55 protein-coding genes are annotated in these 52,951 nt (G+C 60.0%); 27 read left to right on the top strand and 28 right to left on the bottom strand.

Annotation, left to right across the window (positions count from 1 at the left end; all coding sequences use genetic code 11):
• The first annotated feature begins 120 nt into the window (after window positions 1–120).
• From pheA to ACP5EL_RS00545, 6 genes are all read left to right on the top strand, one after another.
• The gene (gene pheA, locus ACP5EL_RS00570) at window positions 121–939 is read left to right on the top strand and encodes a prephenate dehydratase (RefSeq protein WP_428400482.1); all 819 of its coding nucleotides are present in this window, start codon (window positions 121–123) and stop codon (window positions 937–939) included.
• An 85-nt stretch (window positions 940–1,024) separates the two neighbouring features.
• Window positions 1,025–1,441: a permease gene (locus ACP5EL_RS00565; protein WP_428400481.1), complete on the top strand. Its 417-nt coding sequence runs from the start codon at window positions 1,025–1,027 to the stop codon at window positions 1,439–1,441.
• Window positions 1,438–1,950 (top strand): permease, encoded by a 513-nt coding sequence (locus ACP5EL_RS00560; RefSeq protein ID WP_428400480.1) that lies wholly within the window; start codon window positions 1,438–1,440, stop codon window positions 1,948–1,950. The genes ACP5EL_RS00565 and ACP5EL_RS00560 overlap by 4 nt, the downstream gene beginning before the upstream one ends.
• 160 nt (window positions 1,951–2,110) lie before the next feature.
• Window positions 2,111–3,265: an inositol-3-phosphate synthase gene (locus tag ACP5EL_RS00555; RefSeq protein WP_428400479.1), complete on the top strand. Its 1,155-nt coding sequence runs from the start codon at window positions 2,111–2,113 to the stop codon at window positions 3,263–3,265.
• A gap of 538 nt (window positions 3,266–3,803) precedes the next feature.
• On the top strand, window positions 3,804–5,516 hold the full coding sequence (locus tag ACP5EL_RS00550) for a PAS domain S-box protein (RefSeq protein ID WP_428400478.1): 1,713 nt from the start codon (window positions 3,804–3,806) through the stop codon (window positions 5,514–5,516).
• Between the two features lie 241 nt (window positions 5,517–5,757).
• Window positions 5,758–6,039, top strand: a complete 282-nt coding sequence (locus tag ACP5EL_RS00545) for a peptidylprolyl isomerase (RefSeq protein ID WP_428400477.1) — start codon at window positions 5,758–5,760, stop codon at window positions 6,037–6,039.
• Window positions 6,040–6,155: 116 nt separating this feature from the next.
• On the opposite strand, the gene ACP5EL_RS00540 is transcribed toward ACP5EL_RS00545, so the two are convergent.
• Window positions 6,156–7,064 carry a sulfurtransferase gene (locus tag ACP5EL_RS00540; protein WP_428400476.1) on the bottom strand — a complete coding sequence of 303 codons (909 nt, stop codon included), beginning with the start codon at window positions 7,062–7,064 and terminating at the stop codon, window positions 6,156–6,158.
• Between the two features lie 205 nt (window positions 7,065–7,269).
• Here ACP5EL_RS00540 and ACP5EL_RS00535 point away from each other — a divergent pair, with 205 nt between their 5' ends.
• The 5 genes from ACP5EL_RS00535 to ACP5EL_RS00515 all read left to right on the top strand — a co-directional run bounded on the left by ACP5EL_RS00535 (window position 7,270) and on the right by ACP5EL_RS00515 (window position 8,776).
• Complete coding sequence (locus ACP5EL_RS00535; protein ID WP_428400475.1) at window positions 7,270–7,479, top strand: hypothetical protein; 210 nt, start codon at window positions 7,270–7,272, stop codon at window positions 7,477–7,479.
• Window positions 7,480–7,605: 126 nt separating this feature from the next.
• Window positions 7,606–7,848 carry a hypothetical protein gene (locus ACP5EL_RS00530; protein ID WP_428400473.1) on the top strand — a complete coding sequence of 81 codons (243 nt, stop codon included), beginning with the start codon at window positions 7,606–7,608 and terminating at the stop codon, window positions 7,846–7,848.
• On the top strand, window positions 7,845–8,000 hold the full coding sequence (locus ACP5EL_RS00525; protein WP_428400472.1) for a hypothetical protein: 156 nt from the start codon (window positions 7,845–7,847) through the stop codon (window positions 7,998–8,000). Before ACP5EL_RS00530 ends, ACP5EL_RS00525 begins: the two co-directional genes overlap by 4 nt.
• 142 nt (window positions 8,001–8,142) lie before the next feature.
• Window positions 8,143–8,541 carry a hypothetical protein gene (locus ACP5EL_RS00520; protein WP_428400471.1) on the top strand — a complete coding sequence of 133 codons (399 nt, stop codon included), beginning with the start codon at window positions 8,143–8,145 and terminating at the stop codon, window positions 8,539–8,541.
• Window positions 8,542–8,626: 85 nt separating this feature from the next.
• A complete protein-coding gene (locus ACP5EL_RS00515) occupies window positions 8,627–8,776 on the top strand; it encodes a hypothetical protein (protein ID WP_428400470.1) in 150 nt (49 codons plus the stop codon).
• 6 nt (window positions 8,777–8,782) lie between these two features.
• Here the strand turns inward: ACP5EL_RS00515 and ACP5EL_RS00510 are convergent, their stop codons facing one another.
• From ACP5EL_RS00510 to ACP5EL_RS00495, 4 genes are all read right to left on the bottom strand, one after another.
• Window positions 8,783–9,319 (bottom strand): OapC/ArvC family zinc-ribbon domain-containing protein, encoded by a 537-nt coding sequence (locus ACP5EL_RS00510; protein WP_428400469.1) that lies wholly within the window; start codon window positions 9,317–9,319, stop codon window positions 8,783–8,785.
• 5 nt (window positions 9,320–9,324) lie between these two features.
• On the bottom strand, window positions 9,325–9,672 hold the full coding sequence (locus ACP5EL_RS00505) for a DUF2073 domain-containing protein (protein WP_428400468.1): 348 nt from the start codon (window positions 9,670–9,672) through the stop codon (window positions 9,325–9,327).
• A 19-nt stretch (window positions 9,673–9,691) separates the two neighbouring features.
• Window positions 9,692–10,327, bottom strand: coding sequence for a GTP-binding protein (locus tag ACP5EL_RS00500; protein WP_428400467.1), 636 nt, complete (start codon window positions 10,325–10,327; stop codon window positions 9,692–9,694).
• Window positions 10,328–10,662: 335 nt separating this feature from the next.
• On the bottom strand, window positions 10,663–11,763 hold the full coding sequence (locus ACP5EL_RS00495; RefSeq protein WP_428400466.1) for a radical SAM/SPASM domain-containing protein: 1,101 nt from the start codon (window positions 11,761–11,763) through the stop codon (window positions 10,663–10,665).
• Window positions 11,764–11,864: 101 nt separating this feature from the next.
• Between ACP5EL_RS00495 and ACP5EL_RS00490 the strand changes: the two genes are divergently transcribed.
• The 6 genes from ACP5EL_RS00490 (at window position 11,865) to thsA (ending at window position 20,993) form a co-directional block, all read left to right on the top strand.
• Entirely contained in the window at window positions 11,865–13,037 is a 1,173-nt protein-coding gene (locus tag ACP5EL_RS00490; protein ID WP_428400465.1) for an argininosuccinate synthase, read from the top strand.
• Between the two features lie 39 nt (window positions 13,038–13,076).
• Window positions 13,077–13,457: a DUF2111 domain-containing protein gene (locus ACP5EL_RS00485; RefSeq protein ID WP_428400464.1), complete on the top strand. Its 381-nt coding sequence runs from the start codon at window positions 13,077–13,079 to the stop codon at window positions 13,455–13,457.
• Window positions 13,454–13,897 (top strand): GNAT family N-acetyltransferase, encoded by a 444-nt coding sequence (locus tag ACP5EL_RS00480; protein ID WP_428400463.1) that lies wholly within the window; start codon window positions 13,454–13,456, stop codon window positions 13,895–13,897. The genes ACP5EL_RS00485 and ACP5EL_RS00480 overlap by 4 nt, the downstream gene beginning before the upstream one ends.
• Before the next feature lie 67 nt (window positions 13,898–13,964).
• Entirely contained in the window at window positions 13,965–17,180 is a 3,216-nt protein-coding gene (locus ACP5EL_RS00475; protein WP_428400462.1) for a tetratricopeptide repeat protein, read from the top strand.
• 89 nt (window positions 17,181–17,269) lie between these two features.
• Window positions 17,270–19,165 carry a tetratricopeptide repeat protein gene (locus ACP5EL_RS00470; RefSeq protein WP_428400461.1) on the top strand — a complete coding sequence of 632 codons (1,896 nt, stop codon included), beginning with the start codon at window positions 17,270–17,272 and terminating at the stop codon, window positions 19,163–19,165.
• Between the two features lie 139 nt (window positions 19,166–19,304).
• Window positions 19,305–20,993, top strand: coding sequence for a thermosome subunit alpha (gene thsA / locus ACP5EL_RS00465; RefSeq protein WP_428400460.1), 1,689 nt, complete (start codon window positions 19,305–19,307; stop codon window positions 20,991–20,993).
• Window positions 20,994–21,128: 135 nt separating this feature from the next.
• On the opposite strand, the gene ACP5EL_RS00460 is transcribed toward thsA, so the two are convergent.
• Window positions 21,129–21,563 (bottom strand): hypothetical protein, encoded by a 435-nt coding sequence (locus ACP5EL_RS00460; protein WP_428400459.1) that lies wholly within the window; start codon window positions 21,561–21,563, stop codon window positions 21,129–21,131.
• Window positions 21,564–21,949: 386 nt separating this feature from the next.
• On the opposite strand from ACP5EL_RS00460, the gene ACP5EL_RS00455 reads away from it, so the two are divergent.
• Window positions 21,950–23,302: a TrpB-like pyridoxal phosphate-dependent enzyme gene (locus ACP5EL_RS00455; RefSeq protein ID WP_428400483.1), complete on the top strand. Its 1,353-nt coding sequence runs from the start codon at window positions 21,950–21,952 to the stop codon at window positions 23,300–23,302.
• 13 nt (window positions 23,303–23,315) lie between these two features.
• Window positions 23,316–24,434, top strand: coding sequence for an ATP-NAD kinase family protein (locus tag ACP5EL_RS00450; RefSeq protein WP_428400458.1), 1,119 nt, complete (start codon window positions 23,316–23,318; stop codon window positions 24,432–24,434).
• Between the two features lie 68 nt (window positions 24,435–24,502).
• Here the strand turns inward: ACP5EL_RS00450 and ACP5EL_RS00445 are convergent, their stop codons facing one another.
• The 11 genes from ACP5EL_RS00445 to ACP5EL_RS00395 form a co-directional block, all read right to left on the bottom strand.
• Window positions 24,503–24,679, bottom strand: a complete 177-nt coding sequence (locus ACP5EL_RS00445; RefSeq protein WP_428400457.1) for a hypothetical protein — start codon at window positions 24,677–24,679, stop codon at window positions 24,503–24,505.
• A 19-nt stretch (window positions 24,680–24,698) separates the two neighbouring features.
• Window positions 24,699–25,445, bottom strand: a complete 747-nt coding sequence (locus tag ACP5EL_RS00440; RefSeq protein WP_428400456.1) for a V-type ATP synthase subunit D — start codon at window positions 25,443–25,445, stop codon at window positions 24,699–24,701.
• A gap of 4 nt (window positions 25,446–25,449) precedes the next feature.
• Window positions 25,450–26,832 (bottom strand): V-type ATP synthase subunit B, encoded by a 1,383-nt coding sequence (locus ACP5EL_RS00435; protein WP_428400455.1) that lies wholly within the window; start codon window positions 26,830–26,832, stop codon window positions 25,450–25,452.
• Window positions 26,833–26,845: 13 nt separating this feature from the next.
• Window positions 26,846–28,579: a V-type ATP synthase subunit A gene (locus tag ACP5EL_RS00430; protein ID WP_428400454.1), complete on the bottom strand. Its 1,734-nt coding sequence runs from the start codon at window positions 28,577–28,579 to the stop codon at window positions 26,846–26,848.
• Window positions 28,570–28,869: a V-type ATP synthase subunit F gene (locus ACP5EL_RS00425; protein WP_428400453.1), complete on the bottom strand. Its 300-nt coding sequence runs from the start codon at window positions 28,867–28,869 to the stop codon at window positions 28,570–28,572. Before ACP5EL_RS00425 ends, ACP5EL_RS00430 begins: the two co-directional genes overlap by 10 nt.
• Window positions 28,869–29,876 (bottom strand): V-type ATP synthase subunit C, encoded by a 1,008-nt coding sequence (locus ACP5EL_RS00420; RefSeq protein WP_428400452.1) that lies wholly within the window; start codon window positions 29,874–29,876, stop codon window positions 28,869–28,871. Before ACP5EL_RS00420 ends, ACP5EL_RS00425 begins: the two co-directional genes overlap by 1 nt.
• A 40-nt stretch (window positions 29,877–29,916) precedes the next feature.
• Window positions 29,917–30,465: a V-type ATP synthase subunit E gene (locus ACP5EL_RS00415; protein ID WP_428400451.1), complete on the bottom strand. Its 549-nt coding sequence runs from the start codon at window positions 30,463–30,465 to the stop codon at window positions 29,917–29,919.
• 29 nt (window positions 30,466–30,494) lie between these two features.
• A complete protein-coding gene (locus tag ACP5EL_RS00410) occupies window positions 30,495–30,752 on the bottom strand; it encodes an ATPase (RefSeq protein WP_214032110.1) in 258 nt (85 codons plus the stop codon).
• Between the two features lie 25 nt (window positions 30,753–30,777).
• Entirely contained in the window at window positions 30,778–32,841 is a 2,064-nt protein-coding gene (locus tag ACP5EL_RS00405) for a V-type ATP synthase subunit I (RefSeq protein WP_428400450.1), read from the bottom strand.
• On the bottom strand, window positions 32,834–33,160 hold the full coding sequence (gene ahaH / locus ACP5EL_RS00400) for an ATP synthase archaeal subunit H (protein ID WP_428400449.1): 327 nt from the start codon (window positions 33,158–33,160) through the stop codon (window positions 32,834–32,836). The genes ACP5EL_RS00405 and ahaH overlap by 8 nt, the downstream gene beginning before the upstream one ends.
• A gap of 144 nt (window positions 33,161–33,304) precedes the next feature.
• Window positions 33,305–34,474, bottom strand: a complete 1,170-nt coding sequence (locus ACP5EL_RS00395; protein ID WP_428400447.1) for a RuBisCO large subunit C-terminal-like domain-containing protein — start codon at window positions 34,472–34,474, stop codon at window positions 33,305–33,307.
• A 316-nt stretch (window positions 34,475–34,790) separates the two neighbouring features.
• On the opposite strand from ACP5EL_RS00395, the gene fbp reads away from it, so the two are divergent.
• From fbp to ACP5EL_RS00355, 8 genes are all read left to right on the top strand, one after another.
• Entirely contained in the window at window positions 34,791–35,903 is a 1,113-nt protein-coding gene (gene fbp, locus ACP5EL_RS00390; RefSeq protein ID WP_428400446.1) for a fructose-1,6-bisphosphate aldolase/phosphatase, read from the top strand.
• A 405-nt stretch (window positions 35,904–36,308) separates the two neighbouring features.
• Window positions 36,309–36,830: a 4Fe-4S binding protein gene (locus ACP5EL_RS00385; RefSeq protein ID WP_428400445.1), complete on the top strand. Its 522-nt coding sequence runs from the start codon at window positions 36,309–36,311 to the stop codon at window positions 36,828–36,830.
• Between the two features lie 16 nt (window positions 36,831–36,846).
• Window positions 36,847–38,580: an aldehyde ferredoxin oxidoreductase family protein gene (locus ACP5EL_RS00380; protein ID WP_428400444.1), complete on the top strand. Its 1,734-nt coding sequence runs from the start codon at window positions 36,847–36,849 to the stop codon at window positions 38,578–38,580.
• A 103-nt stretch (window positions 38,581–38,683) separates the two neighbouring features.
• Window positions 38,684–39,619, top strand: a complete 936-nt coding sequence (gene pfkB, locus ACP5EL_RS00375) for a 1-phosphofructokinase (protein WP_428400443.1) — start codon at window positions 38,684–38,686, stop codon at window positions 39,617–39,619.
• 8 nt (window positions 39,620–39,627) lie between these two features.
• Complete coding sequence (locus tag ACP5EL_RS00370) at window positions 39,628–40,554, top strand: aldolase (RefSeq protein WP_428400442.1); 927 nt, start codon at window positions 39,628–39,630, stop codon at window positions 40,552–40,554.
• 5 nt (window positions 40,555–40,559) lie between these two features.
• On the top strand, window positions 40,560–41,891 hold the full coding sequence (glmU, locus tag ACP5EL_RS00365; protein ID WP_428400441.1) for a bifunctional sugar-1-phosphate nucleotidylyltransferase/acetyltransferase: 1,332 nt from the start codon (window positions 40,560–40,562) through the stop codon (window positions 41,889–41,891).
• 20 nt (window positions 41,892–41,911) lie between these two features.
• Window positions 41,912–44,005 carry a thioredoxin domain-containing protein gene (locus tag ACP5EL_RS00360; protein WP_428400440.1) on the top strand — a complete coding sequence of 698 codons (2,094 nt, stop codon included), beginning with the start codon at window positions 41,912–41,914 and terminating at the stop codon, window positions 44,003–44,005.
• Window positions 44,006–44,169: 164 nt separating this feature from the next.
• Entirely contained in the window at window positions 44,170–45,507 is a 1,338-nt protein-coding gene (locus ACP5EL_RS00355; protein ID WP_428400438.1) for a glutamine synthetase family protein, read from the top strand.
• An 11-nt stretch (window positions 45,508–45,518) separates the two neighbouring features.
• On the opposite strand, the gene ACP5EL_RS00350 is transcribed toward ACP5EL_RS00355, so the two are convergent.
• From ACP5EL_RS00350 to ACP5EL_RS00300, 11 genes are all read right to left on the bottom strand, one after another.
• Window positions 45,519–45,950, bottom strand: coding sequence for an FmdE family protein (locus ACP5EL_RS00350; protein WP_428400437.1), 432 nt, complete (start codon window positions 45,948–45,950; stop codon window positions 45,519–45,521).
• Complete coding sequence (locus ACP5EL_RS00345) at window positions 45,928–46,299, bottom strand: YdhR family protein (protein ID WP_428400436.1); 372 nt, start codon at window positions 46,297–46,299, stop codon at window positions 45,928–45,930. The genes ACP5EL_RS00350 and ACP5EL_RS00345 overlap by 23 nt, the downstream gene beginning before the upstream one ends.
• An 11-nt stretch (window positions 46,300–46,310) precedes the next feature.
• Window positions 46,311–46,469: a hypothetical protein gene (locus ACP5EL_RS00340; protein WP_428400435.1), complete on the bottom strand. Its 159-nt coding sequence runs from the start codon at window positions 46,467–46,469 to the stop codon at window positions 46,311–46,313.
• A 178-nt stretch (window positions 46,470–46,647) separates the two neighbouring features.
• Entirely contained in the window at window positions 46,648–48,459 is a 1,812-nt protein-coding gene (gene infB / locus ACP5EL_RS00335) for a translation initiation factor IF-2 (RefSeq protein WP_428400434.1), read from the bottom strand.
• 93 nt (window positions 48,460–48,552) lie between these two features.
• A complete protein-coding gene (ndk, locus tag ACP5EL_RS00330) occupies window positions 48,553–49,002 on the bottom strand; it encodes a nucleoside-diphosphate kinase (protein WP_428400433.1) in 450 nt (149 codons plus the stop codon).
• 2 nt (window positions 49,003–49,004) lie between these two features.
• Window positions 49,005–49,178: an eL24 family ribosomal protein gene (locus ACP5EL_RS00325; protein ID WP_428400432.1), complete on the bottom strand. Its 174-nt coding sequence runs from the start codon at window positions 49,176–49,178 to the stop codon at window positions 49,005–49,007.
• Window positions 49,179–49,185: 7 nt separating this feature from the next.
• Window positions 49,186–49,401: a 30S ribosomal protein S28e gene (locus ACP5EL_RS00320; RefSeq protein ID WP_014587488.1), complete on the bottom strand. Its 216-nt coding sequence runs from the start codon at window positions 49,399–49,401 to the stop codon at window positions 49,186–49,188.
• A gap of 11 nt (window positions 49,402–49,412) precedes the next feature.
• Window positions 49,413–49,781 carry a 50S ribosomal protein L7Ae gene (gene rpl7ae / locus ACP5EL_RS00315; protein WP_428400430.1) on the bottom strand — a complete coding sequence of 123 codons (369 nt, stop codon included), beginning with the start codon at window positions 49,779–49,781 and terminating at the stop codon, window positions 49,413–49,415.
• A 102-nt stretch (window positions 49,782–49,883) separates the two neighbouring features.
• Window positions 49,884–50,768 carry a hypothetical protein gene (locus ACP5EL_RS00310; RefSeq protein WP_428400429.1) on the bottom strand — a complete coding sequence of 295 codons (885 nt, stop codon included), beginning with the start codon at window positions 50,766–50,768 and terminating at the stop codon, window positions 49,884–49,886.
• Window positions 50,769–50,796: 28 nt separating this feature from the next.
• On the bottom strand, window positions 50,797–52,290 hold the full coding sequence (locus ACP5EL_RS00305) for a dihydropteroate synthase-like protein (protein WP_428400428.1): 1,494 nt from the start codon (window positions 52,288–52,290) through the stop codon (window positions 50,797–50,799).
• 112 nt (window positions 52,291–52,402) lie between these two features.
• Window positions 52,403–52,762, bottom strand: a complete 360-nt coding sequence (locus tag ACP5EL_RS00300; RefSeq protein ID WP_428400427.1) for a winged helix-turn-helix transcriptional regulator — start codon at window positions 52,760–52,762, stop codon at window positions 52,403–52,405.
• Between the last annotated feature and the right edge of the window lie 189 nt (window positions 52,763–52,951).

The raw sequence follows: 52,951 nt of genomic DNA, 5'->3' as shown, positions 1-52,951 counted from the left end.
CAAGAACGTCGCCGTCCAGGCCGGAGCCACAGGCGACGAGATCGAGGCCGTGGCCGGTAAAATGGCCGCCGAGAAGAATATCAACCTCGACAGGGCAAAAGAGCTTTTAAGAGAGATGAAATGAGCCGATCGATCGGGGTTCTGGGGCCGGAAGGAACCTTCTCGGAGAAGGCCGCAAGAAAATACAGTCCTGGTTCAAACCTTCGCTACTTCCGGGACTTCGAGGAGGTGATCGCCGCCGTCGAGGGGGGTGAGGTGGAGATGGGGGTCGTCCCCCTGGAAAACAGCCTGGAGGGTTCGGTGGGGATGACCCTCGACGCCCTCCTCCGCCGCGACGTCAAGATCACAGGCGAGATCAACCTCCGGGTGAGCCACTGCCTTCTTGGCACCGGCAGGCCCGAGGAGGTGAAGGTGATCCTCTCCCACCCTCAGGCCCTGGCCCAGTGCCGAGGCTACCTCAAACGTCGGTTTCCCGAGGCCGAGCTGAGGACGACCGGCTCCACCAGCCACGCCGCAAAGCTCGCCGGGGAGTTTTCGGAGATGGCGGCGATCGCCGACGCCGAGGCTGCTGGAAGGTACGGCCTTTCGGTGATCGAGAGAGACGTCCAGGACTCTGACCAGAACGTGACAAGGTTTGTGGTGGTGGGCCAGAGAGGGGCGGAGCCTACGGGCAAAGACAAGACCTCTCTCGCCATATACCTGGAGCGGGCCGAGCCCGGAGCCCTCTGGGAGGTTCTGGGGGAGTTTGCAAAAAGAAGGATCAACCTCACCAAGATCGAGTCGCGGCCCAGCAAGCGGGGCCTTGGAGATTACTACTTCTTCATCGACCTGGAGGGTCACGCGAAAGATCCCCAAGTCGAGGAGGCTCTGGCTCGGATAAGAGAGAGGGCCGCCATGACCAAGGTTCTGGGGTCCTACCCCCGGACGGACCCGAACTAGACCGAGGAGAGATGATGGGAAGATGAGGGCTGAGAGGCCGAGGGACGGGAAAGCGCGGGGGGGAGAAGATTCGAAACCTCAAACGATGGCTGCCACTCTGAAGAAGACCGCCACCAGCTTCGCCCACGTCTTTCCGATCCTCATCGGGGTGATGCTCCTCATCTCTCTCATACTGGTCCTGGTCCCGCCATCGGTCTATGGGGCGGTCTTCACCGGAGATGAGATCCTCGATCCCCTGATCGGGGCCGTGATAGGGAGCATCGCCGCCGGAAATCCCATCACCAGCTACATCGTCGGCGGAGAGCTGATCGACCAGGGCGTGAGCCTTCTCGCGGTGACCGCCTTCATCGCCGCCTGGGTGACCGTCGGCGTACTGCAGCTTCCCGCCGAGGCCGCGATATTAGGAAAGAGGTTCGCCCTGATCAGAAACGGCATCTCCTTCCTCTCGGCAGCCCTGGTGGCCATCCTAACCTCCGTAACCCTGGAGCTGATCGTGCCGTGACCGCCCAAGCCCCCTCCGGCAAGCACTTCCTGGCTCTGCTGACGATCTTTTATCTGGGGCTTGCCGCGGTCGATTTTGACCTCTTCTTGAGGGCCCTCTCCGTCTTCGCCAAACTCCTCTCAAGCGTCCTTCCGGTCCTGGCCCTGGTCCTGGTGATCATGTCCCTTTTGAATCTGGCGATCAGGCCCGGGATGGCGAAGAGGATGCTGGGGAAGGGGTCGGGCCTGAAGGGCTGGACCTTCGCCTTGGTGGGGGGCGTCATCTCCTCGGGGCCGATCTACGTCTGGTACCCCCTCATCGCAGACCTCAGAGAGAAGGGGATGAGAGACTCCCTGGTGGCGGCCTTTCTCTACTCCCGGGCGGTCAAGATCCCCATGATCCCCCTGATGGTCTATTACTTCGGCTGGAACTTCACCCTCCTCCTCACTTTCTACCTGATCATCTTCTCCGTCCTGAACGGCCTGGTGGTCGAGAGGTTGGCGGGAGGGGAGGACGGATCCGAGCCCTGAGCAAACCATCAGCCCGGAAGGCACAAAGAATGATCCAAGAGCCCCCTCGAAAGGAGGAATTACGACGTCGGGATGCCTATAGATTTATCTAATAGAAATGTAGCATACTCGGTAGCGCGTCAAGTTTTACTACTTCAGGAGAATTTGGGAGGCGACGAGATTGAAAAAGATAAAATTAGCAATTGCCGGTCTCGGCAACTGCGCCAGCTCTCTCATCCAGGGGATTGAATATTATAAAAATTCAGATGATGAAGACTGGATTGGGCTGATGCACCGGTCCGTCGGCGGCTACCTGCCCGGCGAGATCGAGGTGGTGGCGGCCTTCGACATAGACGGGAGAAAGGTGGGAAAGGACGTCAGCGATGCCATCTTCGCCCCGCCCAACTGCACCAAAACCTTCTATCCCGACGTACCCCGCCTGGGCGTCGAGGTTAAGAAAGGGCCCGTCCTGGACGGCGTGGCCCCCCACATGTCCTCTTACGACGACAAAAAGACCTTCGTCGTCTCGGATCTGGAGCCCTGCGATGTCGTGGGTGAGCTGGAGGACTCCGGCGCCGAGGTCCTGATCAACTACATGCCCGTCGGCTCGGAGGAGGCCAGCAGGTTTTATGCTCAGGCCGCCCTCGACGGTGGCGTAGGCTACGTAAACTGCATGCCGGTCTTCATCGCCTCCGACCCCACCTGGGCGAAGAAGTTCAAGGACGCCAACGTCCCGATCGTCGGAGACGACGTCAAGAGCCAGATAGGAGCCACCATCGTCCACCGGTCCCTGGCCAAGCTCTTCAACGATCGGGGATGCAAGCTCGATCGGACCTACCAGCTGAACACCGGCGGAAATACCGACTTTTTGAACATGCTGAACCAGGAGAGGCTCAAGTCCAAGAGGATATCCAAGACCGAGGCGGTCCAGTCGGTCCTGGACGTTCCCCTCATGGCCGACGACATCCACATCGGCCCCTCCGATTATGTACCCTGGCAGAAGGACAACAAGATCTGTTTTCTGAGGATGGAAGGGAGGATCTTCGGCGACGTTCCCATAAACCTGGAGCTGAGGCTCTCGGTCGAAGACTCCCCCAACAGCGGCGGGTCCACCATAGACGCCATAAGGGTCTGCAAGCTGGCCATGGACAGGAAGATCGGAGGACCTCTCGTCGAGATATCGGCCTACACTATGAAACATCCGCCGATACAGTATCCGGATCACCTGGCAAAGGAGCTGGTGGAGAAGTTCATAAAAGGAGAGGTCTACGACGTCGCCCCCGACGCCCATCTGAGCCCCAAGATGGCCACTGCGATCCAGGACAAGGGCGATTGAGCCCAGAGCTTCCCGATCCCGGGCAGAGCCCATCTGTCCGCACCCCCCCGTCTTCCTGAAGAGAACGTCTCTCCCGACCGATGACCTGCAAACTGGGTCGGCACAGAAGGGGCCGGACCAGAGGTCTGCCCCCTTCTTCAGAGGGGGCATCCAGGACGGCCGAGGAGACGATCGCTCGGCCAGACGCCCGAGCCCCATGCTCTTTTTCTCAGACGATTCAAAGATTAAAATATATTTTATGATTGTGTTTTTGAGAGGCGACCGAGCGATCCAAAGGCAAGTCATAAATCCTAATAGGCCATTTTGAGAAGGGGATCTGAAACGTTTTCAATCATCTCTGAGCCGTCCGGATAGGAGAATCGAGATAAAAGCGCGGGTTGATCAGGAGAGTTCCCAAAATGATCGGCTGCATCTCTGAATACGAATCGAGATACCGCAAATATTCTATTCATCAGATCGATACAAGTTCAGACCAGCTCTGCTTCGATTCTGATCCGTCCACCGAGGCCAACCTTAAAGATTTCTTTGGAGGGGGTTGATGATCCGAGTTCTGATGGTGGACGACGACCCCACGATTCTGGAGATCTCCACCATCTTCCTCGAGAGGTCCGGAGATATCCAGGTCGACGGGACGGAATCGGCGGCCGAGGCCCTGGAGATGCTGGAAGACCACCGGTGCACTTATGAGGTCGTCATCTCCGATTACGCCATGCCTGAGATGGACGGGATCACCTTTCTCAAGGCTGTAAGAAGCAGAAGGCTCGATATCCCCTTCATCCTCTTCACGGGGAAGAGTCGCGAGGAGGTGGTGATCGAGGCCCTGAACTCCGGCGCCGACTACTACATACAAAAAGACGGCGACCCGAAGGTCCTCTTCGCAGAGCTCTCCCATCAGATCCGGCAGGCTGCAGACCGCGAGAGATCGAGGAAGGAGGATCTCATAGAGAGGGATCTGGCCCTCGAGCTCTCCGGCGCGACCTCCCTCTCCTCGGCCCTGAAGCTCTGCGTCGATGCGGCGATCGAGGTATCGGGGACGGACTGCGCAACCATGTACCTTCTGGATAGAAGCTCCAAGAGCTTCGTCCTCCACCACTCGACCGGATTCTCTCCCCAGTTCGTCGAGGCGATATCACAGAGGAGGCGAACTCCGAATTCGTCGCTGATCGCGGGGGCAAAAGATCCGATATACATCCGATATCAAGATCGGGATCTGCCGCTCCAGGAGGCCCGGGAGCGGGAGGGGCTACGCGCCATGGCCGTGGTCCCGGTCCACCACGAGGGGGAGGTAATCGGCTACTACAGCGTCGGAACTCACGGATCAGACGAGATCCCTCTCCCGGGACGGAGCGCCCTGGAGACGATCGCCGCCATGACCGGGAACGCCATCGTGCGCCTTCAGGCAGAGGAGGATCTGAGGAGAAGCTCAGAGCAGCTTCGAGCGATATTCGAGGCTGCAGAGGTCTCTTTCATCATCACCGACGGATCGGACCCAGACCCCACCGTCCTGGAGTTCAGCCCCGGGGCCGAGAAGATCTTCGGATACAGACGCCAGGAGATCGTAGGGAGGACGGTCTCACGGCTTCATCTTCCCGAGGATGCGGCCCGCTTTCCCCAGGTGCACCGGAATATGAGGGAGGGAAAGAGGGGATTGTCGGGACCGACAACTCTGGTGCGAAGATCGGGAGAGACATTTCCGGCCCTCTTCTCCACCTACCCCCTCTTCGACGAGAGAGGACGGATGCGGGCAGCCCTCGGCGTCGGCATAGACATCACAGATCAGAAAAGGATGGAGGAGAGCCTCCAGAAGAGCGAGGAGTACTATCGCGCCATATTCGAGAACAGCGGCACGGCGATGGCGATCGTGGAGGAGGACGGCCTCGTATCAAAGGTAAACTCCGAGTCAGAGATCCTCTTCGGATTCTCTCGCCGGGAGATCGAGGGGAAGATGAGGTGGGACGATTTCATCGCCGAAGAGGATCGAGAGAAGCTCTGGGAGCACTTCCGAAAGGGGCAGAGAAGGCTCAAGACGCCCACCGCCCAGTACGAGGCAGACCTGATCGACCGATGGGGCGATGCTAAACGCGGCCTTTTCAGAGCCAGCATCATCCCGCGGACGAGGCAGTACGTCGTCTCGGTCGTGAACATAACCGAGCTGAAGAGGATGGAGGAGGCCCTGAGGAAGAGCGAGGAGAAGTACAGGACCCTGGTGGAGGACCAGACCGAACTAGATCTGTCGCTTCCTGCCCGATAGGACCATCACCTTCGTCAACGAAGCCCGCTGCCGCTACTTTGGCAGCCCTGGGGAGGAGCTCCTCGGGCACGGCTTCCCATCCCTGATCCCTGAAGTGGACGAAGAGCGCCATCCTGGGCGAGGGCGCGAGGTTCGAGGTGGAGATAACGAGCGGGCATTACCGCATCGACAGAGATCTCGCCTCCGGCTGAAGAGCGGATCCTCACAATCTTTTTATCCGGCCAGACCACTCGAAACTCTCATGGCGAAACAGATCCACGCAGCCCACATTCTGGTAAAAAGCGAAAAGAAGGCCAAGGAGGTCCTGGAGAGGATCAAGAAGGGCGAAAGCTTCGCCGAGATGGCCAGAAAGTACTCCGACTGCCCCTCGGCGAAGAACAAGGGCGACCTCGGATGGTTCGGCAAGGGCAAGATGGTCCCCGAGTTCGAGCGGGCCGCCTTCGATGGAGAGAAGGGAAAGGTGGTCGGCCCGGTGAAGACAGATTTCGGCTATCACCTGATAAAGATCCTGGATAAAAAGTGAGATAGCCGAAAGGCCCGGCCCTCGCCCGGGCGAGGGGCCAGGATCGCACCTCTCGGCAGGGATCAGACCTCTCTGATCCTCCCTCCGCGACCTCCATTTTTCAGATGGGCCCGATCTCAGCTCGTGCCCGTCAAGGCATAAAGGCTGACATCGTAGCCCTGGGTGTAGAGGGCGTACCAGACCACCGAGGCGCCTCCCTGGCGGGGATAGACCACCACCGGCTGGTCTTTGTCAAGGCCGCTGAAGGCCAGGCTCAGGGCCTGGGCGCCGACGAGGCCGTTTGGCCCCTTCACCTTCGAGTAGTCGATGTTGACCGCCCCGTCGGGGTGGCCTGCGGCGTACTCGGCCGGGCTCCTCGCGTCCACCACCTGGCTGCTTGAGAGCCGCTCATCGTCGGCGAGGAGGTCGGGGTTGGGGTCGGGGGAGTAGGTCTCAGGCGACCTGGGGGTGGGGAGAGGGACGAAGTTCAGCCCCGCAGCCTCACGTCCGCCTCTCGTCCCGTCCAGGAGGAGGACGTCCTCATGGCCGAGGCGCTTCATTACAAAGAAGGCGAAGGTGTCGTACCCGTTCAAGAAATAGTCGCCGTATATGACGAGAGGGTCATCCTCTGTGATCCCGGCTGCCCCGAATAGGGCGGCGATCTCAGTCGGCGACTTCAGGGCGGCGTCATCTCCGAAGACCTGCTCCAGGGGCAGGTGGATCGACCCCTCGATGTAAGAGGCTTCCCCGGGAACTCCGACGTAGGCCACCACCTTCTCCGAGCCGCCCTCCATATCCTCGAAGAGCGCCCTGGCGGTGATCACCGACGCTCCATTCGATCCCGTCGCCGATGCCAGACCGCCCACTGGACTCTTCTCCATCACCGAGACGGCCTCCGCAGAGGCACCTATGAAGTCCAGACCCGACGACCATGTTCCTCCGCCTGCGGCGCAGCTGGAGCAGCCGGCATAAGCTCCGCCCACCAGGACTGCTGCGAGCAGCAGGAGCGCACAAAGCCCCGATAACAACCCGATTCCATCTCTCATATTGGCATATCCTCCTTTAAAGTATGACCATGATCAGACCGTAGATAGGTCGTCCTCTATCTCCATATTTATCTTTGATGCGGTCGGCCCAAAGCCAAGCCCGGAGGAGAGGTCTCCATCCGGGGAACCAGTCGGACAAAGGGCGTCCGATCGGGAGGGGGAAGCCGGGGAAAAGATGATAAATCTCACGGTAGTATGGCCAGAGGTGGGAGTTGGTAGAACTTTGTCAGCAAAAGATGCGAAGAAGCCGGCGGCTCTGACCTTGACGGTCATCCTCGCGATCTGCATCCTGGTCCCCGGGGCCTCGGGAGATGGCAGCCCGGTCCATGCCATCGGGTCCGGCCCCGAGGACTGGTGGACCGCATACCCGGATCAGCATTCGGAGGCGGGGTCCGCGGTCGATCATCCCTCCTGAGCCCTCGATCCCCTGGAGGAGAAGCCGGCGATCATCCTCATCCATCTGACCGACTGCCCTGCCTGCAGCAGTCAGGAGACCGATATCAGAGAGGTCCTCGGAGACCTCGGCGACGAGGTCGCCTACGTGGACGTTCTGGCCGAAGACGACTTGGAGAAGACCTGGACCGCCCTCGATATCTACGATCCCATCGGCGATCCCAGGCTCGTTCCCGTGACCGTCTTCCTCACCCTGGCGCCCGGCCCTGACGGGAACGTCACCGTCGCCTGGCACAGCGCCGTCGGCCATCGGGGCGAGGGCTGGATCAGGTCCCATCTGAACGACGCCATAGCTCTCTACGAGGAGAGTTCTGAGGGCGGGGGCAGGTGAGATCTGTGAGCCCGGCGGGAAAGATCGCACTGATCCTGACTATCGCATCACTTCTCGCCCTCTGCGGTCTGATTCCAGTCTGCTCTGCCGCCCCGGAAGCAGGGGGAGGCTCTGAAACTGCGGCGAGGTACTTCGGCTACACCTTCTGGTGAGATCCGGTTCCCGGGCCCGGGTCCTGGGACCATCTCAAGATGGCCAAGATGATCGGGAATTGTCTTGCAGCCTTTCATCAAAAGGAATAAATGGTAATAATTCAAAGACCCGGATCATAGAAAAAGGGAGGTTAGGTTATCCATGAAAATAATTTTGACGGCTCTGGTGGCCACCATGCTCCTGGGAGGGATGGTAGCAGCTGCCGAAACTCCTATTGATCTGAGCACTCTGGGCAAGAAGGCGGAGATGGCGTCCAGCAGGACGCCCGTGGTCATCTCTTACTCGCGAGAAGCGCCACGAATCACCACAGATGCTGTAGACGTGAGGACCCTGGGAAGAAGCTTCGGCACCTTCATGCAGAGGTCAAGCATCGAGCCGATAGAGCTGGGTGCCCCAACACCCATAACTTATACGCCCAGCTTCTCGATATCGGTGAGCAACAGGACTTCTTCGGCGATCACCCTATACACCCCGCCCTTCTCCATAGGGAGAAACAGGACCATAACCACGCCTGAACAGATGATCTTCGGGGGGGCGTGAAGGCCTTAATCGAGGCCTATCGAGAAAATCCGCTGACCATCGAGGCCAGGAAGATCGGGGGTGGACGAGTCTGAAGGTTAAGCTGATGGTGGACGGGGAGGTTATACCCATGAACCACTTCACCCAGGAGATCATGGAGAAGATAGTCTCTGGGGTGGCCGAGTCCCTGAAAGGAGTGGACCCTCAGTGGAAGAGGATGACAGTCGAGGTGGAGCGAGGCGACCCGGAAGGCTGACAGGCCTCAGCTCTTCTTCGACTTTTTGAAGGCCGAGGAGAGGTCGATCAGGTAGGTCCCCTCTTTTACGGCCATCACCAGCTCGTCGCGCTCAAAGAGGTTCGGGAGGTTCAGCTCATATGTGCCGGACTCCTGCATCATGATGCTCTCCGGGTCCTTATCCTCGCCAGACCGGCGTTCATCCGACCCCCGATGAGGAGGATCTGAGGATCGGTCTTTTGGAGGATCGAGATCAGAAAACCCGTGGACGCTCTTGCCCCTCTTCTTCGGCACCTCTTTGGGCCTATCATCTCGCCCCTCTCTGGTGCGGTTCGCCTCTCTGCCCCGGTCCGATCTCAGGATCTCCCGGAGCGAATCGTTCCCCTCCGGCCAGGGCTCGTAGGGCCCCCCGATCTCAGAAGCTTTCAGCGCGCCCCGAACTTCTTTTATCATCTCTTTGGACCTCACGAAGAGGAACTTGTTCCAGCCGCAGACGGGACACCCCTCCAGGATGTCCATGCCGTCTTCGAAGACGCTGTTGCATCGGGTGCACATGTGGGGCATGCTAATCAGTCACCGACCGAGACCTTGGTGCTGATCTGGTACTTGTCCTTCTCAACGGTTCGAAGCTGGTTTGCAGGTCCGATGACGGTCATTCTGGTCTTGATCCCGGATTTGCCCAGGATCTTGTTTATGAAGGTCCCCTCACTCTTGACCGGATAGCTCTCGATCTCTATCCCCGAGAACTCGTCGAGGCGTATCTCGCTCATAGTCATCTCGATCAGCTTGACCTCCTCCTCGGGGGTCAGGCCCTGCTCCAGCACCACGATGTTTCCTCTCTTGACCTTGTTCAGTATGAGCCGGATCTTCTCCATGGAGGACATGCTCTCAAGCCTCTCGGCCGAGATCAGGTCCATCTGTACTTCCCTCATCATCTCACCCGAAGTGCCTGGCTATGGCAACATACAGCTGATCGATGTTCGACCCTTCCAGAGCGGAGATGGTGACCAGAGGATGTTGCGGAAAGGCCGCCTTTATCCTTGAAGGAGAGGCCTTGGGCAGATCCATCTTGTTGGCCACTATCAGGAGTGGCAGCTTTCTCGCTTCCATGTTCCCCACCACCGTGACGTTGACCTGGGTGTAGGGGTCCTCCGTAGAGTCCATCACCAGAAGCACCCCGTCCAGATCGTCCAGCCACTTTATTGACTCTATAACTCCCTCCGTCGCCTCCTTAGCCCTCCTCTTGGCCTCCTCCTCTTCCAGGCCGTAAGCCATGAAATCTCTGAAGTCTATCTTGGTGGCCATCCCGGGCGTGTCGACTATGTCCAGCTCGACGCTCGATCCATTGGCCCTGATCATCACGCCATCAGTCCTCATGGCCCTTCTCGTCTCGTGGGGTACGTGAGATATTCCTCCCAGATACATCCCACCCCAGTCCTTTGCGATCCTGTTGGCCAATGTGGTCTTTCCGGCGTTGGGTGGACCGTATATCCCTATTTTGGCCTTTTTTTTGCCAACGATCCACCTTATCCAGACGGCAAAGTTCATCCTGAGACTTCTGATGACGCTCATGCCCAATCCTCTCGATGAGAGATGATCATGTATATACTAATAATTTTCCACTACTTTTTTTATAGTCGGTGATGATAAGTTAATTCCGGCGATTTGCGGAATTTCGATGGCTTCTGATCTTCCGGTCCCGAATCCAAGGCGGGCGACCACCTCGAAGATTGATCTCCTCGATTTTTGGGGCGAGATGAGAGGGCACTATCCAGAAGCCGAGGATGAGCGAGCGAGGTCGCCAAAAACGACGGAAAAGATGATAGACGGCGGCAGGCGCGAGTATCGTGGCTCTAATGCAAAGCCTCATCGACCGAGCAGACCCTCCGCCAGATCTCGGGCTGGCCTCAGAGGGCGAGGTGCTGGCTCTGGGCGGGACAGTCGGTCCTGAAAGCCTCGAACTCGCCCGACTTTCGCACGTCCTTCCAGATATCCTTAAGAGACCGCTCCAGGACGTTTCCCACCGCGTCTTCGATGTAGGGACAGGGTCTCACGCCGCCGTCCACCCCCACGTGAATCCAGCGTCTTCCGGCCATGCACCCCAGCATCTGGCCCTCGAAGTAGGTGCTGGCGAAGACCCGGGGTCCACCGGGGGTGCGGTTGACCTTCCTGTAGAACCTGGTGATCGTCTCCCGATCTATCTTGGTGAGCTGCTCCTCGGCTGATTTGGGCATCCCCTCCCAGATCGAGAACTCGTGGACCCCGAGCTCCGTCGCGAGATCGTAGAGGTCGAAGATCTCCGAGACTCGATCGCCCTTGACGTGGGTGGACATGGTGACGAGAAGGCCGGCATCCAGAGCCATCTTGATGGCGGCGACCGCCTTCTCGTGAGCACCAGGAAGGCCCCTGATCCGGTCGTGAACCTCGGGGTCGGTGCTGTAGACCCCTATCAGGATGTTGTAGAGGCCTGCATCCTTCAGCATCTCGGCCTTATCCGGCGTCATCTCCAGGCCGGGGGTGAACATGTTCACCACCGCCCTCTCCGGGTCGACGTGGCTGATGAGTTCGAAGATATCGTCCCTGAGGAGCGGGTCGCCCTCGGTGAAGGTGATGATGCAGGCTCCGAGGTCCAGGGCCTCGTCGACGACCCGTTTGATCTCTTCGGCCTTTAGCTCCCCATCGCCCTCTTTGATCACGCAGTGATCGCAAGCACAGCCGCACGCCCTGGTGACCTCTATGCTCACCGTCTGGGGGACGAACCTGCCGATGGCGATCTTCGCCTCGCTGAGGACGAGCCTCTTGAAGGGGCCGCTGGGGATGGGCGGAAGCCAGGTGGAGGCGACGATATCGCCCTCCCTCACCAGGGCGGGCTTCTCCTCGGCCAGCCTCTGGTTGATCCTGTTAAGGGCCGGCTGGACCAGCATCGAGATCGCTCCTCGGGCCTGGAGCGACCTCTGATCCTGATCGTAGTCCACCGTCAGGGCGGTGGTCTTCAGTAGAGGGGTCATCGAGGCCAATTTTGGCTGTGAAGTTATAGATTTATCGATCGATCGTCAAAGCCGTAGATTTAAAATAACTGGGCACCGAGTAGGCCCCGGGTGATATTGAATTGTCTGGAGTTATCGTGCTCGCTTACTCTGGAGGCCTCGACACCTCGGTCTGCGTCCCGCTTCTCCGGGAACGCTATGACTTTGACCAGGTGATAACGGTCCTGACGGACGTCGGCCAGCCAAAGGAGGATATCGAGAGGGGAAACGAGAGGGCAGAGAAGCTGAGCGATGAGCATTACGTCATCGACGCCAAGGAGGAGTTCGTCGAAGGTTACATCTTCCCCGCCATCAAGGCCAACGGTTCCTACGAGGGCTACGTCCTGGGAACGGCGATCGCCAGGCCGCTGATCGCGAGAAAGACGGCAGAGATCGCAAAAAAACTTGGTGCCGACGCCCTGGGCCACGGATGCACCGGCAGGGGGAACGACCAGCTGCGCTTCGAGGCGATCTTCAGGGCGACGGACCTGAAGGTGGTGGCGCCGATGCGCGACCTGGACCTGAGCCGCGAGTGGGAGATCGACTACGCCAGGGATCACGGTATCGACGTGCCGGTGACGAAGGAGAGGCCCTGGAGCATAGATGAGAACCTATGGTCCAGGAGCATCGAGGGCGGCCTTCTCGAGGACCCCTTCTTCGAGCCCCCCGAGGAGATATACGCCTGGACCAAGTCCCCGGAGAGGAACCTTCCGCCAGAGAAGGTGGAGATCGAGTTCTCCCACGGGGTTCCAGTCGCCCTCGACGGCAAGAGGATGGCCGGGGTCGAGCTGATCGCGGAGCTGAACAGAACTGCGGGAGAGCACGGCGTCGGCAGGACCGACATGATCGAGGATAGGGTCCTCGGCCTCAAGGCCCGGGAGAACTACGAGCATCCTGCGGCTACAGTCCTCCTCGAAGCCCACCGGGACCTGGAACGGCTCGTCTTATCCAGGGCGGAGCTGCGGTTCAAGGCGACGGTCGACGAGGCCTGGTCGGAGCTGGCCTACATGGGGCTTGTGGACGACCCCCTCTACGCGGACCTCTCCGCCTTCGTCGACGAGAGCTCGAAGAGGGCGAACGGCACCGTCAAGATGAAGCTATCTTGCGGGAGGGCCTTCTCCGTCGGAAGAAGGTCTCCGGACGCGATATACGATCAGGAGATGGTCTCCTTCGACAGCCAGACCCTGAGCCAGAGGGACTCTGAGGGGTTTGCCAAGTACCACGGCTTCCAGGCCCGGTTCCTGAAGAAGTATTGAGGGCAGACTATATCAACAATTAGAGCCTGAAATCCGACCATGGCTGAGCTGGTAATATCGGAGAGGTCGGGACCCTCCGACCTCGCCCCCATCGCCCTGGCCGTAAACCAGATCCTGGGGCTTCCGGTCACCCTGAGGAGCCTCGATAGACCGGGGGTCAGGGTGGAGGATGGGAAGGTCCAAGACGACGATTACTCGGGGCCAGTCCTCGAAGAGGTGATGAGGTCGGGAAAGCCGATCAGGACCGTTCCCAAAAGCGGCATTTATGAAGGAGTTCCCGTATCCGTCGCCCCCATAATGGACCGGGGCGGCAGATTGATCGCGGCGATGGGGGTCGTCGACGTCGTAGGAACCATCGACATCCCCGCCGTCTTCGGGGCTTACACCGAGGTCGTCAAAGAGGTATCGCAGAAGAGATGAAGATCAGGAGGGCAGAGGCACGGGACCTGCCCTCGATCCTCGCCATCGAAGAGCTCTGTTTTTCCCGCGAGGTAGCCTTCCCGCCCGATGCATTATCCATCCTTCTGGAGGATGCGACGGCCCTGGTGGCCGAGGACGGGAACCTGGCGGGCTTCGTCATCGGCTTTGTTCGCGGCGAGGCCGGGAAGGTGGTGACCCTGGACGTCCTCCCCGAACGTCGCGGAGAGGGGCTGGGCAGAGGGCTGATGGTTGCCCTGGAAGAGGAGTTCGCGATCCTGGGGGCCAGAGCCTCCCGTCTCGAGGTCTCGATCGAGAACAGACGGGCCATCGCCCTCTACGCGGATCTCGGCTACTCTGGGGCCGCCCTCCTCGAGGATTACTACGGCCCCGGAGAGGACGCCCTTCTGATGGTGAAGAGGTTGAGACGGGCGGGGCCTTGAGGGAGCTTCCTCCGCGATAGCCCTCAAACCACAAGATATATCGATTAATAGAATGATTTAATTTGACATGAAGCGCTGGGTCCTGCCGATTCTTATCTTATCTCTGGCCTGCCCCCCTCTGGCCCTGGGGGAGGAGGAGCCCGGGGGCTGGCTTGGCAAGGCCATAAGCTTCTACTCAAGTGGATCTTACGAGCTTGCTCTTCTTTATGTCAACAAATCCCTGGATATCGACCCAACCTATCCGGACGCCTGGAACCTGAAGGGCTACATCTACAGCGACCAGAGGAGATACCGAGAGGCGGCCGACAGTTTCAACCAGTCGCTGAAGGTCGATCCCTCCGACCCCCAGATCTGGTACAGCCAGGGCTTCGCCCTCCACAGCCTGGAGGAGTACGACCGGGCCGTGGGCTGCTACGACCGGGCCATAGAGCTCAACTCCTCCGACCAGGACTTCTGGCGGGCCCGGGGGCTCGCCCTCTACACCCTCGGAAGGTACCAGGAGGCTGCGAGATCTTACGACGAGGCGCTGATGATCGACCCGACCAAGGCAGATCTCTGGCGGCAGAAGGGGCTCGCCCTCTACGGCATGGGAAAGTATGACCAGGCGATCGAATGTTATGACATCGCCCTGGAGATCGACGGAGATGACGTCGCCTCATGGCACGCCAGGGGTCTCGCCCTCTACAGCCAGGGGATGGCCGAGGAGGCCCTGGAATGTTACGACCAGGCGATATCTATCGACCCCTCTTCAGCCGACGTCTGGTTCAACAAGGGCGTCCTCCTCAGCGAGCTCGGAAGGTACGAGGAGGCCTTCAGATGTTACGATTCCGCCGTCCAGATCGATCCTCTCTGCCATGCTGCCTGGTACAACAAGGGCCTCGCCCAGAGCGAGCTCGGAAGGTACGAGGAGGCGATCACATCTTACGACGAGGCTCTCAAGATCGATCGGCAGCTCGTCGCCGTCTTGAACAACAAGGGGAACGCCCTCTATGCCCTCGGCCGCTACGGCGAGGCCCTCGGCTGTTACCAGGAGGCGGCGAAGATCGATCCCGGCTACTCGAACGCCTGGTTCAACCAGGGCGTCGTCCTCGACCGTCTCGGGAGGGGCGAGGAGGCGGTGGAGGGTTATGATCGGGCCATAGAGATCGATCCCACTCACGAGGACGTCTGGCAGAACAAGGGGCTCGTCCTCAGCGATCTCGGCAGGTACGAGGAGGCGATGGTGGCCTTCGACCACGCTCTGGAGACCGACCCCGAGGACGAGAGGGCCTGGTACAACAAGGGCCTCGCCCTCGCCAGGCTCAGCAGGTACGAGGAGGCCCTCAGCTGTTACGAGAAGGCCCTCGAGACCGACCCCCTCAATGCGAACGTCTTGAACAGGAGGTGCAACGCCCTCTACATCCTCGGAAGGTACAACCAGTCGGTCGAGTGTTATGAGGAGGTGACAGGGGTAGATCCCACCCACGAGAACGCCTGGTACAACCGGGGCGTCGCCCTCTACAGGCTGGAGAGGTACCGGGAGGCTGTGAGCTCTTACAGTGAGGCGATCTCCATCAACGGCTCCAGGATCGACGCCTGGCGCGGCCGGGGAGACGCTCTCGCCCGCCTCGGCGAATACCAGGAGGCGATCGATTCTTACGACGAGGCCATAGCCATCGATCCCGGCGACCCGGACGTCTGGTACAACAGGGGATCTCTCCTCTTCAACGCCAGCAGGCTCGACGAGGCGGCCAGCAGCTACAGCCGGGTCATCGAGATCGATCCGTCTTATGAGGGAGCCTGGCAGAACAAGGGGCTTGCCCTCTACAGCCTGGGGAGGTACGAGGAGGCTGCGAGATGCTACGGCGAGGCCCTGGAGATCAGCCCCTCGGACGTCTCCCTCTGGTACAACAGGGGGGTAGCCCTCTTTTCCCTGGGCAGATACGCCGACTCGATAGAGTGCTATGACAAGGTGATCGAGATCGATCGGTACGAGAAGGGGGAAGCCCTCTACAGCCTGGGGAGATACGAGGAGGCCGCAGACTGCTACGAGAAGGTGATAGAGGTGGCTCCCCTGGAGGCGAAGGCCTGGTACAGCAAGGGCTCCGCCCATCTCCAGCTCGGCGGCTATGAGGAGGCCGCAGAGTGCTACCATCAGGTCATCAAGATCGACCCATCCTACGAGGACGTCTGGCAGAAGAGGGGCTTCTCCCTCCAGATGGTGGGCGATTACGAGGAGGCCCTCGACTGCTACGACCGAGCCCTCGCCGAAGACCCATCGGATCTCGAGGCCCTGTGCGGGAGGGGCGAGGCGCTCCAGAGCCTGGAGAGGTTTGAGGAGGCCGCAGAGTGCTACGATGAGGTCCTGAATGCCGATCCCGAGAGCGCCCCCGCGTGGCGCGGCAGGGGCCTCGCCCTCGCCGGGCTCGGGAGATACCAGGAGGCTATAAGCTGCTACGATGCCGCCATCGAGATCGACCCCTCGGAGAAGGAGCTCTGGATCGAGAGGGGAGAGGTCTATGAAGTGGTGGGCAGGCTCGACGATGCGATCCTCTCTTACGACCGGGCCGTCGAGATCGATCCGCGGGACGCCGGCGCGTGGTCTCTGAGGGGCTCCGCCCTGGAGAGGTCGGGGAGGATGGAAGACGCCCTCAGATCTTACGACCAGGCTATAGCCGTCGATCCCGCCCTCGGCGAGGCGTGGCGCGGCAGAGGCTCGGTCCTGGAGGGTCAGGGGAGGGCCGAGGAGGCGATAGCCTCTTACGAGGAGGCGATATCGGCTGATCCCACCAGCCCTGAGGCCTGGCAGGAGAAGGGAGAGATTCTGGAGGAGATGGGCCGGGGCGATGAGGCCCTGGAGTGCTACGAGAGGGCAGCCGAGGTCGATCCGAACTTCGCCAAGGCCTGGCGGAGGAAGGGCCACCTCCTCTATTCCGCGGCCCGGTATACCGATGCCGTCGAATCGTACGGCAGGGCGGTCGAGATCGAGCCCGAAGATGGGGAGGCCTGGTACGAGAGGGGGCTCGCCCTGCAGAAGCTCGGAAGGTACAAGGAGGCGGTCGAGAGCTACGATTCTGCGGTAGGGATCAACCCGAACTCCGCCGACATCTGGTATGCGAGAGGGACGGCCCTCGACGGCCTCGGCAAGTACAGTGAGGCGGTCGAGAGCTACGATAGGGCCTTAGCCCTCGATCCCGGGGACGTGAGGTGCTGGAACCGGAAGGGCGACGACTTTTACAAGCTGGGCCTGCACAGGAAGGCCGTCGAGTGCTACGACAGGTTCATCGAGCTCAGCTCATCGTAGCGCTCGACGGCGCCGAAGATCCAGCCGGAGGGCGAGCCACCCCGGGCCACCAAAAAAGATATTCGGGAGCGGGGTAGATCTCCTCACCCATGAGACCCGGAGCCCTCCTCGCGTCGATCTCGATCAAGATCTCTATTCTGATTCTGATCTTGATACTCGCTCTGGCGTCCCCCGCCCTGGCCGAAGACCGGGCGGCGGCCGAGCTCCTCGCGGAGGCGGACCGATACCGCCAGGAGGGCTCCTTCGACCTCGCTCTCGACTGCATAAACAGATCTCTCGAGATCGACCCGGGCCGGGCCGAGGCCTGGGTTCTCAGGGGCGAGATCGGCCTCTACAACCTCAGCGATCGGAAGATGGCAACCGGGTCCTTCGATATGGCCCTCAGAATCGATCCCGAGAACTCCGTCCTCTGGTACGAGATGGGAAACGCCCTCAGCTTCCTGGGGAGGGTGGAGGAGGCCCTCTCCGCTTACAATCGTTCTCTTGCCATCGATCCGGGAAACGCCAAGGCCTGGAACAACAGGGGCCTGATCTTCGGGGTTCTCGGCGATTACGAGGAGGCGGAGCGCTGCTTCGGCCGCGCCCTGCGGGCAAAGCCCGGCCTCGCCGAGGCCGCCCAGAACAGGGGGAACGCCCTGAGGGCCTTGGGGAGGGACGAGGAGGCCCTGGCCTCCTTCGACGCCGCCCTGAGGATCAACCCGGGCCTCACCGGCTCTTGGCGAGGGGCGGCCGACCTCCTCTCGGCCCGCGGGAGGATCGAGGAGGCGGTCGGATACCTCGACGGGGCCCTGAAGGCTGACCCCGAGGACGCGACGGTCTGGAACGAGAGGGGGCTTGCTCTGGGAATTCTGGAGAGGTACGAGGAGGCGGCCAAAAGCTTCGAGTCCGCGATAAAGATCGATCCCGACTACCTTATCGCCTGGAGCAACAAAGGGCTCGCCCTTCACAACCTGGGGAGGATCGAAGAGGCCCTGGACTGCTACAACCGGTCCCTCGAGATCGATCCGGAATTCGCCCTCGCCTGGTACAACCGTGGGCGGGCCCTCGGCGACCTGGGAAGGTTCGTTGAGGCCATCGACTGCTACAACCGGTCCCTCGAGATCGCTCCCACCTTCCCCCTGGCCTGGAACAACAAGGGAGTCATCCTGGTCAGCCTGGGGAGGGCCGAGGAGGCGATCGGGTGCTACGACCGGGCGACGGAGATCGACCCGGACTACAAGATCGCCTGGTACAACCGGGCTTCTGCCTTCTACGGCCAGGAGAGGTTCTTTGACGCCATCAAGTCCTACGACGAGGTGATCAGGATCGATCCCGAGGACGCCGACGCCTGGCACAGCAAGGGGCACACCCTCTACCGGATGGGCCGGCCCAGCGAGGCGATCTGGTGCTACGACCAGGCCCTGGAGATCGACTCCGAGAGGGGCGAGACCTGGTACCACAAAGGGGTCGCCCTCGCCGATCTGAGGCGGACCAGCGAGGCGATCAGCTCCCTGGAACGGGCCATAGAGGTCGATCCCGAGTACGAGCCCGCCCTCTACAGGAAGGGGATCCTGGTCTACGGCCTGGGCAGAACCGAGGAGGCCCTCCAGCTCTTCAGCCGGGCCGCCGAGATCGACCCAGACCACGCCCAAGCCTGGAACAACCGGGGTTGGATCCTCTACACCCTCGATAAAAAAGATCAGGCCATCGAGTCCATCGACCGGGCCCTCGAGGCAGACCCCGATATGGAGGAGGCCTGGAACAACAGGGGGGTGGTCCTCTCGGCCCTGGGCAGGGTCGAGGAGGCCCTGGACTGCTACAACAGGACGATCGAGATCAACCCAGATCACGCCAACGCCTGGAACAACAGGGGGGCCGCCCTCTACAATCTAGAACGGTATGAGGAGGCGGTCGAGAGCTACGATCGGGCGCTGGCCATAAATCCGGGCTTCGCCGACGCGAAGCGAAACCGGGCGGCGGCCTTGAGGAGGATGAACGAGGGGTGAAGAGAAGGGTCATCTCTTCGATCCCGGGCCGCTCTTTGAGTCTGATCTGTAAACTTTTATTCGCCGCCACAGCATGACCTTTAGCGGAAAACCCTTTTATAGAAGATCAAATAGTCAGATCCTGAGAAGGAGGCAATTTATGGCAGGATTAGGTGGACAGCCGATATTGATTCTCAGAGAAGGCGCTCGGCGAGAGCGGGGAAAAGAGGCCATGTCTAACAACATCATGGCAGCAAGAGCCGTCGCCAAGGCGGTCCGGAGCACCCTGGGGCCCCGGGGGATGGACAAGCTCCTCGTCGACACCATCGGAGACGTTACAATAACAAACGACGGCGTGACCATCCTCCGGGAGATGGAGGTGGAGCACCCCGCCGCGAAGATGCTGGTGGAGGCGGCCAAGGCCCAAAACGACGTCGTCGGCGACGGGACGACGACGGTGGCGATCCTCACCGGAGAACTCCTCAAGAGGGCGGAGGAGCTGATGGATATGGGCGTCCACCCGACGATGATCGTCCAGGGCTACATGATGGCCTCAGAGAGAGCGATCGAGGTTTTAGAGGAGATGGCGAGAGAGGTCTCCGAGGAGAATAGAGAGCTCCTGGAGAAGATAGCCCTCACCGCCATGACCGGAAAGCTCGCCGGAGCCCCAGACCTGGAGATGGCAAAGCACGTCGTCGATATGGTCAGGGCGGTCACCGAGGAGACCGACGAGGGGGAGAAGGTCGTATCCCTCAAGAACGTCATCGTGGAGAAGAAGGCCGGAGAGAGCATGGAGGACACCGAGCTCTTCCAGGGGATAATAATCGATAGAGAGAGGGTCCACTCCAACATGCCCAAGAAGGTCAAGGACGCCAAGATCGCGATCCTCGGGACCCCCATCGAGGTTCGAGATACCGAGACGAAGGCCGAGATCTCCATAACCAGCTCCGAGCAGTTCAAGATCTTCGCCAACCAGGAGAAGGAGGCGATCAAGAAAGTGGTCGACAAGGTGATCGCCACCGGCGCGAACGTCGTCTTCTGCCAGAAGGGGATCGAGGACCTGGCCCAGAGCTACCTCTCGAAGGCCGGCATCATGGCCTTGCGCAGGATCAGAAAGACCGACCTCAAGAAGCTGGCTCGGGCCTCGGGCGGAAACATCGTCACCAACCTCGACGAGATGACCCCTGCCGACCTGGGCCGCGCAGACCTGGTCGAGGAGAAGAAGGTCGGCGGAGCCCACATGACCTTCGTCACTGGCCTGGCCAAGGAGGGGACGGTCTCGCTCCTCCTCCGGGGCGGAACCCAGCAGGTCGTAGACAGCCTGGAGAGGGCTCTCGACGACGCCCTCCACGCCGTCGCCGCCGCCGTAGAGGACAAAACCCTGGTCGCTGGCGGCGGAGCCCCCGAGGTGGAGCTCTACCTCAAGCTGAGAGAGCACTCCGCAAACTTCAAGGGGCGGGAGCAGCTCGCGGTCGAGAAGTTCGCCGAGGCGATGGCCGAGATCCCCAAGGCCCTGGCCGAGAATGCCGGCTTTGACGCCATAACCAAGCTGACGGATATGAAGAGCAGCCACGAGGCGGGCATGAAGACCGGCGGCCTGAACACCCTCGACGGCAAGGTCGTGGACATGTGGGAGATGGGGGTCGTCGAGCCCCTCCGGGTGAAGACCCAGGCCATCAAGTCCGCCACCGACGCCACCGTCCTGATCCTCAGGATCGACGACGTCATCGCCGCCCAGAGGACCGAGCAGCCTCCGGCTGGCGCCGGCATGGGCGGGATGCCCGGTGGCGGCATGTGCGGGATGCCTGCGGGGATGGGCGGCATGGGAATGCCCCCGGGGATGATGTGAAAAGGCGAGAAGAACCGTCCGGGAGTCGGCTCCGAAGCCGACTCATACAAATTATTTTTGTGATTTGCGGACGCGAACTCGGACCCGGAGCTCAAGGGAAGAGAGCTTTTTTCCTGCCGATTTTTTCCCGGTGATCTACTTGAACTCCAGCATGCCCTCAGATGCCGAGTAGATCTTTCTCCCCTTCATGAGACCGTACCCGATCAGCATGGCCAGCCCCGAGCAGAGGACGACGATCCCCATCACCAGAAGCTCGAAGGTGAGAGAAGTCTCGATGCCCGCAAACCCGGCCAGGCTGGGCGAGAGGATGAGAGAGAATCCGGTCAGGGAGAGGAAGAGGCCGCTCGAAAGCCGCCTCTCGAGCCTCAGGTCCAAAGACTCCTCTCTGGCCTGCTCTGCCCCGCCCCTCTCCAGCAGGTACATCCTCTTCTTGTGCTCCAGGTAATAAACGAACGCGAGGAAGGGTATCCCTTCCATGATCAGCAGGAGAATGGGCCAGTCTGTCACGATCTCGCACCCCTGAAGACCTATCCGGGTTCCCGTAAATAATCCTTTCGCACAGATCTTCAAATATGTAATAACAATAGAGGTATGAGATAACATCCGATCAGGTCCGGATCTTCCTGACTTGACCTTCCCGTCGTCGGCGATAGACCTCAACCATACCGGAGCCGCCATCATGATGGTGGAGCAGAACGCGATAGAAGGCCCTCTCCATAAGCGACCGGGGCTACGTCCTGGAGATGGGAAGAAACCGCTACGAAGGGCCGGGAAGGAGCCTCCTGGAGGACGCCGACGTGAGGGGGCTTTATCTGGGAGGATAGGTCAGAGAGTTCGTCTTAGAAAAGCGTCTTTGGCTCAACCCATAATCCCCCAAACCCTTAAATAACGCCGCCAGCATTACTATAATGCCCATATGAGTACATCAGAACTCATCATTTCTGGAGGGATAACTTCTGCAAACTAAAATTCTGCTGGATGAGGAAGAGCTGCCCAAGCGATGGTACAACGTCGCCGCCGACCTCTTGACGCCCCTGGACCCGCCCCTGAACCCCCAGACCGGAGAGCCCCTGGCTCCAACCGATCTGGAGATGATCTTTCCGAGGGAATTGATTAAGCAGGAGATGAGCACCGAGCGGTGGATCGAGATCCCCGACGAGGTGCGGGAGATCCTCAAGCTCTGGAGGCCGACCCCCCTCTTCCGGGCCCATCGGCTCGAAGAGCACCTCAAGACCCCGGCCAAGATCTACTACAAGTACGAGGGGGTCAGCCCCGCCGGTAGCCACAAGCCCAACACCGCCGTAGCCCAGGCCTACTACAATCGAGAGGCCGGGATCGAGAGGATCGCCACCGAGACCGGCGCCGGCCAGTGGGGCTCGGCCCTCTCCATGGCCACCAGCTTCTTCGACATAGAGTGCAGGGTCTACATGGTGAGGGCGTCCTTCGACCAGAAGCCCTACCGAAAGAGCATAATGCAGGTCTGGGGCGCCGAGTGCGTGGCGAGCCCCAGCGATCTGACCAACGCCGGAAGGGCGATCTTAAAAGAGCACCCCGATACCGGAGGAAGCCTGGGGATCGCCATCTCCGAGGCGGTAGAGGATGCTGCGACCCACGATAACACCAACTACGCCCTGGGCTCCGTCCTCAATCACGTCCTCCTCCACCAGACCGTGGAGGGGCAGGAGCTGAAGAAGCAGATGGCGATCGTCGACGACTATCCGGACGTCATCTACGGCTGCGTCGGCGGAGGCTCCAACTTCCCGGGGATGGTCTTCCCCTTCGTCCCCGACAAATTGAAGGACAAAAAGGAGATCAGGATGGTCGCCTGCGAGCCCGCGGCCTGCCCGACCCTGACCAAGGGACTCTACGCCTACGACTTCGGGGACACAGCGAGGCTCACCCCCCTCCTCAAGATGTACACCCTCGGCCACGACTTCATACCGCCCTCGATCCACGCCGGAGGGCTCCGGTACCACGGAGACGCCCCCCTCCTCTGCAACCTCGTCCATGACGGCGTCATCGAGGGGCAGTCCTTCCACCAGAACGAGGTCTTCGAAGCCGCCGTCACCTTCGCCCGGACCGAGGGGATCCTTCCCGCACCCGAGTCCTCCCACGCCATAAAGCCGGCCATAGACGACGCGGTCGAGTGCAAGAAGACCGGCGAGGAGAAGACGATCGTCATCTCCCTCAGCGGCCACGGCCACTTCGACCTCTCCAGCTACGACGCCTATTTCTCCGGAAACCTCGTCGATTACGAGTACCCGGCGAAGCTGGTGAAGCAGTCCCTGGCGAAGATCCCCAAGTTCTGAGCTTCGAAAGGGGATGGAGAAGCTGAAGAAGGTGGGGTTTCTGATCAACCCCGTCGCCGGGATGGGCGGGGCCGTCGGTCTCAAGGGGACCGACGGCCTAGCCGAGGAGGCGGTGGCCAGAGGAGCAGAGCCCGTCGCCCCCCGCCGGGCAAGGGCGACCCTGAAAGAGCTTTTGGGGCTCGGCGCCCTTTTTTTTACTGCCAGCGGCGATATGGGGGAGAGCGCGCTTCGAAGAGCAGGCCTCGAATTCCAGGTGGTCTTCCAGACCTCGGAGAAAACGAGCGCCGAAGACACAAAGGAGGTCTGCAGGTCTTTAATCGAGGAGGGTGTCGACCTGGTCGTCTTCTGCGGCGGCGACGGGACCGCCCGGGACGTCTCAGGCGTCATCGGATCGCAGGTCCCCATCATCGGGATCCCCGCCGGCGTCAAGATGCACTCGGGGGTCTTCGCCATCAGCCCGCAAGCGGCGGGGGAACTCGTCCGGGGATACCTGGAGGGAGATCTCAAGACGCGAGAAACTGAGATCGTGGACGTCGACGAGGAGAAGTACCGGGCCGGGACCCTCGATACCAAGATCTACGGCATAGCAAGGACCCCCTACCTGCCCGCCCTGGTCCAGGAGAGAAAGCAGATCTACTCCGCCAGCTCCGAGGAGGAGTTTAAACAAGAGATCGCGATCTTCGCCTCGGAGTTCATGCGAGACGGCTCGACATACATCCTGGGGGCTGGTACCACCACCGCCAAGATCGCCGAAGTCCTGGGGGTAGAGAAGACCCTCCTCGGAGTCGACGTGGTGAAAGACGGCCGAGTAATCTGCCGCGACGCATCGGAACGGGACATTCTAAGAATAATATATGAAGTCGAAAGAGCGAAAATCATAGTCAGCCCCATCGGCGCTCAGGGCTTCGTCTTGGGGAGGGGAAGCCAGCAGATCAGCCCAGAAGTCCTCCGAAAGGCGGGGCCAGAAAACCTCATCATCGTAGCCACGCCTCACAAGCTGAAGGAGACACCCCGCCTTCTCGTCGACACCGGAGACTTCGACCTCGACGAGACGATCTCGGGAAGGAGGCAGGTGATCTGTGGCTACAGGATCGCCCAGCTCAAAGATGTCGCAGCCTCATCGAACTTTTAAAATCATAAAAAATAGGAGTTGAGCGAACCTGGACCCCGAGCTGGTGGGATCCATGTTCCCTCTCATCTCTACCTCAGTGAGTTCCAGAGGGCGATCAGATGATCGCCATACAGAACGTAAATGAGGACGAACACCCCGAGGATCACGTACAGGTTCGAGATGTACACGAGCCACTGTAGCATCCGTGCCTTCTTCTCGGGGGTTCCAAACCACTCTTCTGCCTTTCGTTCAAGCAGGTTGGGCATATTCTAACGCCGAAGCTCATTAAGCAGCTTCCGTCTTGGGGAAGCCCTCTGATTTTCCGGATCCGGGCCCGAGGGGCTCTGTACCGGATCCCTCAAGAGCTGCCTTCTTGGCCTCAGCCTCTGCGGCCTTCTCGGCCCTCTGGGCCTTGCCCTTGAGCATCTTCAGCTTGACGAGGTTGTCTCTCTCCATCTCTTCCAGAGCGAAGCCGATGAACCGGACGGTATCGTGGATGTCGGGGATCACTTTGAACTCCAGAGCGTTCACTCGTCTCTTGGTGGCGTCAATGTCTTCCACTAGCTTTATCAGCGCGGTCTCCACCTCTGCGGCGGTGATGATCTTGTCCACAAGGCTCTCGTAGGCCTCAGCAGCTTCGTCGATGGCAGCGCTCGTACCTATGATACCGTATCCACGCTCAAACATCTGCTTTTGCACAGAATCTGCCGTAATCTTCGGCACAACGACGCCCATGATGTTTCTGCTTTCCAGCTCTACAGCCGGCTCTTTCTGGAGGGCGAAGGCGACGCTCTTGATCGCTAAGGCACCCTCGGTGGCCTTGGCCATGTTGAGGCTCTGCTGAGCTTTTATGAAGTCTTCGACCAGCTCCTGCCTGATCGTCCTAGCCTGATTGAGGACCTCAAAAAATTCGATCATCAGACCGTCCCGCTTCATTTTCAGAAGCGAGTGACCGGTCTGAGCGACCTTGATCCTCTTCTTCAAGGAGATCAGGACTGCTCTAGTCGGCTTTGTCCCAGGGATTACGGCCATGATCTCACTCTTTCTTCCTGTACCTGGGGTGGTACTTCTTGATGAGATGGTCGTCGATCCTAGTGAGCATCGTCTCGGGAAGAGCCTGGAGAAGGTTCCATCCAATGTCCAGAGTATCGAAGATGCTCCGGTCCTCATCTCTGCCCTGGTTGACGAACTTATGCTCAAATTCATCGGCGAACTCCAGGACGAGCCGGTCTCTCTCAGAGAGAGCCTCCTTACCGACGATGGCCACAAGCCCTCGGAGATCGCAGCCCTCTGCGTAGTAGGCGTAGAGCTGGTCGGATACCGCCCTGTGATCCTCTCGGGTGTGACCCTCACCGATGCCTGAATTCATCAGCCTGCTGAGGGAAGGCCTGATGTCGATGGGCGGGTAGATGCCCTTGCGGTGAAGCTCACGAGATACGATGAGCTGACCCTCGGTGATGTAGCCGCTGAGGTCGGGTATCGGGTGGGTGATATCGTCGCCGGGCATGGTGAGGATGGGGAACTGGGTGATGGACCCATTCTTGCCGGTGATGATCCCTGCCCTCTCATACTGGATGGCGAGGGTGGTGTACATGTAACCGGGGTATCCTCTTCGTCCGGGCACCTCTTCACGAGCCGCCCCCATCTGTCTCATCGCCTCGCAGTAGTTGGTCATGTCGGTGTAGATGACCAGCACGTGCATGTCGAGGTCGAAGGCGAGATACTCTGCCGTGGTCAGACCGAGCTGAGGTGTGAGCAACCTCTCGACGGCGGGGTCGTCGGCCAGGTTCAGGAAGACGACGGCCCTCTCCAGGGCGCCGGTCCTCTCGAAGTCGGCCATGAAGTGCTGAGCTTCCTCGTTGGTGATGCCCATGGCGCAGAAGACGACGGCGAAGGACTCGGCCTCTCCGAGGGCCTTGGACTGACGAGCTATCTGCAGAGCAACGTCGTTGTGGGGAAGACCTGCACCGGAGAAGATGGGCAGCTTCTGGCCCCGGACCAGGGTGTTGGTCCCATCGATGGTGGATATGCCGGTCTGGATGAAAGCTCTAGGCTTCTCTCGGGCTGCGGGATTGATGGCCGCGCCAGCGATCTCCTTCGATACGTCGGGCACTATTGGCGGGCCGCCGTCTTTGGGCAGGCCTGATCCGGAGAGAACTCTCCCGATGATGTCGGGGGAGAGAGGCATCTTGATCACGTCGCCGGTGAACTTGACGGAGCTCTCTTTCCCCAGGCCGCCCGTCCCCTCGAACACCTGGACGACCACGATTTCGTTGGATGTGTCCAGAACCTGGCCCCTCTTCAGCTCTCCCTTCTCGGTTCGGATCTCCACGAGCTCGTTGTAACCTACGGGCTCGGTCTTCTCGACGAAAATGAGCGGGCCCTTGATCTCGTTAATCGTTTTGTACTCCTTGGTCATTTGTAAACCACCCTCATGACATCGTCTTGAACTCGCTCTCCATCTGAGCCCTCACCTTCTCAAGCTCAGGCTCGTAGTCCTCAAGAAGCCTGACCTTGGCCAGGGCGTCCTTGGAGGGCGTTCCGAGGATCACATCGGTGGGCACGCCGCGGGCGAGAGCCTCAAAGGCGAGGTCCCTGAAATGGAGGATCGCCTTGAGCAGGTCAAACTGCTTCTTGTAGGGACAGAAGGTGTCCACCGGGTGGAAGGCACTCTGAGCCAGCCAGAAGTTGATGATCATCCTCGCGACCTCCAGGGTCAGCTGCTGATCCTCTGGCAGAGCGTCGGACCCGACCAACATCACGATCTCTTCCAGCTCCGCGTTCTCCTGGAGAATCTCCATGGCACGCCTCTTGTTCTTGTTCCAGTCGGGGGAGACGTTCTCCACGAACCAGGGCTCAAGAGTCAGGTCGTAGAGGGAGTAGCTGTCCAGCCAGTTGATGGACGGGAAGTGACGCCTCTGAGTGAGCTTGGAGTCGAGAGCCCAGAACACCTTAGTGATACGCAGCGTGTTCTGAGTGACGGGCTCGGTGAAGTCTCCGCCGGGGGGGCTGACCGCTCCGACGATGCTGACGGAACCCTCTGTGCCCTCGAGAGTGGTCACCCTGCCAGACCTCTCGTAGAAGTCAGCGAGCCTCGCTCCGAGGTAAGCGGGATATCCTTCCTCACCAGGCATCTCCTCAAGACGGCTGGAGAGCTCTCTCATCGCCTCGGCCCACCGGGAGGTGGAGTCGGCGGTCATCATCACGTCATATCCCATGTCTCTATAGTACTCCGCGGTGGTGATCCCGGTGTAGATGGAAGCCTCCCTCGCGGCCACGGGCATGTTGGAGGTGTTGGCGTAGACGATGGACCTCTCCATCAGGGGCCTGTCGGTCCTCGGGTCCACCAGCTCAGGGAACTCGTGAAGCAGGTCGGCCATCTCGTTGCCCCGCTCGCCGCATCCGACGTAGACGACGATGTCGACGTCAGACCACTTGGAGAGGGTCTGCTGCATGACGGTCTTTCCTGTACCGAACCCGCCGGGGATGGCCGCGGTTCCGCCCTTGGCCAGGGAGAAGAACCCGTCGATGACCCTCTGTCCCGTTCTCAGGGGGATGGACGGAGCCTCTTTGGATCTTGAAGGCCTGGCTCTACGAACCGGCCAGTACTGAATCATGGGAAGCTCTGTTCCGTCCTCAAGCACACAGATCGTCTCTTCGACGGTGAAGTTTCCGGACTTGATCTCCTTTACCGTGCCCCTCTTGTCTGGAGGCATCATTATCTTGTGCTTGATGAGAAGCTGCTCCTGGACCGTACCGATGGTCTGCCCCGGCTCCAGCTTGTCGCCCTTCTTTGCGACCGGCTCGAACTCCCACTTCTTCTTGTGATCGATACCGTCAACGAAAAGACCTCTGCTGATGAAGTTTCCAGAAGCCTCTACCAGCTTGGGGAGAGGTCTCTGGATGCCGTCATAAATAGAGGTAAGAATTCCTGGACCGAGTTGTGCTACCAGTGGTGCACCAGTTTCCTTTACAGGCTCGCCCGGCTTCACGCCGTCGGTATCTTCGTATACCTGAATGACGTGCTTGTCCCCGGCGATGCCGATGACCTCGCTCATCAGCCCCTCTTCGCCGACCAGGACCAGATCATACATGTGAGATTTTAGACCTGTAGCCTGCACCACCGGCCCGGCAACTCTATGAACTTTGCCCGTGCCTACTTCCATAAATCAACACCTATTGCCCTTTTAATCTTCTCTCTCATCTCTGTGCTCTGCTCAGTTCCGATGGCGATCACCGTTGGCTTGACAGATTCAGTCAGCGTCCCCCTGAGCCTTGAGGGGAGGTTGTTGAAATCCGACTGGCTCAATACCAGAATGCCGACATCTGGATCCGCCATGACCGTCTCGATCTTTGAGATGAGCTCATCCTCTGAAGTGGCCTCGTAAGCCTTCCTAACTCCGGCCAGGGTGAAGCCGAGAACGGCGTCACCACTGCCGACAACAGCAATCTGCATTAAGCCACCACCTGCTCCTCGATGAGCTCAGCAGAAAGACCCGCCTCTTTGCCGCGGACGATCTTCCTGATGTTTGAAACTTCAGTATCCTTGCTGACGATATAACCGAGCACCGGAAGGATGGACAGCGGATGATAGTTCGAGATTGCCCAGGCATACCTCACCAGGTAGGCCCTGAGGCGCGCCTCTATCCTGCTCACACTCCCTCCTTCAGCCACTACGTCCGATATAGCGCTCCAGAAAGGATAGCCCTCAAGTCCCCTGACAAACTCGTTGTAGGACTGACCCGCCATCCGGCTCAGCTCCTCGTGGAGCTTTCCACCGGGGATCAGGTTGTCCTGTATTACGCTTGCCTCGATTCCGGCCTTGTTCATCCGGAAGAGGGTCACCAGGTTCTTGACGTCTATCTCCTTTCGGACGTACTTCAGCAAAAGACCGCCACCTACGGAGAGGGTGCCGCCTACGGCACGCTCCATCCGGAAGTAGTAAAGCTTGTCCAGGGCGTTCTCCACCGAAGAGAGCATTTGTCCATCGTACTGGGTAAGAGCTTCGTAGTAGTCGGTCCCGTCGAAGGCAGCTATGACCTCTTCGACCCTCTCCTTCTTGGCCAGACCCTCGAGGAACTCCATATCCAGCTCGCCAGCAGGCACGAGGTACTTCATGATCTCCTCTTCGCTGGCCCCGTAGAACTTGCCTCGGAGTATCGTCTTGATGTTCCAGATGTCCCAACGCCTCAGGTACTCCAGAATGAGGAACTGAGGTTCATCGATCGAGACCTCCAGGAGCTTCCTGTAGATCTTTGCAAGGTTGGCGAAGGTGGCGTACTCCACGAGCTCTGCTCCTGAGTGGTCCTTCGCCATCGAATCGATCTCCTCCTTGTATTGAGTCTCCTCCAGGTACCGCGTGATCTCTGGTATGTCCATGCCCAGCATTCTCTGATACATCTCGGGGGGTATGAGCTTGGTCTTCATCGCCCGAACTCTGCCCGTGATGTATGCATACTTCACCGGTTTTCCGAACTTCGGCAAACGTAGTACCGGCATGGCCTCACCCAAACAGGATCTTGGAGACGTCTTTCATAGACTTGCTGAATGCTTCACTCGCCAGAGTTTCGTAGGTGTGATCGTAGCTCATCGATCCATCTTCGCTCTCTATCACGACGCCGCCAGCGGCATCAACAGTCCCGACATAGTTGGGGGCAAGAGAAGAGACGAGGGCCTCGTCCTTCTTGGCGGACTTGACCTTCATCTCCTTCAGGTTGTAGGGCTTGACGATCTCCTTGATGAGCTCCTCGTTCTTCTTCTCGGGCAGGTCTGCTACCTCCTCGATGAGCTTCTTACGAGTCTCTTCCATGAGATCCTTGCGCACGTTCAGCTCTGCCCTCTTCACCTGAAGATGAGCGCTCGAGATCACTCTGCGCTCGAGAGCCTCTACAGCGCTGTCTGCCTCCCCCTCTTTTTCGGACTTGATTTCCGCGGCACGTTCTCTGGCTTCATTAAGTATCCTTGCAACCTCCTGCTCGGTCTCGGCGTTGATCTCCGCGACCTTGGCCTTGCTGGTTGCAAGAATGTCCTCTACCACTGCGTCTAGTGCCATTCCTCTCGACCTCGCTCAGGATGGCGATTTCACGCGAAGGGCGTCCAGGCGAACATCAGGATCAGTGAAACAGCAAGGCCGAAGATGATGAGAGTCTCGGGCAGAAGCATCAGGAACAGACCCTTGCCCAGGAAGCCGGGCTCCTCTGCCACGACACCAACCACAGCAGCTCCGATACCCTGCTCACCAACACCCGCACCAATACCGGCAAGTCCGGTCGCAAGACCGGCGCCAACAGCCAGAAGTCCGTACAGTATTCCACCGTCAGTTATAGTTTCTACTACCATTTCCTTATCCCTCCGTTAGCTAATCCTAATCTCTCAAGAACCTTCGGACACGTCCGAAGGGCGAATACTCAACTCCACCACCGTGCGCACTGTAGAACTTGGTGAACATCTCCACGTAATGCAACCTGAGAGGATGCATGAACGGAGAGAGGATTCCAAGAAGCAGGTTGATGAAGTGAACCATGATCAACACAACTATACCAACAACGATCGCTATCGTCGTGAACTCGTGGGACCCGCCGCTCAGCATCGGCATCAGCACGTAGAAAGCCAGCTGGTTTGCAGCGAAAGCGACGCCCACCGACGCCAGGCCTATGGCCAAAAGTCGCAGGTAGCTTATCAGGTTGCTCACAAAGAACGGTATGTGAGTCGCGCCCATGACCCCTTCTGGTCCCCTAACCATCATGATTATGGATATGACGATCACCAGGGCGCTCAATAGCACCAGGGGGTGATTCAGGCCACCGGCGATCAAGCCGAGCAGACCGAGGCCGAAGAAGACCTGGAAGAGAAGCACAGGGAGCCTCTCGTAATAGGCATGCCTCTTCTCGCCGTAGGCGAGCTCGTTCTTTACGCCCATTACGGAACCGATGCCAGTGTGGACGACACCGATGAATAGGCTGACGCCAATCAGCATCAGAACAGAGGCCGTCGCCAGCCTGTACATGGGGAACATCCCCCCAGCGAAGCCGCTGATCTCGGGACCCAACCTTCCGAGGGGACCGTAGAACCCGGCACCGAAGTCAGTTCCGACATGGTGCGGATCTGCCACCGTTCCCAGAAGACCTACATGGTGAGAACCACTGAATATGTAGTCCCAAAGACCCAGAGGTCCAAAGATCTCGCCGAATATGAAGCCGAATATTATCGCCCAGATGCTCGCTATGATCACGATGTTTATCAGAGACACCCAGCCAGGGGTCCTGAACTTGCGTTTGAGCATCAACATCACGATGAATATTATGAGCCCATACGCCACATCTCCCAAGATCAGGCCGAACATCAAGGGGAAGAAGATGAATATCAGCAACGTCGGATCGAACTCTTTGTATTCGGGGATGGCGAATAGGCGCGTGATCAGCTCGTAAGGCCGGACGATGCTCGGGTTCTGCATCTTGGTGGGGATATCCTCACCGGTCTCCACCAGCTTCTCGGCCTCGGTGCCGTCCAGCTTCTCTACCTGGAGGCGTCCCCCGGCTGCGCTATCGAGCTCCCTCTTCAGCGTATCGTACTGATCGGTGGGAAGCCAGCCCTCGATCACGAAAGCGTTGTCGGTAGAGGCAAACCTCAGGGGCGACTCCGCCTTCTGAGACTGGATCGATAGGTACTCGTCGATGGCCAGAATCAGGTCCTCGTGCTGAGCCCTGATGTCGTTCAGCTTCTTCTGCAGCGGCACCTTCTCGCCCTCCAGCCTCTTGGCGTCGGACTCAAGGGTGCTTATGGCGCTGGCGATGTTTCCGCTCACTTTCCGGGGTACGGAGATCTCCGAGAACCCATGCTCGGAGAGAACGCCCGAAACCTCTCCTGCTTTCTCCGCCGGCACGAAGACGGCCACCGCGTTGGAGCCGCCCGAGCTGGCAGTGAAAACCTCGTTTACAAATGAGACCTTGGATACATCGGCCTCGACGGGAGAGGCGACGGTTCCCACGAAAGGTGCCAGAGAGCTGTAGCCGTACAAAAGCTCCAGATCGAGAGGCAGCCCGGCCAGAGGCTTCAGGGACTTGACCTGATCCTGCTTGACCTTGACTTCGTTATCGATCTCGGCGATCCGCTCGGCGGTGGCGATGACCTCATCACCGAGGTTTCCGAGGATGCCGTCCATCTGTGAAAGAACCTGAGACTCAGGGAACTGTTTGTCAGGCATCTTGTCACTGATGTCCAGGTATCTCTCGATGGACCGGAGCTTTATCAGCTGTTCGGCGTATTCGGATGCCGTTCCCAAGGGCTTGCCCATCTCGAAGGATTCATCAGCACCAGAATAGTTGACGACATGCAACAGGTTAAGCTCGTGCAGCTTCTCTATTACAGGCTCTATAACCTTATTCGACCCGGCGACGACAACACGGCACATCTCAACGGGTCTAAGCATGCAACAACCCCATAAACTCCTTTAGCAAATGTTCGACCGCGGCGTCAACCTTACTGCTGGCGCTGCTCTTCATTGCATTGACCTTCTTGATACCCTCGTCGACGATCGCTTGCTTCTTAGACTGAACACTCTTCTCGGCATCAGCAAGACGCTTTTCGTAATACTCTTGAGCTTCAGCCTCAGCATTTCTCACGATGTTCGTTGCTTCGGCAGTGGCATCGGCGATTCGCTTGTCACGCTCCTGTTGGGCTTGCTCGATGCTGGCTTGAGCATCGGCTTCCGCCTGCTTGATCTTCGATAAGATCTCGTGTCTAGTCATCTGATCCCTCTACCCTCACTACATCCTTACCGTTTTCAGACAGCGCTACCATCACTCAAGCTGTGATAAACGCTGTGATCTCATTACATGTAACAATATAAACTCTTCGGTTTTAGAGGAGATCGTCTCCCGCTCTGGAATATCTCATCGAGACCAGAACTTCAACGCCGCCTCCAGCTCTTTGTGACTTTCGGCGTACTCCTCCGCCGAGACACCGGCCCTCCAGGCCTCCACCGCCTGGACCATCGCCCTCGCGCCCGCCGTGGTCCCGGAGGGATGGCCGTGGACTCCTCCACCCGCCTGGACTATGCAGTCGGTGCCGTAGCCCTCCAGGTTTGGTCGGACGTTCCCCGGATGGACACCTCCCGAGGCGACGGGGAAGACGGAACGTAGGCCGTACCAGTCGTCACGGAGAGCGTCCCTGCATTGATCGTTCTCCTCCCGGTCGCCGGCCATCTTGCCCAGGTAGCTTCCCGTATGGAGGTTCGTTCCTCCGGCCATCCGGACGAGCCTGGATATGGGGATCATCGATATGCCGTGACGCCTGTCCCGGGTGAAGGCTCCGTGCATCGTCCTGTGGACATGGACGGGGACCTTGACGCCCCGGGAGAGGACCTCAAGGGCGGAGAAGCCGGCGGTGAGGACGTCCACCATCACCATGTTGGCGCCGCGACCGATCACGTCCTCGGCCCGCTCCAGGATCTCCTCGGCGCCGCAGGTGACGTTGACGGCGTAGAAGGCCCTCTTCCCGGTCTCCTCCTCGACCTTGGAGAGCTCCGCCATCACCGCCTCCACCCTCTCGTCGATGGGGCAGAAGGACTGGTCTGTAAGGGTCTCGTCGTCCTTGATCAGATCGAGGCCTCCCCTCGCCGCCTGGCCCGCGACCTCTGCCGTCTCTTGGGGGCTGAGGCCGACCTTCGGCTTGATGATCGTCCCCACCAGGGGACGATCGAAGACGCCGAGGATCTTGCGGGCCTCACCGATCCCAAACCTCGGGCCTTTGTGGGCACCGACCAGGCTCGGAGGGAAGATGATGTCCAGGAGCCGCACCTTCTTCAGATCCCCCAGGCCGAAGAGGTTTCCTGCCACGACCGAGAGGTACTGAGGGATGTTTCCCGGCTCGAAGAGCTCTTCGGGAAAGGCGACGTACGCGAACTTCCCCTCGGCCCTGATCACCCGGGCGGCCAGGTCTCTGGCCAGCCTCTCCCGCTCCACCTCGGTCCAGGTTCCCGTCGACTGCTCCGCGGCGATCGCCTCTGCGGCCTTCTCGATCGGAAGGTCGGTCTCAACGCGATATTTTGCTATGACTTCCATAAACTCGAACGCTCCTCAACCGCTGAGGTTGGCTCTCTCCCATAATAAAACTCTCTGAGAGATGAGCAATCCTCGGATCCAGGAAGGGAAAGATCGAAAAGAACATCACCTAAAGGCCCTTTGCGCCATCAAGATCTAAAAAACGGAACCGTAACAGGTAAAAGGCTGCAAGTACAGCGTCATGCAATAGAATCACCACGGCCGGTTGGCAAGGATCAGAATCAAGGTGCCGCCATCGATCATCGGCCGAAGGCGGAACTATCTTGATAGATGCCGATTTCGATTCGAGGGGTCAACCGGACAGAGGGGATTGTAAATGAGCAAAATCACTATCAGCTTGATCAAGGCAGACGTCGGCGGATGGCCCGGACACGCCACCGTTCACCCCGCACTGAAAGAGGTTGCAGAATCGGTCCTGGTCCAGGAGAAGGCCAAAGGTGGGATCATAGACTTCAAGGTGATGGCGGTCGGGGACGACCTCCAGCTGATGATGACCCACCTCCTCGGAGAGGACAACGCCGAGATCCACGGCCTGGCCTGGGACGTCATGTGCAAGGCGACGGAGAAGGCCGAGGAGCTGAAGCTCTACGGCGCGGGCCAGGACCTCCTGAGCGATGCCTTCTGCGGCAACATCAAGGGAATGGGACCGGGGGTCGCAGAGATGGAGTTTCACGAGCGTGGGGCCGAGCCGGTCGTCGCCTTCATGATGGACAAGACCGAGCCCGGCGCCTTTAACCTGCCCATATTTCGGATCTTTGCCGACCCCTTCAACACCGCCGGCCTGGTCATCGACCCCAGCATCCACCAGGGCTTCATCTTCGAGGTCTGGGACATCATGGAGCACAAGAGGGTGATGATGGAGTCCCCGAAGGAGATGTACGACATGCTGGCCCTGATCGGCGCCAAGAGCAGGTACGTCATCAAGAGGGTCTACCCCAAGCCCGGAAAGCTCCCCGAGGACGAGCCGGCCGCCGTCGTCAGCACCGAAAAGCTCTACCAGACCGCAGGCAAGTACGTAGGAAAAGACGATCCAGTAGCCCTGGTGAGGGCCCAGTCGGGGCTTCCCGCCCTCGGCGAAGTTCTGGAGCCCTTCTCCCTCGGCCACCTGGTCAGCGGCTGGATGAGGGGGAGCCACAACGGTCCCCTGATGCCCTGCGCCTTCGAGGACGCCGTATGCACCAGGTTCGACGGACCCCCAAGGATCATCGCCGCCGGATTCCAGATCGCAAAAGGGATGCTGATCGGCCCCGTCGACCTCTTCAGAGACCCGGCCTTCGACCTCACCAGATCGAGGGTAAACGAGATCACCGAATACATGCGAAGACACGGCCCCTTCGAGCCCCACCGCCTGCCCATGGAGGATATGGAGTACACCACGCTGCCCACCGTCCTCAAGACCCTGGGGGAGAGGTTCGAGGACGCCGAGTGAAAAACCAAAACGCGCACCATCATAGTGTAGCAGTCAAGCAACCGCTCTGGTGCCAAAATAGAATATGGCCCCCTGGATGTAGCCGCCGAGCAACCCGCCAGGGAGCCTTCATCCAGCTAGGAGGTGAATGTGAACAACCATAGCCGTCGAAATAATCCGTATAAAAGCCTTTGGAATATTATTACTGTTATTTAACATATTGGCTTAGGCCAAATTTGTTGACCTGAGACCCCACCGACTTTTTCTCCACCGCCTCATCTCCATCCGGAAACCCTGATGAGAAATGATTAATAATTGTGCGAACTAACTTTAGGTCATTCTAATCGGCGAATGGCCATAGAGTTCTGCCGTTTGAGAGGAGAAGTTTGAACTCGGGACCGATCAATATCGAGGTTGTGAGCTGGTTTGGAGTCGTCCGCAAAACCCGACGAGGTGGAGAGGGGAGCAGGACCGATGAGAAAGGCCGAAGGCGAGGCAGGAAGCGTTTCGAAAGGAGGGGAGCCCGAGAAGACGAAGAGAAAGAGACGAAGGCTGAAGGTCGCCCATCCGGAGAGGTGCATAGGCTGCCTCTCCTGCATGTTCGCCTGCAGCAGGATCAATACCGGCCGAGCCTCCCTGGACAGAAGCGCCATCAAGGTGAAGACTCAGGGGGGCCTGGAGGGCGACTTCGCCGTGGTGGTCTGCCACGCCTGCGAAGACCCCCCTTGCGTTGCGGCCTGCCCCACGGGGGCCCTGGTGCAGAAGGAGGACGGACGGGTCGTCTTCCACCGCGACCTCTGCGAGGGGTGCGGCGCCTGCGCCGACGCCTGCCTCATCGGGGCGATCTCCCTGGACGCCGAAGAAAAGGCGGTCAAGTGCAAGCACTGTGGAGCCTGCGTCGCCTTCTGCCCCCACGGAGTCCTGGAGATGGAAGAGGTGGAAGAGTGAGGGGGAGGTGAACCGGATGCTGAGAAGAGTTCTTTACATCGATCTCGGCGAAGGCGAGAGCTGGGTCGAGGAGAGGCAGGACCTCTTCGAGGAGTGGCTGGGCGGGACTGGGGTCGCGACCCAGCTCCTCTTTGAGGAGTGTCCCGAAGGCATCGACCCCCTCTCTCCGGAGGCTCCGATAATATTTTCCATCGGCCCCTTGAACGCCCTCTTTCCGGCGATCACCAAGACCGTCGCCGCCTTCAAGTCGCCCCTCAACGGCGAGCTGGGCGAGTCCTACGCGGGAGGCAGGCTCGCCATGGCCATGAGGTTTGCGGGCCACGAGTCGATCGTCATCAGGGGCGCCGCAGAAAGCCCCTGCTACATCTCCATCAGGGACGGCGAGGTGAAGATCAAGGACGCGAGATCGATATGGGGGATACCCGCCACCATAGTCGGCTACATCCTGCGCGACGTGGAGAAGGGGGTGGGCCGAAGGTCCATCATCAGGATCGGACCCGGTGGAGAGAGGCAGGTCAAGTACGCTGGCGTCGTCGTCGACACCTATCGGCACTTCGGAAGGCTCGGCCTGGGGGCAGCGTTCGGGTCGAAGAACCTGAAGGCTATCGTCGTCTCGGGGACCGAGGACGTCGAGGTTCCAGACTCCAAGAGGTACAGGGCTATCTACAACAAGCTCTACAAAACCGTAGTCAAGACCGACGCCATGGAGAAGTATCACGACATCGGAACCCCCATCAACATCAACGTCTTAAACCAGCTGAAGGGGCTTCCCACCCGAAACTTCAAAGAGAGCAGCTTCGAGGCGGCGGAGAGGATCAGCGGCGAAGTTCTCGCCGACAACTACCTCTTCCGGAGGGTATCCTGCGCCCACTGCCCCATAGGATGCATCCACATCGGGATGCTGAAGACCTCCTTCTCCCGCGAGCATGAGTACGAGATCAGGAAGATCTCCTACGACTTCGAGCTGATCTACGCCCTGGGGTCGAACCTCGGCGTCTCCTCCCCGGAGGGAATGCTGGAGCTGATCGAGGCCTGCGAGCGGCAGGGGATCGATGCCATCAGCACGGGGGTCGTCCTCGCCTGGGCGACGGAGGCCTTTGAACGGGGGCTCATAACCACCGAGGATACCCTGGGCCTGGCCCTCAGATGGGACGACGTCGAGGGCTACCTGAAGGCGATCGACGAGATCGTCAAGATGCCAAACGAGCTCTACGCCGCCATGGCCGAGGGGGTGGAGGCGGCCTCCGAGAAGTACGGCGGCCGAGACTTCGCCATGGCTCTGGGCAAAAACGAGGTTCCCGGCTACCATACCGGTCCCGCCTCCATCATCGGCCTCACCGTGGGGGTGAGGCACTCTCACCTCGACAACGCCGGATACAGCATCGATCAGAAGGCCGCAAAGAAGAAACTCAGCCCCGAGGAGATGGTCGACGCCATCATCAGAGAGGATGACTCCAGGGGAGTCTACAACTCCCTGGTGGGCTGCCTCTTCGCAAGAGGCGTCTACTCCACCGAGAAGATCATCGAGGCCCTTGCCTCTGTCGGGATCGAGAAGACCGAGGAGGAGCTGGAGGCCCTCGGCCGGAGGATCTTCGATGAGAAGTATCGGTTCAAGAGGCGGGAGGGCTTCGACCTTGAAAAGGCCAGGATCCCCGGAAGGTTCTACGAGACGGTATCCACAATGGGGATGGTCGATCCCGATACGATAGAGACGATGATCGAGATATATCGGAAGCGGAGGAGATGGTGACCGATGGGGAGGTTCGCAAGCCTTCCCCTGCTCTTGCTCTCCGAATTGGATATGTGAAGACAAAAAAGATCCACTGCTTAATCCAAATACGGCGGCTTCATCCATGATTTACACCATAACCCTCAACCCTGCCCTGGACCGGACCCTCTGGATCAACGAGATTCGAGAGGACGTATCAAACCGGATCGTGAGAGAGGAGAGCTACGCCGGAGGCAAGGGGATCGACGTCTCCAAGGTCCTGACCGCCCTCGGAATCGAGAACCGGGCCCTCGGCTTCATCGCGGGCTTTGCGGGCCGGCAGCTGGTGGCCCAGCTGATCAGGGACGGGACCTCGTGCGACTTCATCCCCGTCTCCGGCGAGACGAGGATCAACATCGTCATCCACGAGATGAACACGGGACGGCAGATCATCCTCAACTCCTCGGGCCCCAAGATCAAGCCCTTCGAGCTTCTGGAGATCACCGACGTCATAAAGAGGATCGAGGACCCGGAGTTTTTTAGCATCGGAGGAAGCCTACCGCCTGGAGCCCACCCCGAGATCTATCGGAAGATCATCGAGACCGCCCGGCTTCGAGGAGCGAGGGTGGTCCTGGACGTCGATCGAGAGGCCCTGAGGGTGGGGATCGGGGGAAAGCCCGACGTGATCAAGCCGAACATCCACGAGCTCTCCTCCCTGGTGGGAAGAAAACTCGAGAAGAGAGGCGATATCCTGGAGGCTGCCCGCGAGATCAACAGGCGCGGCGTCGAGATTGTCCTCGTCTCCATGGGGCCGAGGGGGATCCTCCTGGTCTCGGACGGAAATGTCTACCAGGCGGTCCCCCCGAAGGTCGAGGTGGTGAACACGATCGGAGCTGGCGACTCTTCGGTGGCGGGGTTCATCTACGGCCAGGTCTCGGGAAAGAGCCTCAGTGAGTCTCTGATCCTCGCGACGGCGGCAGGAACGGCTACCACCCTCCGGGTCGGTACCGCCCTCGCCCAGAAGAGAGATGTCGAGGAGATAGCGCACCAGGTGGAGCTGGAGACGATCGAGGAGGAGTGAGAAGGATCATGACAATTAGAATAGGACCAGAGGACGTCCTGGTGCCCCTGGACGTCCCGCCCGAGAGGCGCGAAGAGTACATCGAGAGCTACCTCAAGATCACAGCAGAGAGCGGCCGGCTGATGCTCTTTGCCGGAGACCAGAAGGTAGAGCATTTAAACGACGACTTCTTCGGCCCCGGGATCAGCCCCGACGACGGTGATCCCGAGCACCTCTTCCGGATCGCGAAGAAGGGAAGGATCGGGGTCTTCGCCACCCAACTCGGCCTCATCGCGCGGTACGGGATGGACTATCCAGAGGTCCCCTACCTGGCGAAGCTGAACTCTAAGACGAACCTGGTGGGAACAGACCAGATGGACCCCAGGAGCCGCCAGCTGATCGAGGTCGGCCAGGTGGCAGACTTCGCCGACGAGAGTGGCCTTGACATCCTGGGGGTCGGATATACCATCTACCTGGGAAGCGAATTCGAGGCCGATATGCTCCGGGAGGCGGCCCGGATCGTCTACCGGGCCCACCGCCAGGGCCTGGTCACCGTCCTCTGGATCTACCCGAGGGGAAAAGCCGTCAAAGACGAGAAGGACCCTCAGCTGATCGCGGGGGCGACCGGGGTCGCCGCAGCCCTCGGCTCGGACTTCGTCAAGGTCAACTACCCCAAAAAGGAGGGCGAGAGGTCCGAGGAGATCTTCAAGGAGGCGGTGGCCGCCGCCGGGAGAACGAAGGTCGTCTGCGCCGGGGGCGCAAGCCGCGACCCGGAGTCCTTCCTAAAGCAGCTTTACGACCAGATCCACGTCAGCGGCGCCGCAGGGAACGCCACCGGAAGGAACATCCACCAGAAGGACCTGGATGATGCGGCGAGGATGTGCGACGCCATCAGCGCCATCACCCTCGACGACGCGAGCGTCGAAGAGGCTCTGAGAATATACGAGGGAGACTGAAGAGCTTGAGGCAGGCAGTAGTTCTCGCGGCAGGGGAGGGGCGGAGGATGCTGCCCCTCACCGCCACCCTCCCGAAGGCGATGCTCCCCATCGGAGGAAAGCCCCTCCTGGAGCACCTGGTATCGAGGGCGAAGGAGGCGGGGGTCGAGGAGTTCATCTTCGTCGTCGGCCACAAGAAAGAGAAGATCACCGACCACTTCTGCGACGGGAGCGATCTCGGGATAGCAATCGATTACGTCGTCCAGGAGGAGAGGCTGGGGACCGGCCACGCCCTCCTTTCTGCCGAGGACCGTGCCGAGGACCGTTTTCTGGTCTTAAACGGCGACGTCCTCTGCGACGCCGACTCCATCAAGAGGCTGGCCGAATGGGAGGGGCTCGCCGTCGCGGCCGCCAGGGTCGAGGAGCCCGATCCCGAGAGGAACTCCATCCTGGAGGTGGAGGAGAAGGCTCTAAAATCGGTCCCCGAGAGGGGAAAGCCCTGCCCCACCCACCTGATCTACGCCGGGATGTGCCTCCTCGACAGAAGGATCTTCGATGCCCTCAGGGCGGTCCCGGATCCGCAGACCGTGGAAGATCAGGAGAGGGAGCTATTGGCGGGTCTTAGCACCCTTCTGGCCGAAGGCGAGCCGGTGATGGTGACGGAGCTGGAGAGCTGGATCGAGATCGTACTGCCCTGGGACGTCCTCAAGGCGAACGAGACCCTGATGCCCCCCGACACCCGGGGAGTCCTCGGCGAGGTGGAGGCGAACGCCACCCTCTCCGGGGAGGTGGCCGTAGGGAAAGGGACGATCATAAGGTCCGGCACCTACGTCGCGGGACCGGTGGTGATCGGAGACGGGTGCGATATCGGGCCGAACAACTTCATCCAAGGCCCCACATCGATACGGGATGATGTCCATATCGGAAACGGGGTCGTGATCGAGAAGAGCACCATCATGGAGGGGACGGAGATATCCCACCTCTGCCGCCTCGGAGACAGCCTCATCGGCCCCGGCTGCAGCCTCGGCGTCGGCACCATCGTCGCCAACCGGCGTCACGACGGCTCTGCCATCCAATCTTACGTCGGCAGATCGAGGGCCGAGACCGGCCGCAGGAGCCTCGGCGCCGTCCTCGGTGAGGGGGTGAAGACCGGTCCGGGGACGATCATCTACCCCGGAACGGTGATCGAGGCTGGCTGGTGGGGGAGGCCTGGAGAAGTTCTCTGGGGCCTTGTCCAGAGATCGGAACCGAAAGAGAGAGGAGAGCTGAACGAGAACCGAGGGAACTCCTCGGAGAAGGCCGAAGAGGAGAAGGCGATCGATGAAACTCGCCCGGCCGAAGGACCGGAGAGGACCTGAAGCTTGATCGAGGGATTATTATGGGAAAAGAAAGGAACCGCCTGGCCTTTGAAGTGAGCCCCTACCTCCTGCAGCACAAAGACAACCCCGTGGACTGGAGGCCGTGGGGGGAGGAGGCATTCAGAGCGGCGAAGAGGGAGGATAAGCCGGTCTTCCTGTCCATAGGCTACTCCACCTGCCACTGGTGCCACGTCATGGCCCGCGAGTCCTTCGAGGACGAGGAGGTGGCGAGGCTCTTGAACGCCAACTTCGTCTGCATCAAGGTGGACCGGGAGGAGCGGCCCGACCTCGATGCGATCTACATGGAGGTCTGCCAGATGATGACGGGAGGAGGCGGCTGGCCCCTCAACCTCATCCTCACCCCGGATAAGAAGCCCTTCTTTGCAGCCACCTACATCCCGAAAGAGAGCAGGGGTGGGAGGATCGGGATGCTCGACCTGGTACCCAGGATCGGCCAACTCTGGAGGAGCCAGAGGGAAGAACTCCTGAGTTCGGCAGAGGAGATCGTGGCCGCCATCAAAAAGCCGCCGTCGGAGATCCCGGGGATGAGCCTCGACGAGTCGGCGATCAAGTCGGCATACCAGAGTCTCGTCGCCCGCTTCGACCCCGCCAACGGCGGGTTTGGAGGCGCGCCCAAGTTCCCCTCGCCCACCACCTTCCTCTTCCTCCTCCGCCACTGGAAGAGGACCGGTGAGCCCGGGGGGCGGCAGATGACCGAGATCACCCTCAACGCCATGAGGAGGGGCGGGATCTTCGACCAGGTGGGCTACGGCTTTCACCGCTACTCCACCGATGCCGGCTGGCTTCTTCCCCACTTCGAGAAGATGCTCTACGACCAGGCGATGATCGCCCTCGCCTGCCTGGAGGCGCACCAGGCGACCGGCGATGCGAGGTACGGCCGGATCGCCTCGGAGGTCTTCGCCTACGTCCTGAGGGATCTGAGATCTCCTGAAGGCGGCTTCTGCTCTGCGGAGGACGCCGACAGCGAGGGAGAGGAGGGGAAGTTCTACCTCTGGACCGAGGAGGAGATCCGGGCCGTCCTCGACGAGGAGGAGGCCGATCTTGTGGTCAGCGCATTCGGCGTCGGAAGGGAGGGAAACTACAGAGAGGAGGCGACGGGCCGCTTCACCGGAAAGAACGTCCTCCACATGAAAAGGCCGATCGAAGAGGTAGCAAAAGAGCTGGGGGTTGGAGAATCGAGGCTCAAAGAGAGGATAGAAGCCGCCCGAAAGAGGCTATTTTCGGCGAGGGAGGAGAGGGTCAGGCCCAAAAAGGACGACAAGATCCTCACCGACTGGAACGGCCTGATGATCGCATCTCTCGCCAAGGGCGCCCGGGTTCTTGGCGAAGAGGAGCTGGAGGAGGCGGCGTCCGGGGCCGCTGACTTCATCCTGGAGAGGATGAGGGATGATAAAGGCCGCCTCCTCCACCGCTACCGGGAGGGGACCGCGGGGATCCTGGGCAACCTGGACGACAGCGCCTTTCTCATCTGGGGTCTGGTCGAGCTTTACGAGGCGGGCTTCGAGGTGAGATACCTCAGGGCCGCCCAGGACCTCTGCCGAGATATGGTGATCCGGTTTCTGGACGAGGAGGGTGGCGGCTTCTACTTCACACCGGTGGACGGCGAGGAGCTGATCCTCCGCAGAAAGGAGGGGCACGACGGGGCCCACCCTTCCGGAAACGCCGTAGCCGTCTTTGACCTTTTGAGGCTCTCTCGGATGACGGGCGACCCGAAGCTCGAAGAGATCGCCTCAAAGACCTTCGAGGCCTTCGCCGCCCGGGCGAGAGCCGTCCCCCAGGCCCACCTCCACCTCCTCTCGGCCCTCGACCTGGCCCTGGGGCCGGCCTCGGAGGTGGTGATAGCGGGGCCCAGGGACTCTCCGGATACCAAAAAGATGCTCGAAGCCCTGAGGTCGAATTTTCTCCCCAGGACGGCGGTCCTCCTCAGGCCGCCGGGAGAGGAGGTGGAGATCGCCGGGATCGCCGAGTTCACAGAGGAGATGGAGATGGCCGAGGGGAAGGCGACGGCCTACGTCTGCTCGGGATGCGTCTGCCAGCGGCCGACGACCGACCCCGCAGAGATGCTGGAGAGGCTCGATCCCTCGGCGAAGTGAGCAGAGAACGAGCCAGGATGAGGGGCCTTGCGCCCGGGGTGCTTGGAGAGAAGAGCAGAAAAGTCGGAGCACATGCTGTCCTAAATCATCATAACTTTTGTGAACTCGTCTCAAACAGATATAAATCGCCAAAAGGGAGTCTGAGGTGAGGAGGCAAAAAAGAGATGGTAACGTCGTCCAGCAAGGACAATGTATTTGATGCGATCGAGTCCAAGGGCGTGAAGTTCGTCCGATTGTGGTTCACCGATATCCTGGGCCTTCCCAAGAGCTTTGCGATCTCGCCATCGGAGCTCGAGGGCGCATTTGAAGAGGGTATGGGCTTCGACGGCTCCTCGATCCAGGGCTTCGCCCGGATCGAAGAGAGCGATATGGTGGCCAAGCCCGACCCGGAGACCTTCCAGATCCTCCCCTGGAGGGCCAAGGAGGGCCAGAACGTGGGCAGGATGTTCTGCGACATCCTCCAGCCGGACGGAAACCCCTACGAGGGCGACCCCAGATACGTCCTCAAGAAGAACCTGGCCGCTCTCAAGGATATGGGCTACGATCTCTACGTCGGCCCTGAGCTGGAGTACTTCTACTTCAAGGACGACAAGGGCACCGAGATCCTGGATCGGGGCGGCTACTTCGACGCCATGACCACCATGGACGCCGCAAGCAACCTCCGCCGCGATACGATCCTTACCCTGGAGTCGATGGGGATCGACGTCGAGTACAGCCACCACGAGGTGGCGCCGTCCCAGCACGAGATCGACCTCCGCTACCAGGAGGCGCTCAGAATGGCCGATATCGTCATGACCTATAGGATCGTGGTCAAGGAGATCGCCCAGCAGCACGGCTACTACGCGACATTCATGCCCAAGCCGATCTTCGGCGAGAACGGGACAGGGATGCACGTCCACCAGTCCCTCTTCAAGGGCGGAAGAAACGCGTTCTTCGATTCCGAAGACGGCTACCACCTCTCTGACCTGGGCAAGCACTACATAGCCGGGCTTCTAAAGAACGCCCCCACGATAACGGCCGTCACCAACCAGTGGGTCAACTCTTACAAGAGGCTCGTTCCGGGATACGAGGCGCCGGTATACATATCCTGGGCCAGGAGGAACAGGTCGGCCCTGGTGCGGATGCCGATGTACAAGCCAGGAAAGGAGAACGCAACCCGGGTCGAGTACAGAAGCCCTGACCCCGGAGCAAACCCCTACCTGGCCTTTGCGGTGATGCTCGCCGCGGGAATGGACGGAGTCAAGAACAAGTACGAGCTCCCAGAGCCGATCGAGAGGGACATATTCAAGATGACCGGGGCAGAGAAGGAGAAGGCGGGAATTACATCCCTTCCCGGAAGCCTCATCGAGGCCCTCATCCTCACCGAGAAGAGCGACCTCATGAGAGAGACCCTGGGCGACCACGTATTCACCAACTTCATAGCGTCAAAGAAGGTCGAGTGGGACGAGTACAGGACAGACGTCAGCAGGTGGGAGATAGAGAAGTACCTGCCGCTCCTCTAGAGACGGCGATCTCAGAGCCGCTCGAAGAGCTTCTCGTCGGATCTCTTCGAGATGCTCCGGGCGATCTCCTCGAGGGAGGCGTAGCTCTCCCTCCACCTTTTAATCTCGGCGACGATCTCGTCGTTCACCTTCAAGGTCACTTTTTTCTCCTCGGTTGAGAATTCCGCCTCGGCGCGACCGAGGGGCTCTGTCCTGATGTTCCCCTTGCCCATGGTGCAGCCCGTGGATACCTGGATGCCGTCCAGAAGACAGGATAAGGAAGGCGTATTCCTGGTCTTGACGAGGGCCTCTATCCCCTGGTAGCCCGGTGAGCTGAGCTCTCTCAGGGCGACGAGCCCCATCCTGACCCCCAGGACGAGGAAGGGGCCGAGGTGGCCGTGAAACTCGACGGCCCGCTCTATCATATCCTCCAAGGAGACCTCATCGGGGTCGACGGTCTTCATCTCCAAGCTCCGCTAGCCATGAGCCCTCGCCCTCGACGACGGCTTTTTTGTAGAGGATCGGACCGGGGTCGAGGACGGCGACGATCTCAGGCCTGTATCCGTACTTTTGGGGGACCTTACTGAGCCACCTGTCGGAGCGGAGGTACTCCTGGAGATCTTCATCAGAATTGAAGATGTACATCGCCCCCCACTCGCCCCTCTCAGGGTCGCACCACCAGACCTTGCTGAAGAGTCCGGGCATATCTCTGAAGGCCTCGTATGAGACCAAAAACTTCTCTCTCATCGCGTCGACGCTTTCAGGATCCTCGGGTCTGAACACGACCCAGAGGGCTTTCTTCTCTGAGACCATAAAACTCCTCCTTAGTAGACGAAGACCATCATCGTTCGACCAATCGAATCCTGCCTGGTATTTATCTTGTCCGGGCTCGCCTCGGCCCCGCCCGGCTCGCCAGCGCGATCGGCGCGAGAGACTGCAGCATATCCGACGTCGGCGACCTCCTCTCCGTCGTCATCGGCCACGCGAATATGCCGGGCCGGAGGAGAGCGGAACTACACTCTTCCAGTACGAGAAGGTGGTGGGCATCCTCTACTCCATAAAACTGAACAGCGTCAAGGAGACGATAAATCTCCGCGAAGGTGATCGAGAAAGGAGCGGAAGGGCTGATCTGACGAGGCCGACGGCGCTGATGGCCGGGGGTCAGCGACCCCAGAAAGGATCTCTGCTCCTCTTGATCTCCAGAAACTTCTCCAGAGCCTCCAGCTCGTCCTCGGAGAACCTCTGCTTCAGCTCGGCCTCGATTATCTTGACGTGCCTCTCGGGGATGTTGACGTAGAGGATGTCGCCCTCGTGGATCTGGCGGCCGACGGTGGGACCGTCGATGGAGACCGCCACCTCCTTTCCGGCGCTGGCAGATCCGACGTTCTCCCCGCTCATCTGGACCCCCTTCACCGCGCCGATCACGGCCCCGTCCTCCCTCATCAGGGTGACGTTGTTTGTGATCTGGCCAGCCACCACCTGAACCCCCACCACTGCAGGCTTGCTCTGCCTGAAGACGTAGTCGGGGATGATCCTGATCATCCCGGGCCTGATCACCGCCTGAAGCCTCTCCTGCTCCATCCTCATCTTCTGGTCGCTAACCCAGTCGTCGTAGTTCTCGATCAGGTTGTAGATCACTTCGGAGAGGAAGATCGGGACCTCGCTCTTCTGGACCTCGGTCAGGGCGTCGGGGAGGATCTTGACGTTGAAGCCGAGGACCGCCGAGTAGAGGGGGTCCTGGATCGCCTCGGCCCTGATCACGTCCCTTCTGGTGATGGGACCGACGTCGGCCGCGTGGATCGGTATCTCCTTTGATTCGAGCTCGCCCACCAGGGCCTCGAGGGAGCCGATGGTGTCGGTCTTGATGATGACGCCAACGTTCTCGGTATCGATCCTCGCCGTATCGAGCTCAGACCTGATCTCCTCGGCCACCAGATCGACCTCTTCGGTCTCGTCCACCACCCTTATGGTGGAGCCTGCAAGGGCGTTCTCGATTCGAGGGGCACTTACCTTGACCCCGCTGGCGGCGGCCACGTGCTTTACGGGAAGAAATCTCTCCTCGCTTCTGATCTCCGAGAGGGGCCTCGGCTTCAAAAGGGCCCTTATCTTGGTGACGATCGGCTCTTTCAGGGTTCCCACGACGACGGTGTCGCCGGCCCGAAACTCGCCGTCGTAGAGGATGACGTCCAGGGTGGTGCCCAGACCCCGCTCCTCCTTCACCTCGAGGATGGTTCCGACGCCGGGGCCGCTGGCCCGGACCATCAGGTTCTCCTTCAAGAACTTCTGGGCGAGCCCCAGAAGGACCATCAGAAGGTCTGGGACCCCCTCTCCGGAGATGGAGCTTACCGGCACCACGCCCACGTTCTTGGTGAAGTCGCTGATCCGATCGTACCGATCCGAGTTGAAGCCGTACTTGTAAAGCTCCCCTATCAGCTCGTAGATGCGGTTGTCGAGATCTCCCTTTACCCTCTCGCTCTGGGCCTTGAGGGTCGTGGCCAGGGGCACCCCTTCCATCGGAAGCCATCCAGAGATCCGATCTATCTTGTTCGCCGCCACCACGAAGGGGGTGCGGTAGCGTTTCAGGATGTTTATCGACTCGATCGTCTGGGGCTGGAACCCCTCGTTCACGTCTACAATGAGGACGGCGAGATCCGCGAGAGAGCCGCCCCTGCTTCGGAGGGAGGTAAAAGAATGGTGACCGGGCGTGTCGATGAAGAGGAGCCCAGGTATCTGGAACTCGCCTCGAAAGAGCGGTCCACATACCTCCTTGATGACGTTAATGGGGATCTCGGTGGCTCCGATGTGCTGGGTTATGGCGCCCGCCTCGCCGTCGGCGATGGTGGTTCCTCTGATCTTGTCGAGAAGGGTGGTCTTGCCGTGGTCCACGTGGCCCATAACACAGACGATGGGGGTTCTCAGGTTGGATTCGGGCTGGCCCTTTCCCTTCTTCGCCTTCCTCGATTTCTGCTTCATGACCGATCACATCCGGACCCCGTCAGTTCCTAGGGCGGCTACTATACCGCCCTTCCGCGCAGATCTGGGATCTGCAAGTGACGATAGGCCTGCTCACTCGTAGAGCCAGGCCTCATCTATCCTGGTGTAGCCGGAGAGCTCTACCTCATCGAAGTGGAGCGCGATCTCTCTTGCCGCCGACTCGGGCGAGTCGGAGCCGTGGATCACGTTCCGTCCCATATCCAACCCGAAGTCCCCCCGGATGGTGCCGGGTTGGGCAGCCGTGGGGTTGGTGGCCCCGTTCAACTTCCTGACCTCGGAGATGGCATCCTTCCCCTCCACCACCATGGGCACCGATGGGCCTGAGGTGATGAAGCCGACCAGGTCTTTGAAGAAGGGCTTTTTCGCATGCTCGGCGTAATGCTCGCGGGCGACGTTCAGGGGCAGAGTACTCATCTTCATGGCCACGATCTTGAGGCCTTTCACCTCGATCCTCTGGAGGATGCTGCCCACGAGACCGCGTTGGACGCCGTCGGGCTTGATCATAACGAAAGTCCTCTCCAAGCTCACCACCCTTTGATGGCCCACTCGATCCTTCTCGGGACCCTCTTGAGTTTGGTCATGTTCTTCTCACATTTGGACGAACAGAAGTAAAATACTGTGCCATCCTTCTTGGCGTAGATCTTCCCTGTGCCGGCCTCTATATTCCGGTTGCAAAAGGAGCACTTTCTCTCTTCCATGAGGACCTCACCTGGTGGTAAGCTTCTTGGCCTCTCTCGCGGTCTCAAGCAGCATCAGCACGTCCCCCATCCTTATGGGGCCCATGCAGTTTCTGGTGATTATCCGGCCCTTGTTGCTGCCCTCCAGAATCCTGCACTTGATCTGGGTGGCCTCACCGTGCATCCCGGTGTTGCCGATAATCTCTATGACCTCGGCGGGAACGCCTTCCCATTCGTCTGCCATCAGCTACCACCCTACTTCAGGGCCTGGGCCTTCAGAACGATCTCGTCCAGAACATCTTTGCCCTTGCCCGGCTCCAGAATAGCGACTGCGGCGCTTTTTACTCTCATGCCGCAGGCGGCGCCGATCTCGCTCTGTTTCTTGACGTATACGTAAGGCGTCTTCTTCTCTTCGCAGAGCGGCGGAATATGGGCCACGATCTCTGGAGGCTCCACGTCTTCGCCCACCACCACGAGCTTTGCTACGCCGCGCTCGATGGCCTTGGTGGTCTCGTTGGTCCCTTTCTTGAGCCTTCCAGTATCGCGGGCCAGCTCGATCACTTCAAGGGATTTGGAGGCCAGGTCAGCTGGAACGTCAAATCTAACGTATATTGGTCTTGCCATAATTCATTTCTCCTTCAGGGCGGTGCCCGTCATCATTCATCGCAAAAATCGCCCCAAAAAGGCTTAGCTGATGGGGGCAGCTTCCCAGCTAAAAAGGTTGCGCTATGGAGCGATGAAAGCTCCAAGCGTCTCCGCCAAGTTCTGGGGTTCGATCAAACCAGAGACGATGACGGTGTCGCCCTCTGAACGCATCTGGAGGCCGCGGCTCTCCGCCAATTCGTTCAACCTTCTCTCGCTTCCGCCGCCGAGGTAGAGGTACTTCGCCGTCAAAGAAAAGCCCTCCTCGGAGGGGCTGACTCCCAGGTAGGACTCGGAATAATCTCCGCCCAGGGGCGGCACGAAGTTCGGGTTTTCTGCGGAAGCCTCTCCGAGAACTGATATCTGGAGGGCATCAGTCTCGTCGTAGGGGAGGACGAAATCGTCGGTGGTGGGGGCGTCACCACTTATCACGTCCAGCGCAGTCTTGACTGCGGGTTCGCTTCCGAAGAGGACTGGAGTTCCCATGATGCTGAAGAGGTCCGTGGACCCCAGCGGGATCAGCTGGTATCCGTTGTAGACGACGGCGAGGCCGTGGGCTCCTACGGGCGCGGGTTTCGTCCAGTGGAACTCGGCGATCTCGTCTCCGTAGAGGCCCCAGGAGACCCTATCGATCGGCGAGGGGTAGAGGTTCACCTGGTCTCTGAAGGTCAGGCCCACCGCGGGCGGGAGGGCCGCGGCCGCGGCCTCGGTGAGGTTCTCCGAGGCGGTCAGGTTGATCCAGAAGGCGAAGACCAGATCCTCCGGGTACATCCCCAGAGCGTCCCCCAGGCTCTTGAACTCCCAGTTGATCAGCCGTCCGCTCACCCCGAAGTCCGAAGGGTCCCATCTACCTGAGGCGGCCGTCTCGGCGGGCCCCCCGCCCCGCATGACGAAGCCGGCAAAGGTAGAGAAGATCATTATCCCGGCGAGGAAGACCACCCCGATAGTAGCCCATGATTTCTGATTCATCAGGTGGCGGTGGACGAGCCGATCTTATTTAATTCTTTGTCGGAAATAGCGATTCATCCTGAGAGTAGCTTCTCCCGAGACTCAGGGCCGTCTCGGCCCGCTCCAGCTCCCTGCCCAGGTATCCGGCATGGTCGAGCCTGGTGACGAGACCACGGTCGATGATCTCGGCCAACAGCTCGCGGGCGGAGATCCCCACCAAAGTCGCAGAATCGTGCCGGACCACGATCTTCCCCTCCGCGACGCCGATCCTGAAGCTTCCTGCGGGGTCCATCTCCCAACGACCGCCGCCGCCACCACCCCCCACTCCGCCATCCTCGCCCCGGCCGACACCGGGGCCGACCGTCTCGAACTCCGCAGGCATCTCCACCTCAGGGCGGCGGTGCTTCTCCTTGAGGACCAGGAGATCGAGGCCCAGGTCCTTGGGAGGGCTGTCTCTCGCTTTGGCTAGGAGCATCATCTCGCTGGCCGTCCGCAGCTCCCGGATGCTGCCCCGGGCCTTATCGCTGTACTCGGGGGTGAAGAGGACGCTCGCCCCCGCCTCGGCACCGATGGCGGCGAGGAGGGCGTTCACCCCCTGGCTGTCGGCGTCCAGGAGCTCGGCCACGTTCCCCACGCCGAAGAAGAGGGGGACCTCTGGAAAGGCAAGATGGAACTCACGATACCTGCATATCGACTCGGCCAGCCCCATGAGCGGCGGGCTCAAAACAGGGTCGGCCATCGCCTTTACCCCCCGGGCGAGGGCCCGGCGGAGGTTCTCCGCCAGGCTCGTCTCCGGACCCGGCAGAACCACGGCGAAGACCCCGGCTGAGGCAGCCGTCTCGCCCACTTCATTCAAGTTCGAGCCGTCCAGACTGAGGATCAGGTCGCAGCCCGCCCCGATCCCCGCGTTAAGCAATTCGGGGCGCAGGGTGTCGACGCTGACCGGAAGCCGGGTCGCCCCCAACGCCGTCCGAACTGCCCTCGCCACGTCGGCAGGATCGGCGTCCAGCGGGATCCCCAGATCGATCATGTCCGCCCCCTCCAGCTCGCTGCGGCGAACCCTCTCAGCGAGGCCCAGATCGCCGAAACGGGTCGCATCCACGATCTCGGCCAAGACCTTCATCCGACTTGAGCCTCCGACCTTGACCCCCTTTATCGCCATGGAGGCTTTTGCATCCTGCTCCAGCTCATCGACGGCGGACCGCGCCTCAGATCTCATCCTCTCCTCCAGGAGGACGCAGGCGGGTGTGGTGGCCGAGAGCTCGACCGAGTCCAGGAGGGGCAGAACCCGGCGCAGGTCGACGGCATGCTTCGGCCCCAGCCTGATCTTCGTCTCCAGCTCGCAAGAGACGGGGCCGAAGTCGGCGGTTATGGCTCCGGGGATCAGTATTATGTCGTATCCTTCAGGCCTGGCCTCCCGGAGCATCTTCGGGGTTATGAAGGAGGCGACGTCCACCTCCATCACCAGGACGTCGGCCATCTCTCCGACAGCCTCCCGCACCATCTCCTCGGCGAGCCTTCCGGTCACCACCAGCGCTCTCATGGGTGGGTGTAGGCGGCGAGAGGTGAAAAAGGCTGTGGAGCTTGCGAAATTGCGTTCAATTTTATTTGCAACCTCGAAGCAATAGAGTTGCAACTGCGGAAATTGGGACGCATCAAAGCACACATTCGCTGCAGTCCTGGCAGCTGCACTCGATGTTCTCGATCTTCCACTTCAGAGCCCAGCGCTTCATCTCCTTGACGATCTCCACGATCTCAAGGCCGCTCTCCGTCAGGGAGTACTCGGCTTTTGGAGGAAAGGAGCTGCCATCGACCTCCTTCTCGACTAGCCCCTCCCCCACCAGCTCCTTAAGCCGGGCAGAGAGGACCTTAGGAGTGATTCCAGAAAGACAGCTTTTAAGCTCGGAGAAGCGCCGCCTGTGCCCTTCGCCCTTGTAAAGCTCCAGGATTACCAGAAGGGTCCACTTCCTGGCTATGTACTTCACCGTCCTGTTGACGGTGCATCCTTCCTGCATGGTATCCTTGTAGAAACCTTCTGGTCTATATACGTTGGTATCTTAAGTATACCATGGGTGGGCGCAAGGGGGGCCCGGTCCGACCCAATCTGGACCGGACCTCTTCGGTCTGGTCTGCCTGCCCGGGAGCAAAATTATGAAGGTCGTGGTCTTCTACAGCGGCGAGTTCGGCAGAACTCTCATCGGAAA

This window comes from Methanocrinis sp., assembly GCF_049974945.1.
Lineage (GTDB): Archaea > Halobacteriota > Methanosarcinia > Methanotrichales > Methanotrichaceae > Methanocrinis.
This window is presented reverse-complemented; position numbering and strand designations above follow the sequence as displayed.

Excerpts from the sequence above, each read along its gene's own strand:
- pheA (WP_428400482.1), top strand. The coding sequence starts at position 121 with ATGAGCCGATCGATCGGGGTTCTGGGGCCGGAAGGAACCTTCTCGGAG.
- ACP5EL_RS00565 (WP_428400481.1), top strand. The coding sequence starts at position 1,025 with ATGGCTGCCACTCTGAAGAAGACCGCCACCAGCTTCGCCCACGTCTTT.
- ACP5EL_RS00550 (WP_428400478.1), top strand. The coding sequence starts at position 3,804 with ATGATCCGAGTTCTGATGGTGGACGACGACCCCACGATTCTGGAGATC.
- ACP5EL_RS00545 (WP_428400477.1), top strand. The coding sequence starts at position 5,758 with ATGGCGAAACAGATCCACGCAGCCCACATTCTGGTAAAAAGCGAAAAG.
- ACP5EL_RS00540 (WP_428400476.1), bottom strand. The coding sequence starts at position 7,064 with ATGAGAGATGGAATCGGGTTGTTATCGGGGCTTTGTGCGCTCCTGCTG.
- ACP5EL_RS00520 (WP_428400471.1), top strand. The coding sequence starts at position 8,143 with ATGAAAATAATTTTGACGGCTCTGGTGGCCACCATGCTCCTGGGAGGG.
- ACP5EL_RS00515 (WP_428400470.1), top strand. The coding sequence starts at position 8,627 with ATGGTGGACGGGGAGGTTATACCCATGAACCACTTCACCCAGGAGATC.
- ACP5EL_RS00510 (WP_428400469.1), bottom strand. The coding sequence starts at position 9,319 with ATGCCCCACATGTGCACCCGATGCAACAGCGTCTTCGAAGACGGCATG.
- ACP5EL_RS00505 (WP_428400468.1), bottom strand. The coding sequence starts at position 9,672 with ATGGACCTGATCTCGGCCGAGAGGCTTGAGAGCATGTCCTCCATGGAG.
- ACP5EL_RS00500 (WP_428400467.1), bottom strand. The coding sequence starts at position 10,327 with ATGAGCGTCATCAGAAGTCTCAGGATGAACTTTGCCGTCTGGATAAGG.
- ACP5EL_RS00495 (WP_428400466.1), bottom strand. The coding sequence starts at position 11,763 with ATGACCCCTCTACTGAAGACCACCGCCCTGACGGTGGACTACGATCAG.
- ACP5EL_RS00485 (WP_428400464.1), top strand. The coding sequence starts at position 13,077 with ATGGCTGAGCTGGTAATATCGGAGAGGTCGGGACCCTCCGACCTCGCC.
- ACP5EL_RS00480 (WP_428400463.1), top strand. The coding sequence starts at position 13,454 with ATGAAGATCAGGAGGGCAGAGGCACGGGACCTGCCCTCGATCCTCGCC.
- ACP5EL_RS00475 (WP_428400462.1), top strand. The coding sequence starts at position 13,965 with ATGAAGCGCTGGGTCCTGCCGATTCTTATCTTATCTCTGGCCTGCCCC.
- ACP5EL_RS00470 (WP_428400461.1), top strand. The coding sequence starts at position 17,270 with ATGAGACCCGGAGCCCTCCTCGCGTCGATCTCGATCAAGATCTCTATT.
- thsA (WP_428400460.1), top strand. The coding sequence starts at position 19,305 with ATGGCAGGATTAGGTGGACAGCCGATATTGATTCTCAGAGAAGGCGCT.
- ACP5EL_RS00450 (WP_428400458.1), top strand. The coding sequence starts at position 23,316 with ATGGAGAAGCTGAAGAAGGTGGGGTTTCTGATCAACCCCGTCGCCGGG.
- ACP5EL_RS00445 (WP_428400457.1), bottom strand. The coding sequence starts at position 24,679 with ATGCCCAACCTGCTTGAACGAAAGGCAGAAGAGTGGTTTGGAACCCCC.
- ACP5EL_RS00440 (WP_428400456.1), bottom strand. The coding sequence starts at position 25,445 with ATGGCCGTAATCCCTGGGACAAAGCCGACTAGAGCAGTCCTGATCTCC.
- ACP5EL_RS00435 (WP_428400455.1), bottom strand. The coding sequence starts at position 26,832 with ATGACCAAGGAGTACAAAACGATTAACGAGATCAAGGGCCCGCTCATT.
- ACP5EL_RS00430 (WP_428400454.1), bottom strand. The coding sequence starts at position 28,579 with ATGGAAGTAGGCACGGGCAAAGTTCATAGAGTTGCCGGGCCGGTGGTG.
- ACP5EL_RS00425 (WP_428400453.1), bottom strand. The coding sequence starts at position 28,869 with ATGCAGATTGCTGTTGTCGGCAGTGGTGACGCCGTTCTCGGCTTCACC.
- ACP5EL_RS00415 (WP_428400451.1), bottom strand. The coding sequence starts at position 30,465 with ATGGCACTAGACGCAGTGGTAGAGGACATTCTTGCAACCAGCAAGGCC.
- ACP5EL_RS00410 (WP_214032110.1), bottom strand. The coding sequence starts at position 30,752 with ATGGTAGTAGAAACTATAACTGACGGTGGAATACTGTACGGACTTCTG.
- ACP5EL_RS00405 (WP_428400450.1), bottom strand. The coding sequence starts at position 32,841 with ATGCTTAGACCCGTTGAGATGTGCCGTGTTGTCGTCGCCGGGTCGAAT.
- ahaH (WP_428400449.1), bottom strand. The coding sequence starts at position 33,160 with ATGACTAGACACGAGATCTTATCGAAGATCAAGCAGGCGGAAGCCGAT.
- ACP5EL_RS00395 (WP_428400447.1), bottom strand. The coding sequence starts at position 34,474 with ATGGAAGTCATAGCAAAATATCGCGTTGAGACCGACCTTCCGATCGAG.
- fbp (WP_428400446.1), top strand. The coding sequence starts at position 34,791 with ATGAGCAAAATCACTATCAGCTTGATCAAGGCAGACGTCGGCGGATGG.
- ACP5EL_RS00380 (WP_428400444.1), top strand. The coding sequence starts at position 36,847 with ATGCTGAGAAGAGTTCTTTACATCGATCTCGGCGAAGGCGAGAGCTGG.
- pfkB (WP_428400443.1), top strand. The coding sequence starts at position 38,684 with ATGATTTACACCATAACCCTCAACCCTGCCCTGGACCGGACCCTCTGG.
- ACP5EL_RS00370 (WP_428400442.1), top strand. The coding sequence starts at position 39,628 with ATGACAATTAGAATAGGACCAGAGGACGTCCTGGTGCCCCTGGACGTC.
- ACP5EL_RS00360 (WP_428400440.1), top strand. The coding sequence starts at position 41,912 with ATGGGAAAAGAAAGGAACCGCCTGGCCTTTGAAGTGAGCCCCTACCTC.
- ACP5EL_RS00355 (WP_428400438.1), top strand. The coding sequence starts at position 44,170 with ATGGTAACGTCGTCCAGCAAGGACAATGTATTTGATGCGATCGAGTCC.
- ACP5EL_RS00350 (WP_428400437.1), bottom strand. The coding sequence starts at position 45,950 with ATGAAGACCGTCGACCCCGATGAGGTCTCCTTGGAGGATATGATAGAG.
- ACP5EL_RS00345 (WP_428400436.1), bottom strand. The coding sequence starts at position 46,299 with ATGGTCTCAGAGAAGAAAGCCCTCTGGGTCGTGTTCAGACCCGAGGAT.
- infB (WP_428400434.1), bottom strand. The coding sequence starts at position 48,459 with ATGAAGCAGAAATCGAGGAAGGCGAAGAAGGGAAAGGGCCAGCCCGAA.
- ACP5EL_RS00325 (WP_428400432.1), bottom strand. The coding sequence starts at position 49,178 with ATGGAAGAGAGAAAGTGCTCCTTTTGCAACCGGAATATAGAGGCCGGC.
- ACP5EL_RS00320 (WP_014587488.1), bottom strand. The coding sequence starts at position 49,401 with ATGGCAGACGAATGGGAAGGCGTTCCCGCCGAGGTCATAGAGATTATC.
- rpl7ae (WP_428400430.1), bottom strand. The coding sequence starts at position 49,781 with ATGGCAAGACCAATATACGTTAGATTTGACGTTCCAGCTGACCTGGCC.
- ACP5EL_RS00310 (WP_428400429.1), bottom strand. The coding sequence starts at position 50,768 with ATGAATCAGAAATCATGGGCTACTATCGGGGTGGTCTTCCTCGCCGGG.
- ACP5EL_RS00305 (WP_428400428.1), bottom strand. The coding sequence starts at position 52,290 with ATGAGAGCGCTGGTGGTGACCGGAAGGCTCGCCGAGGAGATGGTGCGG.
- ACP5EL_RS00300 (WP_428400427.1), bottom strand. The coding sequence starts at position 52,762 with ATGCAGGAAGGATGCACCGTCAACAGGACGGTGAAGTACATAGCCAGG.